Genomic DNA, 57671 nt, shown 5'->3' on the forward strand with positions numbered 1-57671 from the left:
GCGCGTGCGCTTGCCTCCAAGCCGAAGCTCATTATTGCCGATGAAGCTCTGTCGGCGCTTGATGTTTCCATTCAGGCGCAGGTTATCAACCTGTTCATGGACCTCCAGAAAGAGCAGGATCTCGCTTATCTCTTCATCAGCCATGACATGGCGGTAGTCGAAAAGATGAGCCACCGCGTGGCCGTTCTCTATCTCGGCCAGATCATGGAACTCGGCTCGCGGCAGCAGGTTTTCGAAACGCCGTCGCATGACTACACGAAGCGGCTTCTCTCGGCGGTGCCGATTGCCGATCCCGCTGCGCGCACCAACCGTTCCGCACTGGAAGGTGAAATTCCAAGCACGACGCGCCGGATTGATGACAAGCCGCCGATCTATCGCCATCGCGAGGTCGCAACCGGGCATTTTGTGGCCGAAACTGCCTGACGCATAAAGTTCAACAGAAACCCAAAGGGGAAAAACAATGATAAGGAAAACACTTAAAGCCGTTCTCATGGCTTCCGCTCTCTCGGCGGCAGTGTTTGTATCTGCTCCGGCTTTCGCTGCCGGAAAGCTGACCGTTTCGTCGCCGCAGGACCCAGGCAGCTGGGACCCGATCGACACTTTCCTCGTCAACTGGGCTTCTGTCGCCACCAATATTTTCGACGGTCTGGTCTATCGCGGACCGGACCTCAAGATCGTTCCGGCCCTCGCAACCTCGTGGGACGAGCTAGACGAAGGCAAGCGCATCCGCTTCCATCTGCGCGAGAACGTCAAGTTCCATAATGGCGAGCCGTTCAACGCCGAAGCCGTCAAGTTCACCTTTGATCGCCTGCTCGGTGACGAGGGCGCGAAAGGCCCGCAGCGTTCGAACTATATCGCCATCGAGAAAGTGGAAGTTATAGACGACAAGACCGTCGATTTTCATTTGAAGGCACCGGACCCTGTTCTCATCACCAAGCTGGCCGGTTATGGTGGCATGATCGTTCCGCCAAAATACATTCAGGAAAAAGGCGACGATTATTTCAACACGCATCCGGTCGGTACCGGGCCATTCAAATTCGCGTCCTATGAACCGAAGGTGAGCATCAAGCTTGAGGCTTTCGCTGATCATTGGGGCGGTGCGCCGAAACTTTCCGAACTGGAATATCGCTTCATCACCGAGCCTTCGACCGCCGTTGCCGAACTTCAGGCCGGTCGCGTCGATCTGGTCATCCCGCCGACCATTCCGATTGGTATGATCCCGACCATTCAGGGCGATCCGAAGCTGGAGCTTGTCACTGCATCGGGTCCAACTGTCTATGCCCTGCGCTTCAACACGGCTGATGGCATCACCAAGGACGAGCGCGTTCGCAAGGCGCTGATCATGGCGGTTGACCGCGATGCGATCATCCAGTCCATTCTGGCAGGTCAGGCCGAGCCGATTGCAAGTTTCCAGGGTTCGCTGTCCTTCGGCTTCGACCCGAACATGAAGCCGCTGCCTTACGATCCGGAAGGCGCGAAGAAACTGCTCGAAGAAGCGGGCGTCAAGCCTGGCGCAACCGTGCAGATCGATGTGCGCGGTCAAGATGCAAGCTTCAATGAAGTGGCGCAGGCTATCGCAAGCTTCCTGCAAATGGTCGGCGTCAATGCCACCATCAAGCCTTATGACACCAATGTTTTGCTGAACGATATCATCCCGCAGGGCAAGACCGGCGCCATGTTCCAGCAGGCCTGGGGCGGCTGGACCTTCGACTACGATAACACCGCCTATTCCATGTACCATTCCGGCGAGAAGTGGAACCCGTACGACAAGGACGAAAAGCTCGACAAGATGCTGGAAGCGCAGCGCTCGGTTATTGATCGCGGCGAGCGCGAAAAGCTCTTGCAGGAAATCGCGGTTTACGCTGCCGACCGTGCACTCGAAATGCCGCTTTACAATCTCAAGGCAATCTTCGGCGTCAACAAGCGCGTGAAGAACTTCGTGCCGGTTCCCGACAGCCGTTTGCGTCTCACGGACGTCACTGTCGAGTAAGCAAGAATGACAATACGGCAAGCCGGTCATATCCGGCTTGCCGCAGCATCTCGGAGGCGCACTGGTGGCCGGATTTCTGATCAAACGAATTTTGCAGGCGTTGTTCGTGCTTGTCGCGATGACGCTGCTCGTCGCTTTCGCGGTTCGCCTGACAGGCGATCCGGCATTGATGCTGACGCAAGGCGCAGGCAGCATTACCGAAGCCGATCTCGCGCGTATCCGTGAAGGGCTTGGCCTCAACCAGCCGTTCTTCGTTCAGTATTGGCAGTTCCTCAAGGGACTGTTCACGATGGATCTGGGACGCAGTTTCCTCGGTGGAACGCCGGTTTCCACGCTCGTTGCTGGCGCTCTGCCCGCCACGCTGATGCTGGCCTTCGCCTCGCTGTTCGTTTCTATCGTGATTTCCGTTCCACTCGGTATCAAGGCTGCGGTGTCGCGTGGAAAATGGGCCGATCAGCTGATCCGCATCTGCTCGCTGGTGGGCCTGTCCTTTCCGAATTTCTGGCTGGCGACCATGCTGGTGCTGCTGTTCGGCATCTCGCTGCAATGGCTACCGCCAAGCGGCATGAGCGGCATTGCAAGCTTCATCATGCCCGCGCTCACCATGGGCGTCATCCTGACTGCAACCAATGTTCGTCTTGTGCGCACGGCGATGCTGGAGACGCTGCAATCGCAATATATTATGGTGGCGCGCGCCAAGGGGTTGAGCGAGAACAAGGTTCTCTACAAGCATGCGCTGCGCAATTGCGCCATTCCGTTGATCACCTATCTCGGGCTTCAGTTCGGCGGTCTTCTCGGTGGTATCGTCGTGGTGGAACGCGTGTTCAACTGGCCGGGCATGGGCACACTTGCCTTCGACGCGGTGGCCGGGCGCGATTATCCTGTCCTGCAGGCCACCATCGCGATCCTTTCCATGCTGATCATCGGCGTCAATCTTCTCGTGGACATCGCTTATGGCCTTGTCGATCCGCGTATCCGCACGGAGTAGGACCCATGGCAACCAAGACCTCATCCGTTCTGTTTTCGCGTTTTGCGAGCCTCGAATTCATCGTCGGCGTTGTGCTGACCGGCTGCATTTGTCTGGCGGTGATTTTCTCCGGCTATCTGTTTCCGGGCGGCGCCAACAAGATCGATCTCCTGGCGCGCCTGACACCGCCATTTGTCAATCAGGCCCATATTTTCGGCACCGATCCGCTGGGCCGCGATGTGCTGGCGCGTGTCATCACCGGCGGCAAGATTTCGCTGTTTGTCGGTTTTGTCTCGGTGATCGGCTCCGTTCTTATCGGCACCATCATGGGTCTCGTCGCCGGCTATTATCGCGGCTTCTGGGATATGGCGCTGATGCGCTTTGTCGATGTGCAGCTGGCCATGCCCTTCATATTGCTTGCCATCACTGTGATGGCCATTCTGGGTGGCGGGCTTTTCAACACCATCATTTTGCTGATCGTCTCGCAATGCGTGCAATATGCGCGACTGGTGCGCGGCTCGGTGTTGTCGTTACGCGAGCGCGAGTTCATCCTGTCAGCCCGGGCCATCGGCGTGAAGGACTGGCGCATCATCTTCCAGCACCTGCTGCCGAACCTGCTTGGTCCGGTCATCGTGCTGATGACGCTCAATGTCGCCAATAATATCCTGCTGGAATCGAGCCTGACCTTCCTCGGCCTCGGTGTCGATCCGACCATTCCAAGCTGGGGCGGCATGCTGGCCGATGGTCGCACTTATCTCCAGACTGCATGGTGGGTGAGCATTTTCCCGGGCCTCGCCATTCTGTTCACGGTGCTTGGTCTCAATCTTCTTGGCGACTGGCTGCGCGACAGCCTCGATCCAACCGGCAGGACTTCCCGATGAGCGTGCTTTTTGAGAAAACCTATCCGCGCACCATTCATGCGCTTGTCGAACGCTTCCTGAAACCGGAAATGCGCGGCGCGAAGGTGGACGCATGGCTGTTCGATGACCAGCCGAGCCGCTTTGCCGCGGAAACGACGCTGCGCGAGGCAGGCGTCGAGGTACGGCTGCGCTCGGCTTATAAGCCGCTCCTGCATTTCTTTCTGGAAGAAGTTGATGGCTCGGCGCTGAAGTCGGCAGCGATCCGTTATCCGCGTCATGACGCCTGTGTACAGAACCGGTTTCTGCTTGAGACCTATCCTTTATCAGCACTTCTTCCGGAAGCGGAGATAGATTTCTCGGCTTCGGGCAAAGACGATTTTCATTATGAAGTCGATCTGGTCTTTGCCGATGGCCATAGCGAGAGCCGCCGGGTTTTCGCGCCGAACCGCGTGCATGTGGATTTCATCGGCGAAACGCTGGTGTCGCCGACCGGCTGGCTGGCCGTCACGCAGCACGGCAAGATTGAAAGCGCGCGCTATGAGACATCCTATGAAAAGCTGTTTCATGACACCGTCGCGGCCATCGCCGCCCATGACTGGAAGCGTGGCGAACCTTATTTCGATGAGCTGAACATCGCGGTCAGTCTGCCGATCACCGACCGCCGCCTGCCTTACGATGAGGAAACGCTGAGCCTCACCGAAGCCATGCACGAGGATATTTACTTCTCGCTGCTCGAAGTTTTTCAGAAGAAGTCAGGTCGCCCGGTGGGCGATCGTGGCTTGCAACCGGGCCAGATCGTGCCGGAAGTCCGCTTTCGCGATGCCGAGCCGTCGGTCAAAGTGGAGACACGCTCGCTTTCAACCGATGACGCGCTGACGGCAGAACAGGTTCTGGAGACGGCGCAAGCGCCGCTTTCCGCCGATCAGATCCGCCGTGAAATTGCCAGACTGGGCGGCAAGCCGTTCGAGGCAAAGACCCGCTCTGGCCGAACGGTGCGCGCGACTTATCGCAACGGCAGCGATGCCGCGATGATGATCAGCGCCGGTCAGCATGCCAATGAAACGACAGGTGTTGTTGGCGCGTTGCGCGCAGCCAACCTGCTTGCGGTGCGTGAAGGCGCGCATTTTACGATCTCCCCGCAGGAAAATCCGGACGGATACGAGATACACAAGCGCCTTTGTGCGCTTCAGCCGCACCACATGCATCACGCCGCGCGCTATACGGCGCTGGGTGACGATCTTGAATATCGCAGCGGCGAGGGGCTTTACGAAAAGGCCATTCGTGTCGAGGCTGAAAAGCTGACGGATGCGAAACTGCACGTCAACCTGCATGGTTATCCATCGCATGAATGGACGCGTCCGCTGTCCGGTTATGTGCCGCGTTCCTTTGCCATGTGGACGTTGCCGAAGGGCTTTTTCCTGATCATCCGCCACCATGCCTCCTGGGAGAAGGCAGCAGAAGAACTAATCGACCGCGTGACGAAACATCTGGCCGCGATTGATGGCTTGGTTGCCTATAACAATGCCCAGATCAGGCTGTTCGAGCAGTATGCAGGCGAAACGGGTTTCCGCATCATCAATGGGTTTCCGTGCCTCGTCGGCGTGGATGACCGCCATACGGTGCCATTGACGCTGATCACCGAATATCCGGATGAGACGGTTTATGGAGATGCTTTCGTCAAGGGACATACCGCGCAAATGGAAACCGTGCTGGCATCCTATGATGCCTTGCAAATGATGTTTCCCTCGGATGCGGTTGCCTAAAGATAATAAACGCCAATGCGTTTGCCGCCGATAATTTCGACGGCAATCTCCATCTCGTAAATGTCAGCGAGGATTTCTGGATGAATAAGTTCATCCGGGCTTCCTTGATGCACAACCTTGCCGTGGCGCATGGCGACTATGTGGTCGGAATAGCACGATGCGAAATTGATATCGTGCAGAACCAGAACAACGGTTTTTCCAAGTTCGTCTGCAGCTCGCCGCAACAACTTCATCATTGAAGCTGAATGCTTCATATCGAGGTTGTTGAGCGGTTCGTCCAGCAGCACATAATCTGTATCCTGGCATAGCACCATTGCTACGAATGCACGCTGGCGCTGTCCGCCCGAAAGTTCATCCAGAAAGCGTCCGCTTAGATATTCAAGACCGAGATAGCCGATGGCCTGCTCGACATGATTGCGGTCTTCACTATTCGGGCGGCCTTTAGAATAGGGATAACGACCGAAGGTTACGAGGTCGCGCACGGTCAGGCGGGAATTAATCGCATTTTCCTGTCGTAGGATCGAAAGGCGTTTTGCCAACACATCACCGGATGTCGTTGAAACATCGAGTCCGTCTACGGTCACACGACCCTTGTCCATTGGCAGGAGACGGCTCACCATCGAGAGCAGCGTCGATTTTCCTGCCCCATTCGGCCCGATGATCGAGGTTATGCCGCAAGCAGGTAATTTCAGGGTCACGTCATCGACGACAAGTGTGCTGTTATAGGATTTGCTGACTTGGCTGATTTCTATCAACGCGCGTGCCCCCTGACGAGAAGGATAATGAAGACAAGGCCGCCCAGAAACTCGATGATGACACTGAGTGCGGTATTGAACGAGAAGACCCGTTCCAGGATGGTCTGTCCGCCAACGATGCAGAGGATTGCAAGCAAGATGGCTATAGGCAGGATAAACCGGTGTTTTGCCGAACCGGCAAGCATGTAAGCCAGATTGGCGACCAGAAGACCGAAAAAGGTTATAGGTCCAACCAGTGCGGTGGAAACGGAAACCAACACTGTGACCATGAACAGGATTTTGCGCACGATGCGTCGATGATCGACGCCCAGATTGATTGCCGGATCTCTGCCGAGTGACAGGACGTCAAAGACATAGACGAAGCGCAGACCGTAGAGCGAAACAGCCGCGACAATGACGGCTGACATAATCAGAATGTCGCTATTGATGGTGTTGAAGCTGGCAAAGAAACGGTCTTGCAGGACAGCGAAAAGATTTGGATCAAGCATCCGCTGCATCAGGTTGGAAATGCTGCGGAAAAAGACACCGCAGACAATGCCGACAAGCATAATGAGGTGCAGGCTGCGCGTTGCTCCGGAGAAGAGCCAGTAATAGAGTGTACCAGCGAAAACCACCATGATAGCGGTTTCTGCCAGAAAGCGAATATTCGGTCCGATCCAATCGATTTGAACGGCGCCGAAGAAGAAGACTACCAATGTCTGAATCAGAATATAAAGCGCGTCGAACCCCATGATCGAGGGGGTTAGGATGCGGTTGTTCGTGACTGTCTGGAACAACACCGTTGAAACCGCAATCGAGTATGCGACCAGTACCATGGCTGCAAGCTTGGTGCCGCGGAAGGACAGGATGAAAGACCAGCTTCCCTTTGCGCCGACTGTCATGAATGCTGCCACTGCAAGCAGAGTGAGTACAGAGAGGAGCGAGAGGATCAAGGTAGGGCGCTTAAGCAAGGCGTGAACCCCGCCGCAACAGAAGATAGAGGAATATGACGCTTCCCACGACTCCCATCATCGTGCCGATTGGAATTTCGTAAGGAAAGCGGACTACTCGCCCGACAATATCGCAGGCAAGAACAAGTCCAGCGCCGAGTACTGCAACCCACGGTACAGCCCGCCGCATATTGTCGCCGATGAACATGCTGACGACGTTCGGGACGATAAGACCAAGGAAAGGTATCATGCCAACGGTCACGACGACTGATGCGCTGACCATCGAAACGATGACAAGGCCAAGTGTGACTACACGGCGATAATTTAGGCCAAGGTTGGTGGTGAAATCCTCGCCCAGTCCCGCGACCGTGAAGCGGTCAGCGGCAATGTAGGCGATGATTGTAAGGAAGAACGCAAGCCACAAGAGTTCATAGCGTCCGCGAAGGACGCCGGAAAAATCGCCGGTTGTCCAGGAATTGAGCGATTGCAGAAGATCAAAGCGGTAAGCAATGAAAGTAGTGATTGCACTGACAACGCCACCAAGCATGATGCCGACCAAGGGCACGACAAGAACGGATCGCAACGGAATGGCGCGAAGAATGCGAAGGAACAATGCAGTTCCGGCAAGCGCCGTAACAGAAGCGACCAGCATTTTTCCGATTACAGGCGTTTCCGGTGCGAACAATATGACCAGAAGGATGCCAAGACTGGCTGATTCCACTGTGCCCGCCGTCGATGGTTCAACGAAACGGTTGCGTGTCAGCATCTGCATGATCATGCCTGAGACGGCCATGGACATGCCCGCCAGAATGATTGCAAGGGTACGTGGAATACGGCTGACAAGCATGACTTCGGCGGCACGGTCAGTGGCTTCGGTGCCGAATAGCGTGCTCAGCGACACATCGCTGACGCCGATAAACAGGCTGATGACAGCCAGTACGACGACAACGGCAATGGCTGCTGCAAGTCCCTTCACGCTCGTTTCCTGTTCTGTTGCCTGATCACGGTTTCGGGCCACCTGCTACTAACTGTGTGGCCCGACCGGATTGGGTTTGGAAAGCTGTTACTTTGCTTTGTCGAAAGCCTGGGAAAGCTGATCGATCGTGCCGTGAAGCGCGCCGAGACCGCCACCAATCAGATACCAGTTCTGAGCGTTCAGATAGACAAGCTGCTCCCTTTTCCAAGCATTGGTCTGGCGCACGAGCTCATTGTCCAGAACCTGCTTTGCCGAATTGCCTTCACGACCGATGGCAGCATCACGATCGATGACAAACAGCCAGTCGGGATTGGTTTCGAGGATAAATTCCGAGCTCACGGGCTGGCCATGATTGCCGATGGAAAGGTCAGGCGCTGCAGGCTTGACCCCGAAACTGTCATGCAAGACGCCGAAACGCGAACCGGGGCCATAAGCGCTGATTTTGCCGCCGGAAGTGAGGATCAGAAGGCCGGTGCCTTTGTTGGCGGCCTTTTCCTTCAATGCAGCAAGTGCGGCATCAAGCTTCTCGGCTTCCGCCTTTGCTTCTGCTTCCTTCCCGAAAATCTGGCCAAGTTTCTCGACATTGGCTTCAGTGTCGGCGATGAAATTCTTCGCATTGGTCGTCAGATCGATGGTTGGAGCGATCTTCGAAAGCTCACCATATTTCGCAGCCGAACGACCTGCCACAATAATAAGATCTGGTTCTGCCGCATTAACGGCTTCATAGTCAGGCTCGAACAATGTGCCGATTTTCGCATACTCGTCGCCCTGATATTTCTTCAGATATTCAGGAAACGATATGCCGCTGGGAACACCAGTTACCTTGACGCCAAGGCGATCCAGATTGTCGAGGGTGCCAAGATCGAAAACCAGTACCTTAGCCGGTGAGGCCGGAACTGCTGTTTCACCCTGAGCATGCTTGATAGTCACATCAGCAGCATTTGCAGTTGAGGCAATGCTCAGCGCCATTATGGCGGCACCGCACAGGCGTGTAACCTGTTGAGCGATATTCAGCATGATGTTCGATCCTTTCATCAATCCTGTGCTTTACAGTCAAGTATCTTCTCCGTCAAAGACCGAGAGAGAAAATTCAGTTGTTTTTGCCCTTGGGGTTTTGTCCGAGCACAATGAAATTAAGGCTGTCCGCCACCGTGAGCGGTATCATTGAGCCGTGGCTCTCATCCTCGAAACGATGAAAGGCTGCGCCGACTTGCGGTAGTTCAGAAAGCTCTTTGAAGATGTCTGAACCGGAAGGTCCGCCACGCAGTTTCTTCAAACGGTCATCGTCCTGCTTCGTCTGGCCGGGGCGGCTACCACGTTTGCCGGAGGTTTCTATAAGCAAGCGGATTGGGCGAGGGGCATCCTTGAAGCGCGTGATGAACTGATTTTTATCAGTTAGAATTGAACGATCATTCCACCAGATCGATGGGTCCGCTGCGCTATAGCTCTGGAAGGAATTCGTGTGGTTGAACAAGGCATAAAGGGTGAACAATCCGCCCAGAGAGTGGCCGAACAGGGCCTGTCGGCTTTTATCGACGTTGAAACGCTTTTCGACTTCCGGCTTTACCTGATTGTCGATGAAGTCGAAGAATGCATCTCGTCCTCCAGTCTTTGGTACATTGAAGTGGACTGGGATCAGATCGTCAGGTGTCGGAGGCGTGAGGTCGAAATATCGCAGGCTGACGATTTCTTCCTGATTGTCAGTCGGATAGCCGATGCCCACAAATACAGCCTTCAGGGCAGAGTTTTCTGCCATGAGCTTTGCTGCAATCGGCAACATGCGATTGCCGTCGACCATGTATATGACAGGATAGCCACCTTCGGGTGCAGCCTCCTGCGGTGCAGCGGTGAATATACGATAGGCGATGCCGTTGGCTTCCATATCAAAGGACGAGGTGGAAGGCTCAGCAGCCTTCACGGTGGAAGCCATCAGTATCCCCGTCATCATCAGGCATGCTTTCTTCACGATATTCGTCAGTGCGCTCATAAGAGCATCCCATTCATGGAAAAGACGCCAGCCATTGCGGGCAGGCGTCTTTTTGTTGTGATACTAGAAGCGGGAAGTCATGCCGACCCAGAGGCGACGACCATCGACGACTGTATTGAAGTCATCGACATCTACTTTCTTGTCGAAGACGTTGTAGACGGCAGCGTTCAGAGTGACATTCTCGCTGAAGTCATACGAACCGCCGATATCGAAGGTTGCATAGGGCTTGTATTTGCGAGCGACTACCTTGCCGTTCCTGTAGACGGGTTCACCGGCTGTGCCGATACGCGCACCCGCATTGGTTTCTTCGCCGTGGTAGTTGCCGCTGGCCCATGCACTCAAGCCTTCAACCGGCGTTATCCAATCTGCACGCAAGCTGGCCATGTGCTTCGGCGTACGTGTCAGAGGCAAGCCCTTGTAGTCACCGGTCTGCTGTTCGGAGTCGGTGTAGGTATAGTTGCCGCGCACGGTAATTGTGTCGGTTGCTTCCCAGTTGAAGGTTAACTCCACACCTTGCATGACGGCTTCATCGATATTGAAGCTGTACCAGAGACGATAGTTCGGATCTTCGCTCCAGCGAATTGGATTACCATTGGCATCCGTCACCAGCGCATTGCTGATCTTGTCTTTGAAATCCGTGTAGAAATAGGTTGCGCCGAGGCGAAGGCCAGACTGGTTGTCCCAGAGAACACTCGCTTCATAGCTTGTGCTCTTTTCAGGCTGCAGATCTGGATCGCCGATGATTACGCCGCAGGTGCCGTTTGGACCATACGAGCATCCCGCGCCGCCCGTCGTATAAGCATATCCCGGGGCGATAGTACGGAGTTCCGGTGCACGGAAGCCGGTGGAGATACCGCCCTTGAACGTCAGTTGTTCAGTTGCGTGCCAGACGGCATAGCCGCGTGGGCTGAAATGGGAGCCATAAATCTCATGGTCGTCCATACGCAGACCGCCTGTCAGGGCGAAGTCTGGCGTGATCCACCATTCATCTTCTGCAAAGAGTGCCCACTGGCGAACGCTGAACTCTTCATCCAATCCGGTACGACGTCCTGGGTTCTGATCGGTCAGCACCGATTGCGAAAACTGTCCACCGGTTACCAGCGTGTGATTACCGTAGAATTCGAACGGAGTTGTGAACTTGCCATCGAGTACCGAATTACGGATATGCGGCGAACGCAGGTTCTCGACGTAGCTCTTGGTCTTGTTGTCCCAATTGAAATTGGTGCGTTCTGCCCATTCTTGCTGGAATGAGAATTCCGACGTTGTCGGTCCCCAGCGACCAGTATGGCTGATCGACCAATGATCGCGATCATTGTAGTTGTAGGAATCCGAGCCCGATGCCGCCGTGTTGCCGACGGTGGCGTCGCGACGAAGGCGAGTCTTGCCCAGCTCGAGCATGATATCATGATCTTCATTCGGCGTGATTGTAACGCGACCGGTGATGTCGATATCTTTCTGTTCTGGCGTCCCGCTGACGATATTGTCTTCCTGTCGCTTGAGACCGCGTCCCCAGACCTGAACACCGACGAGGTTCGGGACCAGCGGCCCGGTCATGTAGTAAGACCCCTGCAACGAATTTCCGAATTTGGAATGCTGCTGAACCGTGCCGTCTACAGAGAAAGAACCGCTCCAGGTGTCGGATACTTTCTTGGTGATCACGTTGATAACGCCGCCCATCGCGTCCGATCCGTAGAGCGAAGACATGGGGCCACGAATGACCTCGATCCGTTCGATTGCGTTCGCAGGCGGTAAGAAGCTCTGCTCGAAGCCGGAGTTGCCGTTGGTGCGGGCATCGCGCGTGCTCTGGCGCTTCCCGTCAACGAGCAGCAAAGTATAAGAACCAGGAAGACCACGAATGAATATGTCGCGCTCGGCCGCCGGACCTGTCACCGCGACGCCCTGAACGTCTTTCAGAGCATCGGTCAGATCGCGATAGGCGCCTTTTTCCAGCTCTTCGCCAGGAACGACAGTGATGCTTGCCGGAGCGTCGGTGATATTCTGTTCGAACCCTGTTGCCGTGACAACAATCTGATTAAGTTTGACAGCTCCATCAGCGGTCGTTTCGATGCCCGCTTCCGTTGCCTTTTTCTTCTTGGTGCCAGCTTCGTCTGAAGTTGCCTCTTCCGCAGCGTTGATCGCGGTTTGCGCGATGGCATTCATTTCGCTCAGAAGTAGCGTTGTGGAAAGACACGTCCCCGCAAGGATCGCCCGATAAATGAGCGATTTGCTGGCCAAACGCCTGTTCTGTGTACCATCGGCCCACAATCCCCGAAACAAGCTGGTCATTTTCGTCACCGTTTAAAGTTGAGTTTTCAAGTCTCCTTATGTATGGCTGTCGGGTGACGTCAATCGTGATGTTTTATAAGCGTTCTAAATTTCAAAAACCGCAAATGGACGGGCAAGAAAGTGATGTCGGGCAAGCAGGTGAAAACGCAGCAACAAACGGAGAAAGGTGAGAGTGAAAGCCTTCGTTTGGGACAATTGCGCTTGCTTATCGCTCTTGATGCACTTCTTGTGGAAGGCAGTGTTGGCGGTGCTGCCAAACAGATGGGTTTAAGCATTGCGGCTATGAGCCGACTGCTCGGACAGATTCGCGGAAAGTTCAACGACCCCATTCTGGTTCGCTCCGGCCGAAACATGGTGGCTACACCAAAAGCCGAAGCGCTCCGTGGGCGTCTACGGCGGTTGGCGAATGAGGCCGAAACGTTGTTGAGTTTGGACTTTACCGAATTGCCGAAGTCGAGCTGTACTGGGCATCACGGGTGGAAGCGAAGCGCCATTGTAACACCGCCGCCGCTCGGAATCCGTAAGGTCGTTGAGCTCGAAAACCATCCGACACCGGAGCAGCTTGCAGCACAGTTCGCTAACATCCAGGACGAAAACGATCCGGCCAGACGACTAGCGAAATATATCGCTGTTGTAGGGCGAAAAGCCGGGCACACCCGTCCGCTCGAGATGTCTGAGGCTGACGATGCATTCACGACGATTTTTACGGGTAATGCCGATCCAATGCAGATCAGTGCGTTGCTCCGGCTCATTCACTATCGTGGGGAAACTGCACCTGAACTTGCTGGCATAACGCGAGCAGCGAGACGAATTTATTCCATGGACGCGGGCTTGAACATGCCAGCGCTGGATTGGCCAGCTTATCTATCGCCGAATTCTGTGCAGTCACCGTGGTTCATGCTTTCAGCCTTGCTGGTCGCGCGGGCTGGTTATCCTGTTGTCTTACACGGTAATTGTGGCACAGGTGAAATCTCGGGCAAGCTTGAGATAGCGGCCGAAGCTATCAATCTCCCGATCGCGACATCACATTCGCTCGCAGAAGGTGCATTAAGAGCGCATGGCATCTGTTTTATGCCGTTGGCCGGTTTCGCTCCTCAGATTCATGCGCTGATGGCGCTTTACCCACTGTTCGAGTCGCGTTCATCTATGAATAGCCTCGTTCATTTGCTCAATCCGATGAATCTCAAGGCATCGTTTTTGGGTGTTACACAGCCCACATATCGTGAGTTACACCGCGATGCGGGCGTACTTCTTGATATGCCTTCTATTTCGGTAGTTTCGACCAGCCGGGACGTTGCCGAGTTAGTTCCGCATCGAACGCATACGATCCATAGGCTTCTTAATGGTCGTGAAACAGATTTATTGCTTCCGACCCTTTCCAAGGAAAGTGGTGACAAGCATTCGAGCTTCAGTTCATTCGAATACTGGTATGGCATCTGGTCTGGCGCGGCAACGGACAAACGCGCAGAAAATACAATCGTTGCGACGGCTGCCATGGCGATGATGACGGCTGCCGTCGCAGACAATGAAAGCCATGCGCAATTTTTCGAGAAAGCCGAAGAGCTCTGGCGAAATCGCCACAGCCGGGCGGCAGCCTGATTTGGAAGTAGTTGCGATTGTGGAACGTAAAACTGTTTCACGTCCGGCAGAATTTGAAAAAGCTTTCTCTCGCTCGTTCGAGGATGGCAAGTCCATGCTTTGTCTACTAATTTTGTAGGCTTTATCTTTCTCCCCGTGAATTCGATTGCAACAGGGGAGCTTCGATGGTCAATCAGGTACTCGGCGAGGCGGGGACGTCTATTTTTGAGGCGATGTCGCGGCTTGCTGTTGAGCGTGAAGCCATCAATCTGGGGCAGGGGTTTCCAGAAGGCTTTGAACCGCCTGAACTCCTTGATGCCGCTGTTCGCGCTCTTCGTGAAACTTCACAACAATATCCGCCCATGATGGGGCTGCCGGTTCTCCGCCAAGCTGTCGCAGAAAACGCAAAGCGATTTCTCGGTCTAGACGTAGACTGGGAAAGGGAAGTTCTAGTTACGTCCGGCGCTACGGAAGCGCTCGCCGATACTTTTCTGGCGCATCTGGATACGGGCGACGAGGTTATCCTGTTCGAGCCGGTTTACGATGCTTACGCTACGCTTATCCGCCGCGCAGGTGGGAAGGTGGTGCCGGTACGGCTGAAACCGCCTCATTGGGAACTACCGCGAGAGGAGCTGGTAAAAGCCATTTCTCCACGGACGAAACTCATTGTTGTCAATACGCCGATGAACCCAATCGGCAAGATACTGGATCCAGATGAGCTGGACCTTCTCGCCGAACTTGCGATCAAGCATGATCTCGTGATCGTTTCGGATGAGGTCTACGAACATCTCGTCTTCGACGGTCACCCGTTTCATTCTATGTTCGGTGTTGAGAAAGTCCGCGACCGTGTCGTGCGAATTGGTTCCGCCGGAAAGAGCTTTTCATTGACAGGATGGAAGGTCGGCTATGTGACAGCCGCCGAAAAACTTCTGGCTCCGATCGCTCGCGCCCACCAGTATGTCACTTTCACCACGCCGCCAGCATTGCAGTCGGCGGTTGCGGTTGGGCTTTCGTTACCTGATAGCTACTTTTTCGGCCTTCGAGCGACGCTGGCATCGCGACGGAATCTGCTGGTTGAAGGGCTGAAATCTGCGGGTTTTGATGTCGTAGCTGTCCATGCCACCTATTTCGCGGTGGCCGATATAAAGTCGCTCGATCATGGCGGTGACGATCTCGATTTTTGCCGACGGTTGACGCTTGAAGCGGGTGTAACCCCGGTTCCTATCTCATCTTTTTTTGGTGCACGCGATGTGCGCAGCCACGTCCGTTTCTGTTTCGCCAAGCGCGAAGAAACGCTGCGGGAGGCCGCTTCACGGCTGGTCCAGTGGAATAATGAGCACAATTGGCGCACCGCATCATAGGCGCGCCCGAAAATCACTACAGGGAAAACAAGATGCATTCAGTTTCATTTTTGCGCGGCGCAGTTTCCGCGGCACTTTTCTCAGCGCTCGTCGCTTCACCGGCGCTTGCGGAAAAAATCCGGTTTGGTGTGACGTCGGGGCCGCATGCTGAAATCGCCGAAGCATTCGCACCCGTTGCCAAGGCAAAGGGACTGGATATCGAGATTGTGGAGTTTTCGGACGGTGCACTGATCGACCCGGCGACAAATGATGGCGATCTCGACGCCAATGGCTTTCAGCATACACCTTACTTCGATCAACAGAACAAGGATCGAGGTCTCAATCTCGTTGCTGTTGGCGGACGTACTGTCTTGCTGCCAATGGCTGGTTACTCACGCAAGTACAAATCTCTAAGTGAGCTGCCAGAGGGCGCACAAATCTCCATTCCCAACGATCCGAGCAATGCAGGCCGTGCCTTGAAGCTTCTTGAAGCTGGCGGCGTTATCAAGCTTACGCCGGGTGTAACTTTCAACGCAACAGAACTCGATATTGTCGATAATTCGCAAAAGGTCAAAATCATACCGATGGAAACGGCCCAGCTTCCGCGGTCGCTGGAAGACGTGGATTTTTCCGTCATCACTTCACATTTTGCGCTGAGTGCAGGGCTGGTTCCGACCCGTGATGCGATCCTGATCGAAGACCAGTTATCCGATTATTTCTGCCTGCTTGCGGTCGCGGAAAAAAACAAGGATGCACCATGGGTCAGGACGCTCGTCGAGGCTTATAAATCTCCTGATGTCAAAGCCTTCATCGAGAAGAAGTTCGATGGCAATATCGTAGCGGGTTGGTGACATGAACGTGCTCGTACGCAGCGGACCTGTGTCGAACGCCGTACCGGACGATACAAACCCGGCACCGTCAATCATCGACATACGTTCGCTGACAAAGACCTTTGACAAGAAGGCCGGTCCGGTCATCGACAATGTCTCGCTTCAAATCGCCAAGGGAACCATTCACGGAATCATTGGTCGTTCAGGCGCTGGAAAAAGCACGCTCGTGCGTTGCCTGAATGGTCTGGTGCACCCAACCGGAGGACAAGTCGTTGTTTCCGGGCGAGAGATCACAACGTTGCGTCAAGGCGAATTGCGACAGGTTCGTCGTGAAGTATCAATGATATTTCAGCATTTTAGTCTTCTGTCTTCACGAACTGCTTTTGGCAACATAGCCCTGCCACTGGAGCTCACAGGCGTTGATCGCAGCACCATAAGAACCCGCGTGAACGATTTGCTTGATCTGGTGGGCCTCAAGGGAAAGGCCGATGCTTATCCATCGGAACTGTCTGGTGGTCAGAAACAGCGTGTGGGTATCGCGCGCGCATTGGCTCTGGAGCCGAGCGTTTTGCTGTCGGATGAGGCGACGTCGGCGCTTGATCCCGAAACCACGGAGCAAATTCTTTCGTTATTGAAAGATATCAATCGGCGACTGGGGCTGACGATTGTACTCATAACGCATGAAATGGACGTGGTGCGCCAGATCGCAGACCACGTGACGGTTCTTGATGGCGGCAAAGTCGTTGAAAACGGAGCGACCTTCGACGTCTTCGCCTTTCCGCAAACACCGATCGCCCGGTCATTTCTGGCTAGCATCGTCGCCCACGACCTCCCGCCGGAAGTATCGCAGCGGGTGCTTCCACAACCAGTTGTTGGGTCGGATCCGGTTCTACGCATTATCTTTTCCGGTGAAGCCGCGCATGCGCCGGTCGTTGCGACACTCGTGCAGCGCTTCGGGATAAATCCGAACATATTGCACGGGCGTATAGACTATATCGGCGGCAGACCACTGGGCGTCATGACACTCGTCGCTGAGGGTGGTTCCACCGATCTTACCGACGTCCGCAATTATCTGTCTTCACTCAATCTTCATGGAGAGGTCATCGGTCATGTTGTCCGATCTGCTTCCGCCGGCACTCGTCGGGCTCTTGCTTGAATCGCTGAAGCAGACGGCCATTATGGTGGCCGCATCTGCCACTCTGTCGACATTAATTGGCCTGCCGCTCGGTGTTGCACTGGTTGTTACCAGTCCGGGCCAGTTTCTTGAACGACCGGTCTTCAATCGTATTGCTGGTACTGTCGTCAATCTGGTTCGATCCACGCCATTCATCATTTTGATGGTGGCGATCATTCCCTTGACGCGCCTGATTGCCGGAACAACTGTTGGCACCTATGCGGCCATCGTGCCACTGACCGCGGCCATCACACCTCTTTACGCACGGCTTGCCGAAACGGCGATGCGTGAGGTGGACCACAGCCTGATCGAGGCTGCGGAAAGCATGGGCGCAACACCAATTCAGATCATCTTCAAGGTGCTCTTGCCTGAAGCGCTACCCGGGATCATTGCGGGGCAAACGGTTACGCTAGTCAGCCTTGTCGGGTACTCGGCGATGGCAGGAACAGTCGGCGGCGGTGGACTTGGCGATCTCGGAATTCGCTTCGGATATCAGCGCTTCATGCCGGAGGTCATGGTGGCCGTCGTCATCATCCTGGTTGCGATCGTGCAATCCATCCAGATCACGGGCGACTACGCTGCCCGTCTTGTCAATCACCGTGTGGCGCGCAGCCGTCGTTCACGCTGAGAGTTTTTCAGGAGGTTCCAATGACCATACACACCACTCTGATCAATCTGCCTCTGCTTGACTTGTCCCGTTTCAACGGCAGTGCTGAGGAGCGCGACAGTTTCATTGAGGAGCTGCGCCGCACTCTTCACGAACATGGCTTTTTCTATCTCACGGGACATGGCGTCGATCCGAAACTCGTGGAGGACGTGGTTGCAACGGCGAAGACGTTCTTCGCACTTCCAGCGGAAGAAAAACTCAAGATAGAAATGGTGAAGTCATCGCATTTCCGCGGTTACAATCGTGCCGGCCTTGAACGGACGCGTGGCGAGCAGGATTGGCGCGAACAGCTCGATATCAACACGGAAGCAGAACCTGCCGAGATCGGTCCGAATAGCCCGGCATGGAAGCGTTTGATCGGCCCGAACCAGTGGCCGGAAGCACTGCCCGAACTTAAGCCATTGTTGCTTGCTTATCAGGCTGAGGTGACGCGCGTTGGCATTGATATTCTGAAGGCTATCGCCGCGGCTTTGGGGCAGTCGGAAGACTTTTTCGCCCAGATTTATGAGCCGCATCCGTCTCAGCTCCTAAAGATTATCCGTTATCCGGGGCGCGATGTGGCGGAAAGTGAGCAGGGAGTGGGCGCACATAAGGACGGCGGTTTCGTTACTGTGTTGCTGCAAGATATCATCCCCGGCCTGCGCGTTCAGCGGGAAGATGGCGAATGGATTGATGCACCTCCGGTTCCCGGCACTTTTGTTATCAATACGGGAGAATTGCTTGAGCTTGCCACCAATGGATTCGTGCGGGCAGATGTGCATGGCGTTGTCGCGCCGCCAGCCGGTGTGGAACGCTTTTCCGTCGCCTTCTTTCTCGGTGCTCGATACGACGCGACGATTCCGGTTATAGATTTGCCAGATGAGTTGAAGACCAAGGAGCGCGGTGTGACTGTCGACACGCTGAACCCGATCTTCCGTGAAGTTGGTGCGAACAATCTAAAAAGTCGCCTCCGGTCCCATCCTGATGTTGCGCGTGCTCATCATGCAGATTTGCTGACACCCGAACAATTGGCGGATCGCTCGCCCGGATCGACATATTGACAGGTTGATCTTCATTTTCCAGGGCGTCGTGGTCGTGCTGACGAGAACGCCCTGTTCACCCCATCCCTTGACGGCTAATTGTGCTGGTCTCAACAGCCGTCAAGGAACGAGTCCGGGGGTACGTGGTTGATCCAGATCGTTCCGGAACATGCGACACCCTCACGAGTGACCGCCGCTCATGTTTCGCTTTTTCGCAAACATTTATAAGCTGCGATTGCTGACAGGTGAGCGCGGCAGCTATCATTATGGTGGAAACCTTTTATCATTTTGCCAAGCGGATGCCGGTCTTTTTTCAAAAGTTTCGGCAGATTGACCGTGTAGTTGTCATTTTGAACAATTTGTTCCCACGAAATTTAACAAATCCACGGCTTGATCGTTCAAAGCATCAATGGAAATCTCCCTGCACTTATAAAAGCGTGAAGTAGGGAGGGGATCGCTGAAATGCCTGTAATGCCCAAATTGTGTGCCGATACCATAGTATATAACGGTGCGATCTGGTGTGGATATGAAGAGGGCACAGTCGAAGCCCTGGCCATCTGGCAAGGCAAGGTGCTCGCTACGGGCACCAAGGATCAAATCTGGTCTTTGAAGGGCGATAATACGCGTTTGATCGATCTGAAAGGACGCTTTGCCACACCCGGGCTGAATGACGCTCACCTGCATCTCATTTCGATTGGGTTGACACTCAAGTGGATTGATGCGACGCCGCAAGCGGCGCCGACATTGCAAAGCCTGCTTGACGCCATTCGGGAACAGGCTGCTTCCGCACCTCCCGGCGCATGGATCAGAGCACGCGGCTATGACCAGACGAAGCTCGATGTCGGTCGGCACCCGCATAAATCGGAGCTTGATGCTGTTGCTCCACACAATCCCGTCATGGTGGTACGCGCATGTGGCCACGTCTCGATCTTCAATTCGAAGGCATTTGAACTGGCGGGTATTGACGAAAATTCCCCGGTGCCAGATGGCGGCTTGATCGAGCAGAAGAATGGTACTTTGACGGGGATGGTTGCAGAAAATGCGCAAGGCGCCGTCCGCAAAGCGATCCCCAAGGCAACGACGGAAGAGATGATCGAGGCCATTGAGGCTGCAGGCAATCTTCTCCTTTCCTATGGCATCACCAGCGTTATGGACGCCGCTGTCGGTCAGGTCGCAGGCTTCGATGAAATCCGTGCCTACGACCTCGCCAAACTCGACAAGCGCTTGCCGGTGCGCACCTGGCTCGTGCTGCTCGGCGATCCGGGACCTTCCATTGTCGAAGAATGCTACAAAGCAGGACTTGTTTCCGGTGTCGGCGATGACATGCTGACAGTCGGTGCCGTCAAGATTTTCCTTGATGGATCGGCGGGCGGACGCACTGCATGGATGAGCAAGCCGTATCTCGGCGACGACGATAATATCGGTGTCCAGATATTGCCGGATGCAGAACTGGAAGCGCTGGTGCTCGATGCCCATAAAAAGGGTTATCAGTTGGCTTGCCACGCTATCGGCGATGCAGCGATTGGACAGCTTATTACAGCCTATGAAAAGGCACTCGCAGTGCATCCCGATCCAGATCGCCGTCACCGTATCGAACATTGCGGCTTTTCGACACCGGAACAGCATGAGCGGATGAAGAAAGCCGGGATTTATCCTTGCCCGCAACAGGTCTTCATATACGATTTCGGTGACGCCTATATTTCTGTTCTTGGCGAGGAACGCGCTCTTTCAAGCTATCCGCTGAAAACTTGGAAGGATCTGGGCTTTAAGCCTGCGACTGGCAGTGATTCACCGGTCTGCCATCCGAATCCCTATCCAAACATCTATTCGATGCTTACGCGCGAAACGGGTAAGGGAACGGTGATGGATACCCGCGAATGCGTGACCATCGAAGAGGCCCTGCAAGTTTATACGGAGTTCGGTGCTTTCTCTCAGAAGCTGGAGAATGTGAAGGGCAAGCTTGTACCTGGGCAGGTTGCTGATATTGCGGTCTTTTCACGCAATATGCTTACCGCGAAGCCGGAAGAGATTCTCAATGACACGCATTGTGTTCTTACCATGCGTGACGGTGAGGTCGTATTCGAACGGTCGTGAGTTAAATGCTCCCGGTTTCCGGGGGCAATAAAAAGAATTGAAGCGTAAACGCTTCGGGGCGATTTCGGGCAGCGAGGTTTCGACAGAGCTGTCCGAAGAACGGTTCATCTGAATCGCAAGAATGACATTTATGAAGGGGAACAACATGAGAAAATTTGCTTTGCTGGCAGCGCTGTCCGCAGTCCTGCTGGCCGGAACGGCGGCTTACGCGGCGGACGAGCCACGTTCGGGAGGCGTCATCAATTTTGTCGCGCCCTACGGCGACAGCTTCTCGACGCTCGATATTCAAGCATCGCCTGCCACACAAGACGAGTTCTACGCCAAGGCGATTCACCGTACGCTCTATGATTGGGATGCTGATCTCAACAAACCGGTACTCGGTCTTGCAACCGATGTGACTGTGTCCGACGACAGGCTCGTCTATACCTACAAGCTTCGTCAGGATGCATTTTTCCACAATGGCAAGCCTTTGACGGCAGACGACATTATCTGGAGCTATACCCGGATCATGGATCCGAAAAAGGCATTCCCACCGGCACGTTACATCGCCGAAATCAAAGGGGCGGAGGAATATACGCAGGGCAAGGCCAAGGAAATTTCCGGCCTGAAGAAGATCGATGACCATACGCTCGAAATCACGCTGAAACAGCCAATTGATCCGGGCTTCCAGTTCATGCGTAACAACACTGCCATTTACCCGGCAGGTGAGGGGGATAGCGAAGAGTTTCAGCGCCACCCGATTGGTCTCGGACCTTATAAGTTTGCGGAATATGTTCCTGGCTCTCGCCTGACAGTGGAGAAGTGGGACAAGTACTACGAAAAGGGCAAGCCCTACGCCGACAAGATCAATATCATGATCATGGGTGATGCGGCCGCGCGCGACGTTGCGTTCCGCAACAAGGAGATCGACGTAGCCGTGCTCGGGCCGGCACAATATACCGCCTATCTTGCCGATCCTGAACTGGCAAAGAATATGGTCGAGGTAGCTGAGGTATATACGCGCGCCGTCGGCTTTAATCCGGATTTCAAGCCGTTCCAGGACAAGCGCGTTCGTCAGGCAATCAACTACGCCATCGATAGCGATCTCATCATCAAGCGTCTCGTCAAGGACAAGGCCTATCGTGCTGTTGGTTGGCTGCCAAACTCATCGCCAGCCTTCGACAAGGATGCGAAGCCTTATCCGTATGACCCTGAAAAAGCAAAAGCTTTGCTTGCTGAAGCTGGGTATCCCGACGGCTTCGAATTCGAATTGACAGCAACGCAAAACGAGAGTTGGGGCCTGACCATCGTTCAAGCGATCATTCCGATGCTCGCCAAGGTCGGTATCAAGGTGAAGGCAAAGCCGGTCGAAGCGTCAGTGCTTGCGGATGTAGTTCCGGCTGGCAATTTCCAGGCCTATATGTGGTCGCTCGAAAGCGGTCCGGATGCACTGACGGCGATGCAGTGCTTCTATTCCACGACCCCACAATCTGCGTGTAACTACCAGAAGTTCTCGAACGCAGAATTCGACAAGATTGTCGATGAGGCAAAGGTGGCGAAAACTGAAGAAGAGAAGAACGAGCTTCTGAAGAAGGCCAACAACCTGTTGCAGGAAGAAGCGCCGGTCTGGTTCTTCAACTACAATAAGGCTGTCATGGCACATCAGCCATGGTTGCATGGCCTGCAGCCAAACTCGGCGGAGCTCGCCGTTCAGTCCTATGAAAAGCTGTGGGTTGATGACACGGTTCCGTCCGGTCGCTAATTCTGGCTGATCTGGATCGGCCCGCTCGTTATCGGGCGGGCCTCTGATCCCCTTTGCTCCAGCGTAGTTTACGCTGATCCGAAAGGAGGACCATGTGCTCTATTTTATTTTTCGGCGCATCTTGCAGATGATACCGACGGTTGTCGCTGTATCGCTGCTGATCTTCGTCATTTTCAGTGTTGTTCCGGGCAGCATCGCTTCTGGCCTAATTGCCAATGGCAAGGGCATGAACGACCCGAAGATGGTCGAAAAGATCACTCAGGAATTTGGCCTCGACAAGCCTGTCCATGTGCGTTTCGGCAATTATCTGGTTCAACTGGCACAGTTTGATCTCGGTACGTCCTATCGATCAAGACAGCCCGTTGTCTCGCTTATTCAGGAGCGCATGTGGCCAACATTGAAGCTCGCTTTTGCAGCTATGGGGTTTGCGATCCTGATAGGCGTACCGCTTGGCTTTCTCGCGGCACTTAAACCCGGAAGCCTTCTCGACAGTGTGACGATGATAGGCGCAGTCTCGGGCCTCTCGCTACCACAGTTCTGGCTGGGCCTGCTAGCCATGTATCTCTTCGCACTGACACTTGGATGGTTGCCGAGTTTCGGCTATGGCGATGGAGGCATCAGAAACGTCATTCTGCCTGCGCTGACGTTGGGTGTTGCGCCATTGGCGTTGCTGGCAAGAACAACGCGTGCAGCCGTGCTTGAAGTGATGGGCGCTGATTTCATTCGTACCGCCCGCTCTAAAGGCATGAGCAGCTTTCGCCTGGTGAAATGGCATGTCATGCGCAATGCGCTGGTGTTGATTATCACGACAATCGGCTTGCAATTCGGATCGATGATGGGGCAGGCCGTGGTGGTGGAGAAGTTATTCTCGTGGCCGGGCCTTGGCTCCTTGCTGATCGATAGCGTTTCGCTGCGCGACATTCCCGTGGTGCAGGGGGCAATTCTCGTAATCGTGTTGTGGTTTTTGGTCATCAATACGATCGTTGACATTCTCTACGCGGTTATCGACCCGCGCATAAGCCACGAGTAAGCCTATGAAGCTCCGTTTCAATCTCGTATTTGGCGGGTTCGTGTGCATCGTAATCGTAGGCGCTGCCGTATTTGCACCATTGCTGGCGCACTATAATCCGGTTCTCGATGCCGATCTGATGAATGCAGAACTGCCCCCCGATGCACAATTCTGGTTCGGCACCGACGCACAGGGCCGCGATGTTTATTCGCGCATCCTCTATGGTGCGCAAGTATCTTTGACCGTTGGTGTCGTCTCGCAGTGCATCAACACTGTTATTGGACTGTGTTTTGGCATTTCTGCCGGTTATTTCGGCGGTTGGTGGGATGATTTCGTCAATGGTCTGACTAATCTCATGCTGGCAATTCCGTCGCTGATCTTCGCGCTGGCAATCATGGCTGTCCTCGGCCCCGGTTTGCCAAGCCTTCTGCTCGCGCTTGGTCTGACGAATTGGTCCTGGACTTGCCGCATTGCGCGCAGTTCCACCCTTTCGCTAAAGAAGCAGGGCTATATTCAGGCTGCCAAGATGCTTGGCTATAGCGATGCCCGCATCATGATCACGCAGATCGTGCCAAACATGATCGGGCCTATTCTTGTGATCGGTACGCTCGGAATGGGCGACGCAATTCTCGCAGAAGCAGCACTTTCCTATCTTGGTCTTGGGATCAGTCCACCAGATCCAAGCTGGGGTAACATGCTCACCGATGCGCGTGAGTTGATCGTGAACGCGCCTTGGGCTGCCGTGTTTCCCGGTTTGGCCATCTTCTTCACGGTGCTTGGACTCAATCTGTTCGGGGACGGTCTTCGCGACTGGCTCGACCCGCATATGAGGACACGCAAGGTATGAGCGAACAAGCACTTCTTGAGGTAGAGAACCTCCGGATCGATATTGTTTCTGGTTCGAGCAAACATAACGTGGTCGAAGACGTATCGTTCACTATCGGAGCCGGCGAGACATTCGGACTGGTTGGAGAGTCTGGCTGCGGAAAGAGCATCACTGCACTATCGATGATCGGATTGCTGCGCAAACCACTGTCGATAACAGATGGCGTGATACGCTTCAAAGGGCAGGATTTGCGGTCGATGTCGTCGCGTGAAATGCGCAAGCTGCGCGGCAATCGCATAGCGATGATCTTTCAGGAGCCGATGACTGCTCTCAATCCGTTGTCGCCAGTAGGGCGTCAGATTGCGGAAATGTTCGTGCTGCATCAGGGTGCGACCTGGCACGAGGCGGAGCGCAAAGCGATCGAAGCGCTCGCCAGTGTTCAAGTTCCTGCGCCAGAGCAACGTGTGAAGAACTATCCACATCAGATGTCTGGCGGTATGCGCCAGCGTGTAATGATCGCTATCGCACTCGCGTGTGATCCAGATTTGCTGATCGCTGACGAACCCACGACCGCGCTTGATGTGACTGTTCAGGCGGAAATTCTTCGTCTGATGCAAGAGCTTTGCACTGCACGAGGAACTTCTGTCCTGATGATTAGTCATGATCTTGGTGTCATCGCGAAAATGTGTCGTCGCGTGGGGGTCATGTATGCTGGGCATTTGGTCGAGCAGCGCATAACAGCAGGCCTGTTTCACCACCCGGCTCATCCTTATGCGCATGGTCTTCTGGCCTCTCTACCGCAGCTCGGATCACGACAAAAAGCAGGTCAGTTGCGGCTGCAGGAAATCGAAGGCGTGGTACCCTCCATTTCCGCTTTTCCAAAGGGCTGCAGGTTCGAGCCGCGTTGTACGCGCGCGACTGATATTTGCCGTGCGCAAAAACCGGGCTGGACGCCACTTGAAGATGCCGGTGTGGTGAGGTGTTTCCATCATGAATGACATGCATTCCGCCAAACTGGCAGAACCATTGGTCCGCATCGACGATGTCTGCGTTTACTTCCCGGTGAGCGGCGGCATTTTCAGTCGCTCAAAGCAATTGCTGCGTGCCGTCAACAATCTCAGCCTGACCCTCAACAAAGGCGAGTGTCTTTCGATTGTTGGAGAGTCCGGTTGCGGTAAATCTACGCTTGCACTCTCCCTCGTCGGCTTGCAAAAGCCGACGAGCGGGCAAATCTATTTTGAAGGACGACCGATCACCGGAAAGGACGAACCGTCACGGCTGGAACGAGCAAAGATGGCGCAGATGGTCTTTCAAGATCCGTTCGCTTCACTCAATCCGCGCCAGACAGTCTATACGTCCCTGGCGGCGCCCTTGCGACTTCACGGTGTGACCTCGCGCAGCGAAGTCGATGGGCGCGTCGAGGAAATTTTGCGTCTTGTCGGTTTGAAGCCCGAGCAGGCAAAGCGTTTTCCGCACGAGTTTTCGGGTGGGCAACGCCAGCGCATCGGCATAGCACGCGCGCTGCTGCTCAATCCGAAAGTTATCGTGCTTGATGAGCCTGTTTCGGCGCTCGATGTTTCGATCCGGGCTCAGATCATCAATCTGCTGCTGGAACTGAAAGAACGGCTCGGTCTCTCTTATATCATGATCAGCCATGATCTGAGTGTCGTAGAGCATATGAGCGACCGTGTGGCGGTTATGTATTTCGGGCAGATTGTTGAGAGCGGACCGTGGGATCGGATATTCTCGAACCCGACGCATCCCTATACACGGAGACTGATTTCGGCCATTCCCGATCCGATGACGGAATTGACGGGCGGTCGGCTGCTCGACGATACAAGCCCACCGCAAGCACCGGAAGGTTATGCATTCTACCCCGAAAGCTTTGGCACGCACGATGTTCATGAAGTGCCGCCACGGACACAATTCATCGATATAGGCGGGGACCATCGCATTCGCGTTATCGAGAAAGCTTGAGTATCAAGTAAAAAACTAAAAAGCGCCGCTAACCGGCGCTTTTTATTGTCGTAGTATAAAGATCAGCCGCTGATCAGCTTTACTTCCATGAAGTCTTCCAGCCCCCATTTGCCGCCCTCGCGGCCATTGCCTGATTGCTTGTAGCCGCCAAACGGACTTCCCGGTGCACGCGATGTGCCGTTGATCTGCACCATGCCAGCGCGCAATTTGCGAGCCACGCGTTTTGCGCGTTCCGGACTACCGGTCTGGATATAGGCTGCAAGCCCGTATGGAGTGTCGTTGGCAATGGCGACGGCTTCTTCTTCGGTATCGAACGGGATCATTGCAAGCACCGGTCCGAAGATTTCTTCGCGAGCAATCGTCATGTCATTGTATACGTCGGCAAAGACGGTTGGCTTGACGAAATCACCTTCGGTGAACCCGTCGGGACGTCCCGTACCACCCGCAACAAGCCGTGCACCTTCGTCAATGCCCTTCTGGATCAGGTGTTGAACTTTCTCGAACTGGATTGAGGAGGAAAGCGGGCCGATGTGATCGCCTTCCTTTGCCGGGTCGCCGACCTTCGTGCCTTCTGTTATCTTTTTCGCGAGGTCTACTGCCTTGTCGTAAACTGAGCGCTCCACGAGCATGCGCGTCGGCGCATTACAGGACTGTCCGGTATTCTCGAAGCAATGCGCAAGGCTGCGTGCCATAGTCTTTTCAAGATCGGCGTCGGCGAAAACGATGTTCGGCGATTTGCCACCAAGCTCCAGCGAAACGCGCTTTACCGTTGCTGCTGCTGCTCGCGAAACTGCCGTTCCGGCGCGGGTCGAGCCGGTGAAGGACATCATGTCGACATCTGGGTGTTGCGACAAGGCTTCGCCAACAACGGTGCCTTCACCATTGACGAGATTGAAAACGCCTTTCGGGAAACCTGCCTGATCCACAAATTCGGCAAAGAGCATGGCCGACATCGGCGCAATCTCGGACGGCTTCAGGACGACGGTGCAGCCAACCGCAAGTGCTGGAATAACTTTCAGCGCGATCTGGTTCATCGGCCAGTTCCACGGCGTAATGAGGCCGCAAACACCGATTGGTTCGCGCACGACCGTCTGGTTCGGGTGTTTCGGAGAAAGGATCTCTTCGAACTCGAAGTTTTCGAAGGCCGCAATGAAAGCCTTGGTATGCGAGAGGCCTGCCGCTGCCTGCGATTCCCGCGCAAGTGTAATCGGTGCACCCATTTCGAGTGAAATTGCCTTGGCCATTTCGTCCAGACGGGTTTCGTAAATCTCCACTAACCGTCGGATGTAACCGATGCGTTCTTCCGCCGGGGTTTCGCTCCAGGACGGAAAAGCCTTGCGTGCGGCTGCGACCGCCAGGTCGATGTCTTTTGCGGAACCGGCAGAGATGACGGCATAAGGCTTTTCGTTGGCGGGGTTGATGACCTCAATGGTCTTGGCTTCTATCGGAGCGCGCCACGCTCCATCAATATAGAAGTCTGTTTTCTGGTCGAGGTTTTTCTGAAGCATTGTGCCGTCCTCCGTCGCGCTGAATGTTCGAGTTCAGCATAAGCCAACCCGATTTGCTTTCGACACTAATGCCGGGACATGGCAGCGTCAAAACAGAAGGGTGCATGGAAACATCAATTTTTCTTATTCATTATCGTAGGCTTCAACATCAAAACCCAGGGCAACCAGTCCTTCTTCCAGATAATCTCCGAGAAGCGGTGTGCCTATGAGATATTTGGCTTCACGGCCATTGTCACGATCAGCGGCGGTTGAGAGGGCTTCGTCCCATTCTTCCGCACTGAAATCTCCGCGTCCAACCCACATCAAAGCGAGCAGTTCCTGCCGCTCATCTATGTTCAGGGACCGGATAGCCGCAAAGAGTTCCTTGCGGGTGGGATTTGCCAGTGAGGCGTCGAGAATATCAACTTCATTGTCATCGCTGGCATTTGACCCGGATTCTTCATCGGTTGCGGGAACCTGAACGTCATACTCCCGGGCCTTGGCGATTATAAACTCCAGATTGTCGATATTGTTGACCAGCTCGACCACGCTTGCCTCCGTTACCTAGAGCATTTCCAGCAAAAGTGCGAAGTGGTTTTGCGTAGGATAATGCGTAAAAACAAAGAGATAGAGAATTTCCAGCAGTTCAATTTAAACTGGAAATTCTCTGGGTTGTTTGGCAAACAACGCTTTCGCAAAGCCTTGGTTCCGGCTGTCTCAGGGAGCAGGATCAGCTTCGCGCAGCCTGTAGCCGACGCCTGTTTCGGTTAGAATATAATGCGGCTGATCCGGGGATTTTTCAATCTTCTGTCTCAGCTGGCGGACATAGATGCGAAGATATTGCACATCAGCCGCCGGCCCCCAGACCTGGCTGAGAATAAAATGGTGCGTCAGCACTTTTCCGGCATGCTGCACGAGAAGACGGAGGATATCGTATTCCTTCGGCGACAGTTTAATTTCTTCACCATTGAGTTTCACAATACGGCGCACAAGATCGACGGTTAGGCCGTCACTCTGGAAAAGTGGCTTTTCTCCCTGCTGTTGCAACCTGTGCCGCAACGCGACCCGCAAACGCGCGGCCAGTTCCTTCATACCGAAAGGTTTCGGGACATAGTCATCGGCTCCTTCTTCAAGTGCACGAACAATCCCCGCTTCGTCGGTTCGGCTTGAGAGGACGAGAATAGGCAAGGTCACGCCGGTTTCTCTCCAGCGTTGAAGCAGCGCATGTCCATCAGTGTCAGGAAGACCCAGATCAAGCACCACGATATCGGGCTTTTCCGTCGTAATACGCTCGTCGGCTTCGCCACCATTCACGGCCTCGACGACGGTGTAGCCTTCCGTCGTCAGTCCGACCCGCAACAGTTTGCGGATGGCTGGTTCATCGTCGACAACAAGAATTTTCAGTTTCGGATCGTTCATGAGTTTTTGTCAACTTCATCAGCTGGGACGGGCAAAGCGATTGTAAAGACGGCACCGGTGCCTTCATGCCGATTTCCGGCCCGAATAGAGCCCCCCATTGCTTCGATGAAACCGCGAGCGATTGAAAGCCCCAGTCCGGTACCGGCCTGCACGTGATCACCTTTACGCACACGATAGAACGTATCGAACACGCGCTCCAGATCGCCGGGTGGAATACCTGGACCCCGATCACTGATTTCCAGTGTTATACGAGACGGAGCAGCATGAGCCTTAATTGTAATCGGTGTGTTTTCGGGGGCATATTTCGCCGCATTGTCGAACAGATTGAACAAGACCTGCTCGAACAGAACGGCATCAAGCTGAACCATAGGCAAATCAGCTGGAACGGCAATGTTGACCTGATGATGAACCAGAATCTTGGCTGCACGATTGAGCGCCGCCCCAATGAGATCGCCAACATAATGAAGCGACAGATTAGGCTTCATTGCACCCGCTTCAATCCGCGTCATATCGAGGAGGTTTGCGATGAAACGGTTCAAGCGCTCCGATTGGTCCACCACGGTTGCAACGAGATCGGAACGGTCTGCATCTGGCAATGAGCTGGAATAGTCGCGCAAGGTCGTGGCTGCGCCCAGAATTGCCGCCAGCGGGGTCTTCAGATCGTGTGAGATTGAGGTGAGCAGGGCCGAGCGCAATTTGTCAGCTTCGGCGGCGAGTTTTGCTCGCTCCACATCACCGACAAGCTGAACGCGTTCGATGGCAATTGCGGCCTGATCGGCCAAAGCCTCGAAGAGACGCTGTTGTTCAGGCGTGAGGATAGGCCCCATGCGATCATTGTCGAGGCCGATGACGCCAACTGATGTTCTGGCGGTTTTGAGAGGCAGATAGAGCCGCTTGGCACCCGGCAAAGTATTGGCACCACGCCCAGCGGGAAGGTCGTGTTCCCAGGTCCAGTGTGCTGCAGCGATATCGGCGTCATCCAGAGTGTCATCAGGCGGATAACCACCTCTGACCGTTATACTGTTTCCTTCAGGGAGAAGGATCACGACCCGCACCTTGAGCATTGATGCGATCTGGAATGCGGTGGCCCATAACACATCATCGAGCGAGCCAGTCCCTGCCAGCTTTTTGCTGAAAAGATATAGATCTTCCGTCATGCGTGCACGTTGCCGTGCCGCTGCAGCCTGCCGCTGGACCCGGCTCGCCAGATTGCTGGCAATGAAACTCACGAACAGGAAGAAAACCAGCGCCACAACACTTTCAGGATCGGCGATGGAAAGCGTGTAGAGGGGAGAAAGAAAGAAGAAATTATAGGCGAAAGCGCTAAGTACGGATGCGAAAAGCGCTGGCCAAAGACCAAGGGTGACCGCAACACCAAGAACGCCGACAACGAACACCAGTGCTATGCTGCGCACATCCAGAAACTGGTCGAGCAGCAAGCCGGTGACAAGCGCTATTCCTGTCATCACCATACCGATCAGATAGGGCGTGATGTCGGGCGTTGCCTTCTGACTGGCGGTCTTTACCTTACGAGGGGCCTCCCCGTTTTCATAGTCGACACCTGCCGTTATGTGAATATCGATGGCGCCGGAGAGCCGCACCAGTTCTCGTGCGATGGAGCCGTCAATCATCTCACGCCAGCGCGATTTTATCGATTTTCCGGCAACGATCTGGGTAAAGTTGTGTGTTGAAGCATAGCGAACAATGTCTTCGGCGACGGATTGACCGGGAATGATGATTGTTTCCCCGCCGAGCTGTTCGGCAAGCCTCAATGCCGTTGCAAGCCTGTCCTTTGCTTCTTCAGTAAGCCCCGCAGACCGTGCCGTTTCTATATGGATGGCCGCCCAAGGTGCGCGAAGACGATCCGCAAGCCGACGCGCATAGCGAACCAGCGATATACTACGGGGGCGTTCATCGACCGCAACCAATATGCGGTCGCCTGCAGCCCATGGACCTTCAATGGCATGGGCGCGCATGTGACTGAGCAGTTGCTCATCGACACGCTGGGCGGTGCGGCGCAGCGCCAATTCACGCAACGCGGTCAGATTCCCGGGAGAAAAGTAATTGCGGATCGCTCGTTTCGCGGTCTTTGGTAGGTAAATCTTGCCTTCATTAAGACGTTTGATGAGATCATTCGGCGTGAGATCGATAAGCTCAATGTCGTCGGCACGGTCGATGATGCTGTCGGGTACTGTTTCACGCACACGGATACGCGTGATCTGTGCCACAACATCATTTAGGCTTTCGACATGCTGGATGTTGAGCGTCGTATAGACATCAATCCCGCGCGCCAGAATTTCCTCGACATCCTGATAACGTTTGGGGTGTCTGCTGCCCAGTGCATTCGTGTGCGCCAGTTCATCCACAAGAACCAGTTGCGGTTTGCGAGCCAGCACCGCATCGATATCCATTTCATCCAAGAGATGCCCGCGATAGGCCACTTGCGCACGCGGAATAATCTCAAGCCCTTCCGTCAGCGCTTCGGTTTCCACTCGACCATGTGTCTCGACAACGCCGATGACGACATCTATGCCATCAGCTTTGCGCGCGCGACCGGACATCAGCATTTCATAGGTTTTACCAACACCCGGCGCGGCACCGAGAAATATCTTCAGGCGGCCACGCGTTTCGCGTTCCGCCTGTTCAAGCAGAGCATCGGGGGACGGTCTGTTCTCGCCGAAGCGAAGCGGGTCCGATGTCAAATAAAGCTCCTGAAAGGAAGGGCGGCAAATCATGCCGCCGCCAGTTATTCTACTTGGTGCTGGTCCTGTCCAGAACAAGGTTCAGCTTCAGAACATTGACCACCGGTTCCCCAAGAAATCCGAGCTCACGAGCTTCAACTTGTTGCTCAACAATCTCTCGCAGTGCGGCTTCATCGATCCCGCGCGCCTTTGCGACACGCGGCACCTGATAGAAAGCTGCTTCCGGTGAAATATGCGGATCGAGACCGCTTGCGGATGTTGTCACAAGGTCAATCGGTGGTGGTGCTGAACCTTCATCTTGTGACAGGGCGGTGACGTCAGCTTTAATTCGCTCAATGAGTTTTGGATTGGTTGGGCCAAGATTGGACCCGCCAGAACTCGCGGCATCATAACCGTTTTGTCCTGCCGCAGATGGGCGACCGTGAAAATAGCGGTCGCCGGTAAAACCCTGTCCGATCAACTCGGAACCAATGATTGTACCGTCCTTTTCGATCAGGCTGCCATTGGCATTAGCGGGAAAGATCGCCTGGGCGATACCTGTCATGCCGAGCGGGTAGAGCAACCCGGTTATGACAGTGAGCGACACGATCATCACAAGTGCCGGACGAAGTTGTTTGAGCATTTTTGCTAATCCTTATGCGAGGCCAAGGGCGGTAATGGCCATATCGATGGCCTTGATGCCGATGAATGGCACGATGACGCCGCCAAGGCCGTAGATCAGAAGATTGCGCGAGAGGAGCGCACCTGCGCCCACCGGCTTGTAGGTCACACCTTTCAGCGAAAGCGGGATCAGAGCCACAATAATCAGGGCATTGAAGATGATGGCCGACAGGATGGCGCTCTGCGGCGTGGAGAGCCCCATGATATTGAGCGCGCCAAGCTGAGGATAGAAAGCCAGAAACATAGCCGGAATGATCGCAAAATATTTTGCAATGTCATTGGCGATGGAGAAGGTCGTCAACGCTCCCCGTGTCATCAGCAATTGCTTGCCGATTTCAACGATTTCAATGAGCTTGGTGGGATCGCTATCAAGATCGACCATATTGCCTGCTTCTCGCGCGGCAACCGTGCCGGTATTCATGGCCACGCCGACATCCGCCTGAGCAAGGGCAGGGGCGTCGTTTGTACCGTCTCCGCACATTGCAACAAGTTTCCCCTTCGCCTGTTCCTCTCGGATAAGCGACAGCTTGTTTTCTGGCGTTGCCTGCGCAAGAAAGTCATCCACACCTGCTTCGGCAGCGATGGCTGCTGCGGTCATAGGGTTGTCGCCGGTAATCATGACAGTGCGAATACCCATCCGGCGCAATTCGACAAAGCGCTCGCGGATGCCACCTTTGACGATGTCCTTCAGGTGAACGACACCGAGAAGGTGGCCATCTTTGGCGACGGCAAGCGGTGTGCCGCCAGCCTTGGCGATTGTGTCAGCGATAGACTGTAGTTCCGACAGTGTTCTTTCATCGGCGTGGCTATTCTCGCCCACATAGGCAAGCACAGCATCCACAGCGCCTTTGCGAATGACGGAACCCTCAATATCGACGCCGCTCATGCGGCTTTGCGCGGTGAATGGTACAAAATGCGCGTGAAGACCTTGCATGTCACGCCCACGTAAACCGTATTTCTCCTTGGCCAGCACGACGATGGAACGACCTTCGGGCGTTTCGTCGGCAAGCGAGGCCAGTTGCGCTGCATCGGCAAGCTCTTGCTCGGTTACGCCATTGACCGGAACAAAAGCGGTCGCCTGACGATTGCCAAGAGTGATCGTGCCGGTCTTGTCAAGCAGAAGCGTGTCCACATCACCCGCTGCCTCGACCGCACGACCGGACATGGCAAGCACGTTGAAGCGTACGAGGCGGTCCATGCCTGCGATGCCAATGGCAGAAAGCAAGGCGCCGATTGTCGTCGGGATCAGGGTGACGAAGAGCGCAACCAGCACCGTGACGGGGATATAACCGCCTGCATAAGTCGCAAAGCTAGGGATCGTAACAACGGCGAGCACGAATATCAGCGTCATGCCTGCAAGCAGAATGTTGAGTGCGATCTCGTTGGGTGTCTTCTGGCGTTCGGCACCTTCCACCAGACTGATCATCTTGTCGATAAAGGTGGAACCCTGCGCGGCGGTGATGCGTACCTTGATCCAGTCGGACAAAACTTGTGTCCCGCCTGTAACGGCAGAGCGATCGCCGCCGGATTCACGGATGACAGGCGCAGATTCGCCGGTAATGGCGGCTTCATTGACGGATGCGACACCTTCAATGACTTCACCGTCGGAAGGGATGATGTCATTGGCTTCCACTAGAACGATATCGCCAACTTTCAAGCTCGTTCCCGGCACACTTTTCCAGTTTGGTCCCTCGGGACTATCCAGAAGTTTAGCTTGTGTTTCCGTTCGTGTCCGGCGCAGCGAGTCCGCTTGTGCCTTGCCTCGGCCTTCTGCGACGGCCTCGGCAAAATTCGCAAACAGAACTGTGAACCACAGCCACAAGACGATCTGGAATGAAAAGCCGACATTGGGATTGCCGGTAGCGACGTCCTTCAGCAGCAGCAAAGTTGTAAGCGCTGAAACGACGGCAACCACGAACATCACCGGATTGCGCGCAAGGCTCCTGGGGTTGAGCTTACGAAAGGCATCGCCGATGGCGGGTAAAAGGATGCGGGCATCAAGAATGCTCGCGGATTTGGACTGGCTCATAACAGAGGCTCCAGTAAAATTACGTTTCCGTTCGGAAAGCTCAGATCAATCCGGCAAGCTGAACCGCGAGAAGGAGTGCGGTCGTTGCCAGAAGGATCGAGAGAATGCAGCTTGAGGGTTTGAGCATCAAAACATCTGCCCCTTGATCATTGTGAGGTGTTCGGCAATGGGGCCGAGCGCCAGCGCCGGGAAGAATATCAGGCCTCCAACCACAAGAATGACACCGATCAGCAAGCCGACGAAAAGCGGCCCTGTTGTCGGGAAGGTGCCTGCAGATTGCGGCGCAGCTTTCTTGGCGACAAGTGAACCGGCGATCGCCATGGCAGGCAGGATCACGAGAAACCGGCCCATCAGCATGGCAAGCCCGATGGTGATGTTATACCAGGGCGTATTGCCGGAGAGGCCGCCGAAGGCCGAACCATTATTCGCTGTGCCTGAGGTATAGGCATAGAGAATTTCCGAGAAACCATGTGGTCCGGGATTGGCGATCGATGCCAGCCCTGTTGGAATAACGGACGCTATGGCGGTAAAGCCCAGAATTGATAACGGAAGGCAGAGAACGGCGAGCATCGCCATTTTCACTTCCTTGGCTTCGATCTTCTTGCCCAGATATTCAGGCGTGCGTCCAACCATCAGCCCGGCCACGAAAACGGCAACGACAACAAACAGGACGATACCGTAGAAGCCTGCACCTACGCCGCCGATGATGATCTCGCCCAGCATCATGTTGATCATGGGGATCATTCCGCCCAGTGCCATCATGCTGTCATGCATGGCGATCACTGCACCGCATGATGCAGCGGTGGTAACGACGGCGAAGAGCGCGGACATTGCGATGCCGAAACGTGTCTCCTTGCCTTCCATGTTGCCACCATCAACACCGAGTGCATGGATGAGGGGATTACCGGCAGCTTCTGCCCAGTAGCAGATTGCAACGCCTGCGACGAACAATATGCCCATCGCAGCAAAGATTGCCCAACCCTGACGTTCGTTGCCGACCATTCGCCCGAAGACGTTGGTAAGCGAAGCGCCGATTGCGAAGATCGCAACCATCTGGATCATGTTGGAGATGGCATCCGGGTTTTCAAAAGGATGCGCGGAATTGGCATTGAAGAAACCGCCGCCATTGGTGCCGAGCATCTTGATGGCGAGCTGCGAGGCAACCGGCCCAAGCGCGATCACCTGTCTCGCGCCTTCCAGCGTCGTTGCTTCGGCATAAGCACCAATTGTTTGCGGCACACCGAGGCTGACGAAAGCCAAGGTAAGAATAATGCACAAGGGCAAAAGGACGTAGAGTGTGCATCGTGTAAGATCGACCCAGAAATTTCCGAGCGTCTTCATGGATTTGCGCGAGAATGCACGAATGAGTGCAATGGCGATGGCAACGCCAGTAGCAGCCGAGACGAAGTTCTGAACCGTCAGTCCTGCCATTTGCGTCAGGTAGGACATGGTGCTTTCGCCACCATAGTTCTGCCAGTTGGTGTTGGTAACAAAACTGGCAGTGGTGTTGAAGGCCAGGTCCGCCGGAACGTCGCTCATACCCATCGGGTTGAAGGGCAGAGAGCCCTGAAACCGTTGCAGCATGTAAAGCAGCAAAAAGCCGGCCAGATTGAACAACAGCAGGGAAGCAGCATAGGTTGTCCAGTGCTGTTCTTCTCGTTCGGTTGTGCCTGCGAGGCGGTAAAGCCCCCGCTCGACCGGAACGAGTACAGGTGAAAGGAGCGTCCGTTCACCGCCGAAAACGCGCGTCATGTAGCCGCCGAGCGGTTTGACGAGCAAAATGATGATCCCGCAAAAAACGAGGATCTGAATCCATCCATTGATTGTCATGGTCTTTTCCGAGGCCTGAAAGGCTGCCGGTTACGCGGGCTTGGCCGGAGATCGGCCTAGAACCGCTCCGGTCGTATGAGCGCGTAAAGGAGATAAGCGGCTATAAAGGCTGCAACCAAGGCGCCAGCGACGTATTCGATCATCATGGCGACGCCTCAAAGCCTTTCGCAGATGCGCAGATAGCCGAACAGCAGCGCGAAGAAGCCGATGCCGATTGCAAGGACGGCGAAATCCATAGTCATGCCTGAATTGCCCTAAGGGGCTCCCTGTTTCTTACAGGGACATTATGTTGCCGCATTGCATAGGGTTTCGAGAGCGAGCGCTGCTTCAAAAAATAAAAAACTCATATATGGAATGCGGTCGATAAAGGCCGATGTTGCCGTCTTGTCTTTCACTAGAGCGATGTTGCCGCGGCAGCTGCACGACCGGCCGTTCGTCCGGAAAAGATGCAGCCGCCGAGGAATGTGCCTTCAAGTGCATTGTACCCATGATAACCGCCACCGCCGAAGCCTGCAGCTTCGCCTGCAGCGTATAGACCGGGCACCTTTTCTCCTGCCGCATTGAGAACTTGGGCGTCCATATCGGTATGTAAACCGCCAAGTGTCTTGCGTGTCAGAATATGAAGTTTGACGGCAATAAGCGGACCGTTGGAGGGTTCCAGCAGAGAATGCAGCGGCACGGCGCGCGTGAGACGGTCACCGATATAGGCTCGGGCATTATGGACCGCCATCACCTGAGCATCCTTGGAGTAGCGGTTGACGATCTCGCGATCTCGCGCTTCGATTTGATCACGGATGTGGTCAGGCTTCAGAAGCTTCTCTCCCGTCAAACCGTTCATTTTTGCAATGAGCTCATCCAGTGTTCCAGCTGTGATGAAATCTGCTCCGTTATCGAGAAAGGCTTGGACCGGCGGCGGTGGCGCTTTACCGAGGCGACTTTTAAGCAAAAGCTTCCAGTTTTTGCCCGTGAGGTCCGGATTTTGTTCCGATCCGGACAGAGAGAACTCTTTGCGGATGATTTTTTCGGTCAGGATGAACCACGAATAGTCGTAGCCGGTCGAAAGAATATGTTTGAGCGTGCCAAGAGTGTCGAAGCCAGGAAGATAGGGAGCGGGAAGACGATTGCCCTTAGCGTCGAACCAAATGGAAGAAGGCCCCGGCAGAATGCGAATGCCATGGTTCGGCCAGATCGGGTTCCAGTTTCGCACGCCTTCCGTATAGTGCCACATGCGATCAGCATTGATGACATGGCCGCCCGCAGCCACGGCAATATCTATGCCGCGTCCATCTACATGAGCTGGTACTCCCAATACCATTTCTTTCGGGGGAATGCCGAGCCTGTCGCGCGGCCATGCCCTTCGAACCTTGTCGGGGTCACCGCCTATGCCGCCAGATGTGACGATTACACAGTCAGCAAAATAGGCAAATTCGCCAATGGTGTCGCGTGACGAAGATTGCCCGCGCTCGACAGTCGATGGCACCAGCACCTCTCCATAGACACCACTGACGCGCCCGCCGGTAGTGGCGATGCTATTGACTCTATGACGGCATTTTAGGGTTATGAGCCCTTTGCTGATTGCTGCACGGAGCGATCGTTCAAATGGTGCTACGACAGCAGGTCCTGTTCCCCAGGTTACATGAAAACGTGGCACTGAGTTGCCGTGACCATCGGCTTTTGCTCCGCCACGCTCCGCCCAGCCAACAACAGGAAACCAGCGCATACCGAGACCATGCAGCCATGGGCGCATTTCTCCTGCAGCAAATTCCAGATAGGATTCGGCCCAGCGTTTCGGCCAACGATCTTCCGCCCGATCAAATTGTGCCGATCCAAACCAGTCCTGCCGCGCGAGGTCGATATTGTCCTTGATGCCAAGGCGACGCTGTTCCGGGCTGTCGACCATAAATAATCCGCCGAGTGACCAGAACGCTTGTCCACCAATGGAATTGTCACCTTCCTGTTCGAGAAGAATGACCTTGCGACCCGCTAGAGCCAACTCATGAGCGGCAACAAGCCCAGCTAATCCGGCACCGATGATGATTGCATCCGCATTCTCCATCCCCGCTTCCTCTCTCCCAAAAGGCGCTCGATGAGCGCATCGTGACTGAAGGGATGACGTGTTGCAAGCGGTCGTCGGGTGTATTCAACCGAAGAAATAAGGCACGATCCAGTCGGCAATCAGCTTGATGGAAAGTCCAAACAAGGTCAGCTGCACGAGCAGGAAAAATGGACCGTCGGGCATGATCCGGGTCAGCTTTGCGCCGACAAAGGTGCCAATAACAGCGGCAGGGACAAGCCAAAGGCCAAGTGATGTATCGAGATTGGAAAACTGCTGCAACTGCCAGTAGGGCACAAGCTTTACGGCGTTGACGATGGCAAAAAGAATAGTCGATGTGCCAGCGAAAACCAGTTTTGGAAGATGCTGTGGCAGCACGTACATCTGGAACGGTGGCGCCCCGGAATGCGAGACGAAACTGGTCAGGCCCGTGAGAACGCCCCAGAAAACGCCGCCTGGAACATCCGCCTTTCGCGCACTTTTGCGGTAAAGTGCCCCGAACCAAGCATTGAAGCAGAAAAGGATGCCGACCAAGCCGACCAGCATTCCGATGAAGGTAGGAGAAAGATGGGCGCTAAACATCCAACCAACGCCAACGCCGAGAATTGCTGCTGGGGTCAGGATTGCAAGATTGCGTGCCGAGAAGTGATGGCGATAAAGATATAGGCCAAACATGTCGCTGATGACATAGATCGGAAGCAAAAGAGCGGCGGCGGTGACCGGCGATATGACCAGCGCCATCAAAGGAACCGCGAGCGTACCGACGGACGGCAAACCACCTTTCGAAAGCCCAACAAGAAATGCCGCAATGACTGCGATTGCGAGAAAAAGAGGCGTGTGTTCGAGCATGTGATAGGGCAGCTTTGCGGTGGGGGAGAAAACATCTCCGGCGTTGGGCCGGAGATGTTGTGATTGGATGTCAGGCGTGGGCCCATTCCCAGTAAAGCGCCCGCGCCCGCTTCGTCAGTGGCCCATATTCAAGTTTGCGATCATCAAAACCGACAATTGGCACAACTTTGCTCATATTGCCTGTCGAGAAGATTTCATCCGCTTCGCGGAAATCTTCGATCTTCAAAGTGGTTTCATGGACGGTGACGCCTGCTGTGCGCAAAAGCCCGATTACGCGCTGGCGAGTAATGCCGTTGAGGAATGTACCATTGGGCGCTGGTGTGAAAACCTCGCCACCACGTACCATGAAGACGTTTGAGGTTGCTGTCTCCGCAACGTTGCCAAGCACGTCGGTCACCAGCGCATTGTGAAAGCCTTTTGCCTTTGCCTCGCGCAGCATGCGCGCGTTGTTCGGATAAAGGCAGGCGGCCTTGGCATTGACCGGCATGACTTCCAGATATGGCCGACGGAACGATGTCGTGGTGACCGTGAAACCCTTCGGCTCGACCATGGGGATCGCTTCAAGGCAGAGTGCAAAATCCGTTGACGATGCGAGCGGAGCGACTGCGCTGGCGTCACCTTCTTCTGCCCAGTACATGGGGCGGATATAAACGTCTGTTCCAGGCGTGAACTTTTTCAGGCCCTCACGCGCAAGCGTCTCGATGTCATTGGCGGAAAGTGTTGGTTCTAATCCCAAAACACGAGCTGAATCATTAGCGCGAGCAGAATGGCGGTCAAGGTCTGGTGTTACGCCTTCAAAGAGGCGTGCGCCATCAAATACCAGCGAACCAAGCCAGGTCGCTTGTGAGGCTGCACCGAGAATGCGAACATCGCCTTCACGCCATTCGCCCTTGTAATAGGTCCACATCGCGCGTTTATCGGTCATTTCCCTAGTCCTTTGACAATATATTTCTCGTGCTTCTGCCCGCGTCAGAGCGCTGTCAAACACAAATCGTTATCGGAAAAATGCTCAAAGCGTCTTGATATGGTTGAATCAGGTTAACGTCCTAAGCACTTCTGTTTGAAGCGTTATTTCATCAACCGTGGACAGGCTGCCTACATCGTAGGAGCAGGCAACGCCTGAGACAAGCGCGAACTTGTCACTGTTCGCTTTCAAGATTGTTCGGCCTTGTCTTCAACAAGCGCGGGAGTTGGTTCCGATGTGACGACAGCCGGAGGCCCCTCAACACCGCGTTGCCTTTCGCGGATAAAGGTGAAGAGACCGGAAATAGTAATGAGAACGATGCCGATCAGCATGGGCATATCTATGTGATCGTGGAAAACAAAATATCCGAAAAGGATCGCCCATATCATCTGGCTATACTGTGGGGACGCAATTGCACTTGCTGGCGCGCGTTGGGCTGCAAGCATCAGCAGGATATTGGCTAGCGCGGCAAGAAGACCGTATCCCGCAAGATAAACCCATTGCTCGGTATTTGGCGCTTCATAGGACGGGGTCATCAAGGCCCCGCAGATGATGATAGGGCCGATTAGTCCGCTTGTATAAAGCGATATGCGCTTTTCATGCTTACCCATAACGCGGAAGATGATGATGCTCATCGCACCGCCCATGCCAGCCGCCAGTGCGCCTAGGTGGCCGATCGAGAGCTCCCTGAACCCGGGGCGGAGCACAATCAGAACGCCGATAAAGCCGATCAGAACCGCTGACCATCGCCGCCAGCCAACCTGTTCCTTCAAGAATACTACTGAAAGTATAGTCACGTAGGCTGGAAGAAGGAAAATGAGCGCGAAGGCTTCCGCCATAGAGAGATGTGTGAATGCCGTAACGCTTCCTATTGTTCCCATAGCCGCCGTTACGGTTCGCAATAGCCACATTTTGATATTGCTGGTGCGAAACATATCGAGCCAGACATCGTCAGCTTTCTTTGTAAATGGAATAGCCAGCAGACCAAGTACAGCGCCGAAGAATGCCACTTCGTAAGGTGACAGCGTGCCATCAAGAAACTTGACGCAGGCGTCGCTTACAGCGAATGCCGCATAGGACGCAAACGCGAGAAAAATACCGTAAAGCATGTCAATGTCCGAAAGAAACGGGGGGAGGAGTTCGTTCCTGCCGCTCCCTTAATCGATTAGAAGCTTATTGGCAAAAGGCTTTTCTGAAAATTCGCATTTAAGACTATAATTGGGCCATTGCTTGGAAAAGAAGTAAATTCGACCTTTTCAAGGTTTTGAGCTCAAGCAAAAACGCATGCCTCATTTGCAATCATATCCGTGGTGGAAATTTGGGCAAACGCCTATTTGATAATCATCCAAACGAGGAGAAAGCAAATGAACATTCGTCAGAAAGTACAGCAGTTCGTGTCCCGCCGCCGCGCTATCCGTGAGCTCGGTGCAATGGACGACCATCTTCTTGCCGATATCGGTGTTTCGCGTTCGCAGATTCACAGCGCCGTTTTCGGTAAGTAATAGCTTATGGCGTTTCTCTCGAAAGATCGCCCCATAAGTGAAAATCGAATAAAGTAACAAAGCGTCGGTCTCCAGTCCCGGCGCTTTTGTTTTATGCGTTGCCCCTTAAATAGTTTCTTGACCTGAAGGTCTGTGGTTCTGACTGCGCGATGCCGCTTTCCCAGTCGTTACAGCTTTAGTTTCTTGCCCGCTCATTACTCAGCTGTTTATTGCTAATGAGACATAATCCGTACCATTTTGGGACAGATTGCTGTTGTCGCCAACGCAATTTTCCGTCAGCTTGTATTTGCGGGGGCAGGCGATGAAGATACGGCGTTTCCGTTTTTAACTGCGGTTTGTTTGCCAAACTTCATCGCCTCATATTTCATAGCAATGTCTATTGCCGGTTGGTGTTGCGTTTATTGTTCTAAATTATTGCTAGTCAGTATTGCGTGGAATGCAGGAGTGCACGCAATCTAGCTCTTGCGCATCGGGCGGTGTCAGGCTTATCTGGCCGCCCGATGACGCAAAGGCAGATACAGCATGGATATTATCTGGCGCGGGATTCTGATTGGAATTGGCGCAACCGTCGTAATGGACTTGTGGGCGTTGATACTGGCCGCAATACCGGGGCAGAGGCGCCCAAATTGGGGGCTGGTCGGTCGCTGGTTCTGGCATCTCCGCCACGGGCAAATTTTCCACGATAATATTTCTGATGCCAAGCCCTATAAGCATGAAGTAGCACTTGGCTGGATTGGGCATTATGCGGTCGGTATTCTTTACGGTGTCATCTTTGCCATTTATGGTGGCGCGGAATGGTTTTCCGACCCGGTCTTTTTGCCGGTTTGGATTTTCGGTATACTGACAGTATCGGCAGGGTGGTTTTTGTTGCAGCCCGGTTTGGGAATCGGTTGGGCGGCTTCAAAATTGCCGAATGCGCGTAATGTACGTTTGCTCAATCTTATTGCACATACGTTTTTTGCTCTTGGCATGTATGGCACGGCTTTGCTCTTACAAAGCCCATTTCAATCAGTTAGTTAGAAATAATCGCGCCCCTCTCGCAAATTGTCTTTTTTGAATCTGTTTCAAATATTTCCCGGCAAATGAGTGACTGGCGCGTGATGAAATCTCAGTCCACACTAAATCATGTCAACAAACTGGCATTCACGCGGCAGAACTGTGCTTTTGTCCGTGATGGGTGTATGGGGAACTTGTCCGACTGCAAATCTGCAGCGGCAACTAACATTATGGCAATCGCATAGGTTGCCTCAGCTCGGCTCTTTACGAAGCGCAACAGGTTGCGCGTCGTGATTTTACGCGAACTGGGGCGCTAATTGACGGGCGCTTGCCTTGGAGGGACGATGCTCGAAAAGCTGTTCAAATTACAGGAACACGGCACTACGGCGAGAACGGAAATCATTGCCGGCGTGACGACCTTCCTGACGATGTCTTACATCATCTTCGTAAACCCGGACATTCTGTCCACTACGGGTATGGATCGAAACGCTGTTTTCGTTGCCACCTGCCTTGCGGCAGCTCTCGGCTCGATCATCATGGCGCTCGTTGCGAACTGGCCTATCGGCATGGCGCCCGGCATGGGGCTTAACGCCTTCTTCGCCTTCACTGTAGTCGGGGCGATGGGCTTTTCCTGGCAGCAGGCGCTTGGTGCAGTTTTCATTTCTGGCATTATCTTCCTGATCTTGACGGTGACGGGTGTACGCCGCTGGTTGGTCGAAGGCATTCCGCATTCGCTGCGTAGCGCGATTGCTGCGGGTATCGGTATGTTCCTGGCCCTGATCGGTCTCAAAAGCGCTGGTGTTGTTGTTGGCAACCAGGCAACTTTGGTCGGTCTGGGGGATCTGACGAAAGCTGGCCCGCTGCTGGCGATTGCCGGTTTCTTCATCATTGCAGTGTTGGATGCCCTGAAAGTTCGCGGTGCGATCCTCATCGGTATTCTTGTCGTCACCGTCGCATCGATTGCTCTCGGTATCAGCCAGTTCGGCGGCGTTTTCTCGGCTCCTCCGAGCTTGGCGCCAACGTTCCTTCAGCTTGATGTGATGGGCGCTCTGCATACCGGCATTCTGCACGTCATTCTGGTTTTCGTACTGGTTGAAGTTTTTGACGCCACTGGCACGCTGATTGGCGTGGCAAAGCGTGGTGGTCTGATCGAACCGGGTAAACCAAACCGTCTCGGACGCGCCCTTTTTGCTGATAGCACGGCAATCCTTGGTGGCTCGCTTCTCGGTACGTCTTCTACGACAGCTTATGTTGAAAGCGCGTCTGGCGTTCAGGCTGGTGGCCGCACGGGTCTAACGGCTCTGGTTGTTGCACTCCTGTTCCTTGCAGCCTTGTTCATTTCGCCGCTCGCCGGTTCGGTTCCGGCCTATGCTACGGCACCGGCTCTGATTTACGTCGCCTGCTTGATGATGCGTGAACTGACCGAGATCGAATGGCACGATGTAACGGAAGCTGCACCTGCTGCGCTGACGGCTTTGGCTATCCCGTTCACCTATTCGATCGCAAACGGTCTCGCCTTTGGCTTCATCAGCTATGTCGTGCTCAAGGCCTTCACCGGCAAGGCACGTGATGTGCATCTTGCGACCTGGTTGGTTGCTGCACTCTTCGTCATCCGCTTCGCATTCTTTGCGGAGTAACAATAGATGCGTCGGACCGAAACGGTCCGGCGCTTTTCTGCAACATCGGGAGGAATAGAACTGTGCAAACAGATGAACTGAAACTGCTTGAAAAACTGATCGACGTTATCGAGCAGGATGTCATTCCTCTGACCGAACGAGGCGTTGCGGAAGGCAACAAGGTTTTCGGCGCAGCTTTGTTGCGCAAATCAGATTTATCCCTTGTTCTTGCGGAAACCAACAACGAGACTGAAAACCCGCTCTGGCACGGTGAAGTGCACACTTTGAAGCGTTTCTACGAAATGCCGGAGAATGGACGTCCGGATACGAAAGACATGGTCTTTCTTTCCACTCATGAACCTTGCTCCATGTGCCTTTCGGCCATTACCTGGAGCGGTTTCGACAATTTTTACTACCTGTTCAGCCATGAGGATTCACGAGATGCTTTCTCGATCCCTCACGATTTGAAGATCCTCAAGGAAGTCTTCACGCTGGAGCCGGGTGGATATAACCGCGATAATGCCTTCTGGCACAGTCGTTCGATTCCGAAGATGGTTGCGTCGCTACCAGACGCTGACCGCCAGCGTCTCGGCAGAAGGCTCGATGCTATTTTCGCCAAATATGACGAATTGTCCGGTACTTATCAGGCGAGCAAAGATGGAAACGCTATTCCTCTCAATTGAGGAGAAATCGTTTCATGCGGTCATACGCCTGAAATAGGCACATGCCAAAGGGGATGCGCGATGTCGGATATTCGGCTCGCGCATTTTTCATGTCTGACAGGACGAGCATCATGACCTCTGACCATACAATATCAGCGATTGGCTTCTGCACCCCTACGGGTGACGGTAATTTCAGCACGCTTGAGGGCGCAATCCGCAACATTGTCGAACTCGGTTCGGAAGCTGTCGAACTGTCGCTATATGGCGAGGAAATAATCTCAGGCGGTCGTCTCATTCCGCATCGCGTGGATCGTCTCGTTGATATCACCAGACAGTTCGACATGCGCTACAGCGTTCACGGACAGATTGTTTCCAACTTCATGGATCGAGAGCATCTGGATTATCAAAAGGCGGTTGTTCGGGCGATGCTGGAACTCTGTGACCATGTCGGAGCGGAAGTTCTGGTTCATCACTCCGGCCATGCTCCGATGCCTGCACTTTCTCGTATTCCCGACCTCGACAAGATGGAACGGGACGCGCTCGCCGAAATGGCGGAGCTTGCGAAAACTTATGGCGTCCGGATCGCGCTGGAGAATATTTTCGCGATGAGCGATGCTGAATATCGCCAGACACCGGCTCAGGTTGCCGAAACAGTAGTTGCGCTCAATCATTCTTCCGTTTGCGGTCTGATCGATTTCAGCCATGCCTATATTGAATGCACGCGTTTAGGGATTGACTGGCGTCCGCAAATTCGCGCTATGGCTCCGGTGACGGGACATCTGCACGTTCACGACAGTTTTGGCCGTCCTTATACGAAGACCAAGTTTTATCATCCTGCCGAGGCCACGGCACTCGGTATCGGCGATCTGCACCTGCCGATTGGCTGGGGTGATATTCCGTGGGAAGAAATTTTCGACGAACTGACTTTTTTGCCCGATACATTCCTGATCATGGAAATCGGAGAAGATCGTTTCAGTACCGAACAAGCCGACAGTCTTGCACGTGCTCGCAAGTTGGCTGAACGCGTCAACAACCGTCTGAAAGCAGCCTGAATGAAATGAAACAGGCCGCGCAAAGAGCGCGGCCTGTTCTTTTGGTTCAGGCTTTTACTATTTGCGGATTTCACCAAGCTGCTTTTGCACTGCGTCGATAATGTCATCGCCGATCTGGGACTTATATTTGGCATAGATCGGCTGGGACTTCTCAAGCATGCGAGCATGCTCTTCCGGTGACAGTGTGTTTACTTCTAGGCCCGCTTCCTTGATCTTCTCGAGCGACTTCTGGTTCAGTTCGCGAATGACTTTGCGTTCAACGTCGCGACCGACTACGGCACACTCACGCAAGGCGGCCTGTTCTTCCGGTGAGTACGTGTCGAAGATCGGCTTGGAGTAAAGGAACAGAAACGGTGTATAGGCATGTTTCGTTTCCGTTACGTATTTCTGCACTTCATAGAACTTGGACGTATCGATTGTGACGTAAGGGTTTTCCTGTGCGTCGATAGCCTTTGTTTCCAGCGCCGAGAAAATTTCACCGAAAGCCATCGGAGTAGCGTTGGCACCAAAGTTCTGGAATGTGTCGAGGAAGATGTTGTTCTGCATCACGCGGACTTTCATGCCGCTGAAATCTTCCCACTTGTTGACCGGATGTTTTGAGTTTGAAAGATTTCGGAAGCCATTTTCCCAATAGGCCAGATTGACGAGGCCGACGGCAGCAAGCTTTTCGTCCATCATCTTGCCGAAGGGTCCATCGACGACGGCGTCTGCTTCTTTATCATTTGCGAAGAGAAATGGCAGATCGAAGACACCAAGTGCAGGAACGATGCCAACGAGCGGCGATGACGACGTGACGACGCCTTCCTGCACACCGGAACGCAGTGCCTGTGTGGCCTGCAAATCACCTCCGAGTGCACCGCCCCAGAACGCGGTTATCTTCATCTTGCCGCCGGACTTTTCAGCAAGACATTCATTCATTGCCTTGATGCCATTGCCGACGGGATGATCCTCGTTAATGCCGTTCGAAACGCGAATATTGCGATCCTGAAACTCTGCAAATGCAGGAACGGTTAGCGCTCCCGCCATAAGGGCGGTCGTTGCCAGCATAATCAGTTTTCTCATTGAACTCTCCTCCCAGAGTTGATGTTAAACCTAATGAAGCCAGTTCATGGGTACCAATACGAGGCTTGGAAACAGAACCAGCAGCAACAATACGATCACCTGCGAAATCAGGAACGGATTTACGCCTGCGACCACTTTTCCTAGCGGAACCTTTGAGACGCCGCTCACGACATTCAGCACGACGCCCACTGGGGGCGTGATAAGTCCGATACCATTGTTCATGATGAACAGGACACCGAAATAAGCCGGATCAATACCTGCTTGTTTGACAATCGGCATCAGGACGGGTGTCAGGATGAGAATTGTCGGCGTGAGATCCAATGCCGTTCCAACAATCAGCACCAGGATCATGATCGCAAACATCAACAGTTTTGGGCTGTCGATTAACGGTGCAATATAACCGCTGATTTCTGCCGGAATGTTTGCGGCCGTTATCAGCCATGACGAAACCAGCGCCGAAGCGACGAGAAACATGATGATGGATGTTGTCTTGGCTGCTCGCAGGAAGACGCCGTAAAGATCGACAAATCTCAGCTCGCGGTAGACGAACATACCGACAAAGAGGGCATAGGCTGCGGCTACCACGGCTGCTTCAGTCGGTGTCATGACGCCCATACGTATGCCACCTAGGATGATGATTGGCATGCCCAGCGCCCACAGTGCGCGTCCGGTTGCTTGCAGCCGATCTTTGCCGGATTGCTTGGGAAGCACTTTGAGATTGTCTTTTCTGACGACGATCTGCCACGTGAAGAGCAGGGCGATACCCATCATCAGACCCGGCACAATGCCAGCCATGAAAAGCTGCGTTATGGATACATTGGCGGCAACGCCGAATACGATCATAGCCATAGATGGCGGGATAACAGGTGCGATAATGCCGCCGGCAGCCATCAGTCCGGCAGAGCGCGGGATGTTATAGCCCGCTTTCGCCATCATGGGGACGAGGATCGTTGCAAGCGCTGCAGTATCTGCAGCAGCTGAACCCGATACGCTGGCCATGATGATGGCCGCAAGAATGGCAACGACACCGAGACCGCCTCGAATATGGCCAACGCAAGCTATGGCGAAATCAATGATGCGACGGGACAAGCCGCCCGAATTCATTAGTTCCCCAGCCAGAATGAAAAAAGGGATTGCCAGAAGGGTGAAGGAGTCAACACCAGCAATCATATTCTGTGCAATGATTTGTGTGTTGAACATCCCCATGTACAACATGAGAATGACACCGCAGAACATAAGCGAGAAGGCGATCGGAACACCAATGGCCATAGCGCTGAGGAGTGAGCCGACAAATACTACAAGCGTCATGTCGTTTACTCCATCAGATGATCGAGCGAATGTTCGCCCGCAAAGGTGGCAATTTCCTCATCGGTCAGACGACCGGTGACAGCGCGCAGGAAACGCTCGGCCGCGATGATGAACATTGCGCCGCCGGTGAATAGTCCGACGCCGTAAACCCAGATCATCGAGAGCCCGGTGACGGGTGCAACCATGCTGGCGTTGATGTCGAATTGTTTCCATGTGCCCCAGAAGAAAATTCCCGAACACAGTGCGACGATCAGATAGCTGATCGCCATGCAGGTAATGCGACCCTGCCGCCCGAAACGGGCAACGAGCGTCTCGATGCCCAAATGGCTGTTCTCGCGAAAAGTAAGAACGGCTCCGAGAAACGATACCCAGACGAAGAAATAACGCGCAAGTTCTTCCGATACGGTCAGTCCGGAATTTGCGGCGTAGCGCAAAATCACGTTGACAAAGACCATAATGGCCATGCCGGCGAGGAGGAAGACGAGAATTGCGCCAAGCATCTTGTAGAAGAAATCTATGGCTTTCGTCATATATCCGTCCTCAAATTTTATCGAGCAGATTGCGCGCTTGCAGGTTTCGGATCAGCGCCCTTATGCCGAATGTCCATTCGGGACATTTGTCGGTCCTGTCGACCCAATTGACGAGGCAACCGAGCTTGGGAGTTGATATCTCCACACGGTCGCCGACTTCATGTGTGAAACCTTGTCCGGCACCGCGACGGTCCTTGACAGGTGCGAACATCGTGCCGAGGAACAACACGGCGCCGTCTGGGTATTGATGATTGCGGTTCATCATCTGCGATGCAAGATTTTCAGGATCGCGACTAATCGCTTCCATCGGGCTTTCGCCGGTCATCTCGAAACCGTCAGCTCCGTGAACAGTCAGCGACAGCTTGAGCTTGCGCAACACATCCATAGTGAATTCGCCATCGAACAGGCGAATAAAGGGACCGATAGCGCAGGAAGCATTGTTATCCTTGGCTTTGCCGAGCAAAAGAGCCGAACGCCCTTCGACGTCCCTGAGATTGACGTCGTTGCCCAGAGTTGCTCCAACAATGCGTCCATCAGAAGCGACGACCAGAACCACTTCCGGTTCAGGATTGTTCCATTGTGAAATCGGTAGAATACCGACAGTTGCGCCGCATCCAACGGCGGACATCGGCTGGGACTTGGTGAAAATCTCTGCATCAGGGCCAATACCCACTTCCAGATATTGTGACCAGAGCCCCATTTCTTGAAGGAGCGCTTTAACCTCCGCCGCCTTTTCGGAACCAGCAGCGACGCCTCTCAAATTGTCGCCAATGACAGGGGCCAGACGTTCGCGAATTTCACGGGCGCGGGAGGGGTCGCCTTTTGCCTGTTCTTCAATCACGCGTTCAAGCATGCTGTCAGCAAAGGTGACACCGGCTGCTTTGATCGATTGCAGATCTATGGGAGCAAGCAGCTCTCCGCGATCACCGGAAAGAAAATCGTCCAGAGAGCCGAGATTGGTGAAGTTTTCTGTGCCATCTAACTCGCGTAACAGTGAGTTGTGCTCCAGAAGACCCGAAACTGTAGCGGACAAACTGGATATATCGTGCACATGACCGTCTTTCACCAGTACTGGACAAGGGCCGTTTTCGGCCTTCGACCATACGCGACCGATCAAGATCGCAGAATGGCTGTCCTCGGGCAAAATCGCCGTTGCTTTCACTTCACGCTTGTCTTGCACAGATATCCTCCCATTTCATGACCTTTCCCATAGGTCATATGTTGTCAGGATGTCTGACAACAAGAGCGTTATTGTTATTAGCAGTCTGGGGCTGTGTCCAGACTTTAGGCCGAGCTAACATCAAAAATTAGATCGATCTGTTTTTCTTCGGCTGACGGTATAGGCCTTGTCCATTTCTGGATGAAGTTCCATGCCAAGTCCTGCGCCGGGTGGAACCGTGATCATCCCGTTCTTCACTTCGGGCAGGGCCGTGACCAGATCGCGATACCAGGTCTTGTAGAATGCGCGGACGCTTTCCTGAATGAGGGCATTCGGTGCATTCAGTGACAGGTGCGTTGAGGCACACAGGACGACTGGTCCGGTACAATCATGAGGGGCGACCGGCAGATGCCAGGCCTCCGCCATGGCGGCAATTTTGCGGGCTTCCGAGAGACCACCACACCAGCTCAAATCGAGCATGACGACGCCAGCTACACCCGTTTCGAGAAGATCACGGAACGCCCAACGACTCCCCAGTGTTTCAGAGGCACAGATCGGCGCTATGCTTGCTTCCGCATAGCGCTTGAGACTGCCAAGACTATCCATCTTGATCGGGTCTTCGTGCCAGAAGGTCTTGAAAGGCGCGAGTTCATGGGCGATCTGCATGGCGGGTAAGAGCTGCCACATTGAATGAAATTCAACCATGATATCCATGCGGTCTCCGACGGCTGCACGGATTTTCTCGAAAGGCTGTAATGCCGCCTTTAGATCAGGCTGAGAGATATACTGCCCGCGTGTCTTTTCTGCCGCCATGTCGAATGGCCAGATTTTCATCGCCGTTATGCCCTCGTCCAGCAACGAGAGCGCAAGCTCGTCTGCGCGGTGCAGGAAGCCATTAAGATCGTCATAATTAGCGCCAGCACCCGCCAGACCATAATTGGCGGATTGCTGGCCGGTAGCCTTCTTGATGTATTCAGTTCCGGCGCAGGTATTATAGGTTCGGATGGACTGACGGCTGAAGCCGCCGAGAAGTTGAGCAATCGGGAGGTTGGTAGCTTTGCCGTATAGATCCCACAGGGCAATATCGAAAGCGGAGTTGCCGCGCACTTCCGCGCCGGTTGAACGGAAACCGAGATAGCCCACAAGGTCAGATGCCAGCAGATCGATCTGCAAAGGATCGCGACCGACAACGCGCGGCGCAACATATTCGTGGAGATAGGCCTCGACCGTCTCGGACATGAAAAAGGTCTCACCGAGTCCGGTAATTCCTTCGTCCGTATGAACTTCCACCCACAACAGGTTTGGCCGTTCGGCTATACGGATGGTTTCGATTGCGGTGATCTTCATTGCACCTCCCAATGCAGCCCGATTGCCTACAAACTAGCTTTTCTGACCTTCATTGAGCTTTTCAAGATGAAGGAGCAGGGCGCTGTGATCTTTCTCACCACCGCCTTCGTCCACGAAAGCTGCAAAGGCTTCGCGTACGGTCTCCGTCAATGGCAAGCTCAACGATAGGTCGCCCGCAGTCTTGAGGATCGAATTGAGATCTTTGAGCTGGATGCGCGATGTGCCGCCCGGCTCAAAATTTCGGTCAATCATCCGTTTGCCGTGCAGTTCGAGAATGCGGCTTTCACAGAAACCACCGCGGATGGCGTCGCGAAATGCTGCCCGCGACCCACCGCCTTTTTCAACCAGAACCATTGCTTCAGCGATTGCTCCGATAGTTACGGCGACAATCTGCTGATTGGCAAGTTTTGCGAGCTGACCGGCACCTGACGGGCCGACGCGGGTGAGGCGTCCCATTGGTTTGAACACATCGGCAAGGCCTGCGATGATCGCTTCATCTCCTCCGGCCATGATGGCAAGCGTGCCTTCCTGGGCACCCACTACGCCACCGGAGACCGGGGCATCGATGTGATTGATGTCAATTGCCTTTAGATGCTTGGTATGTTCGCGTGCGAAGTCTGGTGAAATTGAACTCATGTCAATGACTGCACTGCCTTTTTTCAAGGCTGCTGCGGCTCCTTGATCGAAAAGGACGTCGCGTACTGCCGGGCCATCGGTCAACATCGTGATGACTAAATCCGCTGTCTCTGCTGCCTCGGCGGCAGACTGAGCAAGTTTGGCACCTTTTTCAGCAAGAGGGGCAGCCTTGGCGCTGTTCCGGTTCCAGACGGTTACATCAAAGCCTGCATCCAGAAGCCGACTGGCCATTGGTGCGCCCATCAGGCCGGTTCCAAGAAAAGCGATCTTGCGTGTCAACGTTGGCCTCCCATTTCATCTTCGATGTGAACGCGAATGATCTCATCAAAGGATGTTTCTGCGGTGAAGCCAAGAGCCTGGGCGCGTTTTGCTTCAAAACCGGGAGCCCAGCCTGCAACCATACGCATGATCATTTCATCTGGCTCGTGGCGGATCAGACCTACCGCCTTTTCCCCCGCAACGCGACGTAATGCTTCAATCTGCTCGCCTACAGTCGCACTGAGACCCGGCATGGAAAGATTGCGACGTGCTCCAACTGCTTCCGTATCGATGGTGGCTCCATGGATTAGAAAGCCGACGGCTGAGCGCGGCGAAGCATGCCAATGCCGGACATCTTCAGGAACAGGCAAGATTGCTTCTTGCCCGGAGAGTGGCTCACGCAGGATATTGGAGAAAAAGCCGGATGCAGCCTTGTTCGGTTTGCCGGGGCGTATGCAGATAGTTGGCAGGCGAATGCCGATGCCGTCGAAGAAACCGCGCCGGGTGTAGTCTGACAACAGAAGTTCACTGATAGCCTTCTGCGTGCCGTAGCTCGTCAACGGGGTCGTGTGAAATTCATCAGGGATCGGGTAGGGGAGCGGAGCACCAAAAACGGCAATAGACGATGTGAAAACCACGCGAGGCTTATAGCCGTCAGCAATGTGTGCAAGCCTGATCGCATCGAACAGATGGCGGGTGCCATCCAGATTGATTCGATACCCCTTGTCGAAATCCAGTTCTGCTTCACCGGACACGATTGCCGCGAGGTGGAAGATGATGTCAGGGCGTCCTGACACGATCTTCAGAGCGGTTTCCATGGTAGATATATCTGCTGCCAGAGTATCGACCGATCCTGCAAAGCCTTTCGGAGGTTCCGCTGCAACGATATCGATAAGTGTCAGTTTTTCAACTGGAGTTTCCCCGAGATGGCCGTCGTTTGAAAGGCGCTGCGTTAGTTTGCGCCCGACCATGCCGGCAGCGCCGATGATTGCAATATGCATCTGGAAGGCTCCTCCTTGCCTCGCAGCCGACCCTACTCGAAAACGTGGCGTCGGCTACCATTACGACACTTCTCCAGTCTCCCACTAGATTTGTGTTGTAGGGTTGTCTGATAACCTTATATGTAGGCGTTGAAAACAGTTTTCTCCGTCTTGCCACAGGAATGAAACGGAAAAGCCTGCCGCATCTTAAAAACTGTCGTACATCCGCGACAGCGCATTGCATATCGGTAAAGCCAAGAGGATATCATGTACGGTTCGGGGGACATGACTGGAAACAAGCAGGCTGATCTCGTTGCTCTTTTGGGCGACGATCTGGTTATGACCGGGAAAAACGACATGCTTGGCTATTGTCGCGACTGGCCGGGAGATGTGGAGAATACGGCAGTTGCTGTGATCCGACCACGCTCGACAGCGGACGTTTCTGCTGCGGTTAAAGCCTGCGCCTCACTGGGATTGTCTATCATTCCGCAAGGCGGAAATACCGGTCTGGTGCAGGGAGGCGTGCCGGATGGGCGCGACAATCTCGTCATTCTAAGTCTTGAGCGAATGAATCACATTCGGAAGATTGATCCGGATGATTTTTCGGCGGTTGTGGATGCCGGTTGCATTCTCTCCGAACTGAAAGACAAACTGGCAGCCAAGGGGATGTTTTTTCCATTAGCACTTGGTGCACAGGGAAGCTGTCGCATCGGGGGAAATGTCAGCACCAATGCCGGAGGCATCAACGTGTTGCGTTATGGCATGACCCGTGAGCTGGTTCTGGGGCTGGAGGTTGTGCTGCCAGACGGTACGATATTCAATGGTCTTTCGACGCTGAGGAAAGACAATCGTGGGATTGATCTGAAACAGCTATTTATCGGGGCAGAAGGCATTTTGGGAGTGGTGACCGGTGTGGCAATCAAACTTATGCCCTTGCCGGACAAGGTGGAAACTGCCCTGCTGGGGCTCAATTCGCTGGATGACGCGATTGCCCTTTATCGGCGCGCGCGTGTGCAGTGCTGTGATTTGATGTCCGCTTTTGAATTCATGCCGCCAGTGGCTTTTACCTTGGCGCTAGAGGCGATGCCAGAACTTGCCATGCCACTTGGACAATACCCGGCCTATGTCTTGATGGAGGTCTCGGGTTCAGGCCTGGTCGACATACTATCCTTGATGGAACAGTTTCTCGCGGGCGCGATGGAAGATGGCCTCGTTCTTGACGGGACAATCGCGTCCTCTCGTGCGCAAGGTCAAAATCTCTGGACATTTCGTGAAGCTATGAACGAAGGACAGGCGCTGCGTGGCAAGCACCTGCGTACCGATATCTCGGTCCCTCTTTCAAAGCTGGCATCATTCGTCGGAGAAGCAGAAAGGGAACTGGCTAAGGTCCTTCCAGATTGTCTCGCCGTTTCTTATGGGCATGTCGGCGACGGCAATGTGCATCTCAATGTCATTCCAGAAAGCAATCTCGATGTTGCGGCGAAAGACAAGAAGATCAAACTTGCCAAGGAAACGATCAATGCTGTTCTGGATCGTTACGCAGGCAGCATCAGTGCAGAGCACGGCATTGGTCGCCTCAAAAGGGAAGATTTCGAGAAGTGCATTGACCCTGCACGACGAAAACTGCTTGAAGGTATCAAGCAAGTCATCGATCCGGACAATATCATGAATCCGGGCTGCCAGCTTTCTCTTGACTCTTCAAAAGGCTGACGACACACCACTTGCACGGGCAATCAGGGAGACTTCATCAATTTGTTTGGCGAAATCAGGCGTAATGAGCAGCTTCCGGGGCGTATTGCTTCGGAAATTACGCGGCAGATCAGTGAAGGTAGTCTTCTGCCGGGACAAAAGTTGCCGACAGAACATAATCTTGCACAAAGCTTCGGTGTCAGCCGGTCGGTTGTACGTGAAGCGATTGCCCAGTTGCGTAACGAGGGCCTGGTTGAAACCCGACAGGGTGTAGGTGCGTTTGTAACGGAACCCGACAGGCGACATGCTCTCCGCATAGAACCTGAAACACTTGCCAATCGTGACAGTTTCCGCAGCCTGTTCCAGTTGCGAATGGCGTTGGAGATAGAAGCGGCGGGGCTAGCTGCGGTGCATCATGATGAACATGATATGATGCAACTGAATGAAGCGCTCGCAGAGATGAGCGGTTCGAAAAAATGGACGGATACCGGTATTGCCGCTGATCTGACATTTCACCGTGCGCTCGCTTCCGCAACACATAACGAATATTTTCCGCTGGTTCTGGGTTTCATTGCCGAACGCATCAATCAGGCGATCAATGCGGCGCGTGCGCGGGCGGTACTAGAGCAGATTGTCGAGATTACAATCAATGAACACACCGCAATCAGGGATGCGATTCGTTCACGTGATCCGTTGCGAGCGCGCGAAGTGATGCGCCAACACATTGTGCAGGCGGCAAGCCGCGTCGGTCTCAAACTGGAAACTTTCTGATGGCTCCTTCTTTCGAACTATTCAGTCTGGAAGGGCGCATAGCCCTGATTACCGGCTCAAGCCAGGGCATCGGCTTTGCATTGGCTCAGGGGCTTGCAGAACATGGAGCAACGGTAATCATCAATGGCCGTGATCAAAACAAGTTGGATAAGGCCGTTACGCTACTGGAAAACGAGGGCTATACGGTCTTTGCGTCCGTTTTTGATGTGACGGTTGCTGAAGAAGTTCGTGCAGCTATTGATACGATTGAAGAGGAAATCGGTGCGCTCGATATTCTGGTCAATAATGCCGGGATGCAATATCGCGCGCCGCTTGAAGATTTTCCGATCGAGAAGTGGCAGCAGCTTCTGGAAACCAACATTTCCAGCGCATTTTATGCTGGGCAGGCAGCTGCGCGCCATATGATCCCACGAGGACACGGCAAGATAATCAACATTGCTTCGGTTCAAAGTGAACTGGCACGACCTTCAATTGCACCTTATACGGCAACAAAGGGAGCGATCCGTAACCTGACGCGCGGTATGGCCACCGATTGGGCCCGACATGGCTTGCAGATCAATGCAATTGCTCCCGGCTATTTCAAGACGTCGCTGAATCAGGCATTGGTTGATAACCCCGAATTTACGGCATGGCTGGAGAAAAGGACGCCGGCGGGCCGTTGGGGTGACGTGGAAGAGTTGGTCGGCGCTGCAGTATTCCTGAGCAGCGATGCCTCCTCTTTCGTCAATGGACAGGTTTTGCACGTCGATGGCGGCATGACCGCGAGTGTATGAGGAATTGATGCTGCGTATTATCGTTATGGGTGTTTCGGGTTCCGGAAAATCAACCGTAGGCGAGAAGATTGCCGATGAACTGGCGCTCCCGTTTCTTGAGGGCGACGCTCTTCATCCGAAGTCCAATGTCGATAAGATGTCAGCGGGCATCCCCTTGCAGGATGAGGATCGTTGGCCCTGGCTCGACAAAATCGGTGAACGTCTCGCTGCTTCGACCGACGGAATCGTTGTTTCCTGTTCCGCACTGAGGAAGAGCTATCGTGATCGTCTCCGCGCTGCTGCTGGTACACCGGTGCTGTTTGTCTTTCTGGATGGCAGTTTTGAAGTGTTGCACGAACACATGGGGCATCGCACAGGCCATTTTATGCCGGTAACGATGCTGGAAAGCCAGATCGCTACGCTAGAAAGCCCTGTTGGAGAACCGCTGGTCTTCCGTGCAGATATCGCCGAGACCGTGGAAAAAATTGTTTCCGACAGTCTCGAATGGATACGCTCAGTTCAGTTCTAGGACTATTTCAGGGGCCAGAAGAACATCAGTGTTGGGACTGTTACAATCGCTATAATGATTG

At 54.1% G+C, this 57671-nt stretch carries 52 protein-coding genes (2 of these 52 only partly in view); 26 read left to right on the top strand and 26 right to left on the bottom strand.

Going from position 1 to position 57671, the window contains the following annotated elements; translation table 11 throughout:
* The 5 genes from CES86_RS24760 to CES86_RS24780 all read left to right on the top strand — a co-directional run.
* Positions 1–423, top strand: the final stretch of a protein-coding gene (locus CES86_RS24760) for an ABC transporter ATP-binding protein (protein WP_012093170.1). The gene continues 1413 nt to the left of window position 1, outside the view; 423 of the gene's 1836 nt are visible here — the last part of the coding sequence; its start codon lies off the left edge, out of view; its stop codon occupies positions 421–423.
* Positions 424–460: 37 nt separating this feature from the next.
* Entirely contained in the window at positions 461–1990 is a 1530-nt protein-coding gene (locus tag CES86_RS24765; RefSeq protein WP_012093169.1) for an ABC transporter substrate-binding protein, read from the top strand.
* Between the two features lie 64 nt (positions 1991–2054).
* Positions 2055–2978: an ABC transporter permease gene (locus CES86_RS24770; protein WP_036587650.1), complete on the top strand. Its 924-nt coding sequence runs from the start codon at positions 2055–2057 to the stop codon at positions 2976–2978.
* A gap of 5 nt (positions 2979–2983) precedes the next feature.
* A complete protein-coding gene (locus tag CES86_RS24775) occupies positions 2984–3838 on the top strand; it encodes an ABC transporter permease (RefSeq protein ID WP_029927154.1) in 855 nt (284 codons plus the stop codon).
* A complete protein-coding gene (locus CES86_RS24780; protein ID WP_094515668.1) occupies positions 3835–5580 on the top strand; it encodes a M14 family metallopeptidase in 1746 nt (581 codons plus the stop codon). Before CES86_RS24775 ends, CES86_RS24780 begins: the two co-directional genes overlap by 4 nt.
* On the opposite strand, the gene CES86_RS24785 is transcribed toward CES86_RS24780, so the two are convergent.
* The 6 genes from CES86_RS24785 to CES86_RS24810 all read right to left on the bottom strand — a co-directional run bounded on the left by CES86_RS24785 (position 5577) and on the right by CES86_RS24810 (position 12513).
* A complete protein-coding gene (locus CES86_RS24785; RefSeq protein ID WP_094515669.1) occupies positions 5577–6335 on the bottom strand; it encodes an iron ABC transporter ATP-binding protein in 759 nt (252 codons plus the stop codon). The two genes, CES86_RS24780 and CES86_RS24785, sit on opposite strands and share 4 nt — an antisense overlap.
* Positions 6332–7285, bottom strand: a complete 954-nt coding sequence (locus CES86_RS24790; protein ID WP_012093164.1) for an iron chelate uptake ABC transporter family permease subunit — start codon at positions 7283–7285, stop codon at positions 6332–6334. Before CES86_RS24790 ends, CES86_RS24785 begins: the two co-directional genes overlap by 4 nt.
* Complete coding sequence (locus CES86_RS24795) at positions 7278–8240, bottom strand: ABC transporter permease (RefSeq protein WP_094515670.1); 963 nt, start codon at positions 8238–8240, stop codon at positions 7278–7280. The genes CES86_RS24790 and CES86_RS24795 overlap by 8 nt, the downstream gene beginning before the upstream one ends.
* Positions 8241–8327: 87 nt before the next feature.
* Complete coding sequence (locus CES86_RS24800; protein ID WP_010658983.1) at positions 8328–9275, bottom strand: siderophore ABC transporter substrate-binding protein; 948 nt, start codon at positions 9273–9275, stop codon at positions 8328–8330.
* A 55-nt stretch (positions 9276–9330) separates the two neighbouring features.
* Positions 9331–10227, bottom strand: a complete 897-nt coding sequence (locus tag CES86_RS24805) for an alpha/beta hydrolase (protein ID WP_094515671.1) — start codon at positions 10225–10227, stop codon at positions 9331–9333.
* Positions 10228–10290: 63 nt separating this feature from the next.
* Positions 10291–12513: a TonB-dependent receptor domain-containing protein gene (locus CES86_RS24810; RefSeq protein WP_094515672.1), complete on the bottom strand. Its 2223-nt coding sequence runs from the start codon at positions 12511–12513 to the stop codon at positions 10291–10293.
* A gap of 123 nt (positions 12514–12636) precedes the next feature.
* Between CES86_RS24810 and CES86_RS24815 the strand changes: the two genes are divergently transcribed.
* The 12 genes from CES86_RS24815 to CES86_RS24870 all read left to right on the top strand — a co-directional run bounded on the left by CES86_RS24815 (position 12637) and on the right by CES86_RS24870 (position 26768).
* Positions 12637–14112, top strand: a complete 1476-nt coding sequence (locus CES86_RS24815; protein ID WP_094515673.1) for a glycosyl transferase family protein — start codon at positions 12637–12639, stop codon at positions 14110–14112.
* Between the two features lie 164 nt (positions 14113–14276).
* Positions 14277–15452, top strand: coding sequence for an aminotransferase (locus CES86_RS24820; protein ID WP_012093158.1), 1176 nt, complete (start codon positions 14277–14279; stop codon positions 15450–15452).
* 32 nt (positions 15453–15484) lie between these two features.
* Positions 15485–16282 (top strand): MetQ/NlpA family ABC transporter substrate-binding protein, encoded by a 798-nt coding sequence (locus CES86_RS24825; protein ID WP_094515674.1) that lies wholly within the window; start codon positions 15485–15487, stop codon positions 16280–16282.
* A gap of 1 nt (position 16283) precedes the next feature.
* On the top strand, positions 16284–17417 hold the full coding sequence (locus CES86_RS24830) for a methionine ABC transporter ATP-binding protein (RefSeq protein ID WP_094515675.1): 1134 nt from the start codon (positions 16284–16286) through the stop codon (positions 17415–17417).
* Positions 17371–18063, top strand: coding sequence for a methionine ABC transporter permease (locus CES86_RS24835; protein WP_012093155.1), 693 nt, complete (start codon positions 17371–17373; stop codon positions 18061–18063). The genes CES86_RS24830 and CES86_RS24835 overlap by 47 nt, the downstream gene beginning before the upstream one ends.
* 20 nt (positions 18064–18083) lie before the next feature.
* Positions 18084–19142, top strand: a complete 1059-nt coding sequence (locus CES86_RS24840) for an isopenicillin N synthase family dioxygenase (protein ID WP_094515676.1) — start codon at positions 18084–18086, stop codon at positions 19140–19142.
* 450 nt (positions 19143–19592) lie between these two features.
* A complete protein-coding gene (locus CES86_RS24845) occupies positions 19593–21215 on the top strand; it encodes an amidohydrolase (RefSeq protein WP_374828113.1) in 1623 nt (540 codons plus the stop codon).
* Between the two features lie 145 nt (positions 21216–21360).
* Positions 21361–22956, top strand: a complete 1596-nt coding sequence (locus CES86_RS24850) for an ABC transporter substrate-binding protein (RefSeq protein WP_036587364.1) — start codon at positions 21361–21363, stop codon at positions 22954–22956.
* 94 nt (positions 22957–23050) lie between these two features.
* Entirely contained in the window at positions 23051–23986 is a 936-nt protein-coding gene (locus tag CES86_RS24855) for an ABC transporter permease (RefSeq protein ID WP_012093151.1), read from the top strand.
* 4 nt (positions 23987–23990) lie between these two features.
* Positions 23991–24812, top strand: a complete 822-nt coding sequence (locus tag CES86_RS24860) for an ABC transporter permease (protein ID WP_012093150.1) — start codon at positions 23991–23993, stop codon at positions 24810–24812.
* Positions 24809–25789 (top strand): ABC transporter ATP-binding protein, encoded by a 981-nt coding sequence (locus CES86_RS24865; protein WP_010658970.1) that lies wholly within the window; start codon positions 24809–24811, stop codon positions 25787–25789. Before CES86_RS24860 ends, CES86_RS24865 begins: the two co-directional genes overlap by 4 nt.
* Positions 25782–26768 carry an ABC transporter ATP-binding protein gene (locus CES86_RS24870; protein WP_010658969.1) on the top strand — a complete coding sequence of 329 codons (987 nt, stop codon included), beginning with the start codon at positions 25782–25784 and terminating at the stop codon, positions 26766–26768. Before CES86_RS24865 ends, CES86_RS24870 begins: the two co-directional genes overlap by 8 nt.
* A 62-nt stretch (positions 26769–26830) precedes the next feature.
* On the opposite strand, the gene CES86_RS24875 is transcribed toward CES86_RS24870, so the two are convergent.
* The 12 genes from CES86_RS24875 to CES86_RS24930 all read right to left on the bottom strand — a co-directional run bounded on the left by CES86_RS24875 (position 26831) and on the right by CES86_RS24930 (position 41870).
* Complete coding sequence (locus CES86_RS24875; protein ID WP_012093149.1) at positions 26831–28276, bottom strand: aldehyde dehydrogenase family protein; 1446 nt, start codon at positions 28274–28276, stop codon at positions 26831–26833.
* A gap of 123 nt (positions 28277–28399) precedes the next feature.
* The gene (locus CES86_RS24880; protein ID WP_012093148.1) at positions 28400–28804 is read right to left on the bottom strand and encodes a DUF3775 domain-containing protein; all 405 of its coding nucleotides are present in this window, start codon (positions 28802–28804) and stop codon (positions 28400–28402) included.
* A gap of 168 nt (positions 28805–28972) precedes the next feature.
* Positions 28973–29674, bottom strand: a complete 702-nt coding sequence (locus CES86_RS24885; protein ID WP_010658966.1) for a response regulator transcription factor — start codon at positions 29672–29674, stop codon at positions 28973–28975.
* The gene (locus tag CES86_RS24890; RefSeq protein WP_094515829.1) at positions 29671–32376 is read right to left on the bottom strand and encodes a sensor histidine kinase; all 2706 of its coding nucleotides are present in this window, start codon (positions 32374–32376) and stop codon (positions 29671–29673) included. Before CES86_RS24890 ends, CES86_RS24885 begins: the two co-directional genes overlap by 4 nt.
* Before the next feature lie 49 nt (positions 32377–32425).
* Positions 32426–32998 (bottom strand): potassium-transporting ATPase subunit KdpC, encoded by a 573-nt coding sequence (kdpC, locus tag CES86_RS24895; RefSeq protein ID WP_094515678.1) that lies wholly within the window; start codon positions 32996–32998, stop codon positions 32426–32428.
* A 12-nt stretch (positions 32999–33010) separates the two neighbouring features.
* Positions 33011–35065, bottom strand: coding sequence for a potassium-transporting ATPase subunit KdpB (gene kdpB / locus CES86_RS24900; protein WP_094515679.1), 2055 nt, complete (start codon positions 35063–35065; stop codon positions 33011–33013).
* 126 nt (positions 35066–35191) lie between these two features.
* Complete coding sequence (gene kdpA / locus CES86_RS24905) at positions 35192–36895, bottom strand: potassium-transporting ATPase subunit KdpA (protein WP_094515680.1); 1704 nt, start codon at positions 36893–36895, stop codon at positions 35192–35194.
* Between the two features lie 56 nt (positions 36896–36951).
* Positions 36952–37041, bottom strand: a complete 90-nt coding sequence (kdpF, locus tag CES86_RS28330; protein ID WP_036578495.1) for a K(+)-transporting ATPase subunit F — start codon at positions 37039–37041, stop codon at positions 36952–36954.
* Between the two features lie 248 nt (positions 37042–37289).
* Positions 37290–38951, bottom strand: a complete 1662-nt coding sequence (locus CES86_RS24915) for an FAD-binding dehydrogenase (protein ID WP_094515681.1) — start codon at positions 38949–38951, stop codon at positions 37290–37292.
* Between the two features lie 84 nt (positions 38952–39035).
* Complete coding sequence (locus tag CES86_RS24920) at positions 39036–39797, bottom strand: sulfite exporter TauE/SafE family protein (protein WP_040128285.1); 762 nt, start codon at positions 39795–39797, stop codon at positions 39036–39038.
* A 70-nt stretch (positions 39798–39867) separates the two neighbouring features.
* On the bottom strand, positions 39868–40722 hold the full coding sequence (locus CES86_RS24925) for a branched-chain amino acid aminotransferase (RefSeq protein ID WP_029375981.1): 855 nt from the start codon (positions 40720–40722) through the stop codon (positions 39868–39870).
* Between the two features lie 227 nt (positions 40723–40949).
* Positions 40950–41870 carry a DMT family transporter gene (locus tag CES86_RS24930; protein WP_094515682.1) on the bottom strand — a complete coding sequence of 307 codons (921 nt, stop codon included), beginning with the start codon at positions 41868–41870 and terminating at the stop codon, positions 40950–40952.
* A gap of 255 nt (positions 41871–42125) precedes the next feature.
* On the opposite strand from CES86_RS24930, the gene CES86_RS24935 reads away from it, so the two are divergent.
* The 5 genes from CES86_RS24935 (at position 42126) to CES86_RS24955 (ending at position 46589) form a co-directional block, all read left to right on the top strand.
* A complete protein-coding gene (locus tag CES86_RS24935; protein WP_010658957.1) occupies positions 42126–42263 on the top strand; it encodes a DUF1127 domain-containing protein in 138 nt (45 codons plus the stop codon).
* A 522-nt stretch (positions 42264–42785) separates the two neighbouring features.
* The gene (locus tag CES86_RS24940) at positions 42786–43283 is read left to right on the top strand and encodes a DUF2938 domain-containing protein (RefSeq protein WP_012093138.1); all 498 of its coding nucleotides are present in this window, start codon (positions 42786–42788) and stop codon (positions 43281–43283) included.
* A gap of 320 nt (positions 43284–43603) precedes the next feature.
* On the top strand, positions 43604–44896 hold the full coding sequence (locus CES86_RS24945) for an NCS2 family permease (RefSeq protein ID WP_010658955.1): 1293 nt from the start codon (positions 43604–43606) through the stop codon (positions 44894–44896).
* Positions 44897–44958: 62 nt separating this feature from the next.
* On the top strand, positions 44959–45558 hold the full coding sequence (locus tag CES86_RS24950) for a nucleoside deaminase (protein WP_012093137.1): 600 nt from the start codon (positions 44959–44961) through the stop codon (positions 45556–45558).
* A 110-nt stretch (positions 45559–45668) separates the two neighbouring features.
* Positions 45669–46589 carry a sugar phosphate isomerase/epimerase family protein gene (locus CES86_RS24955; RefSeq protein WP_094515830.1) on the top strand — a complete coding sequence of 307 codons (921 nt, stop codon included), beginning with the start codon at positions 45669–45671 and terminating at the stop codon, positions 46587–46589.
* 57 nt (positions 46590–46646) lie between these two features.
* Here CES86_RS24955 and CES86_RS24960 read toward each other — a convergent pair whose 3' ends face one another.
* From CES86_RS24960 to denD, 7 genes are all read right to left on the bottom strand, one after another.
* The gene (locus tag CES86_RS24960) at positions 46647–47651 is read right to left on the bottom strand and encodes a TRAP transporter substrate-binding protein (RefSeq protein ID WP_012093135.1); all 1005 of its coding nucleotides are present in this window, start codon (positions 47649–47651) and stop codon (positions 46647–46649) included.
* A 30-nt stretch (positions 47652–47681) separates the two neighbouring features.
* Positions 47682–48959: a TRAP transporter large permease gene (locus tag CES86_RS24965; protein WP_094515683.1), complete on the bottom strand. Its 1278-nt coding sequence runs from the start codon at positions 48957–48959 to the stop codon at positions 47682–47684.
* A 5-nt stretch (positions 48960–48964) separates the two neighbouring features.
* Positions 48965–49489, bottom strand: coding sequence for a TRAP transporter small permease (locus CES86_RS24970; protein WP_010658950.1), 525 nt, complete (start codon positions 49487–49489; stop codon positions 48965–48967).
* 10 nt (positions 49490–49499) lie between these two features.
* Positions 49500–50669 carry a fumarylacetoacetate hydrolase family protein gene (locus CES86_RS24975; RefSeq protein WP_094515684.1) on the bottom strand — a complete coding sequence of 390 codons (1170 nt, stop codon included), beginning with the start codon at positions 50667–50669 and terminating at the stop codon, positions 49500–49502.
* 120 nt (positions 50670–50789) lie between these two features.
* Entirely contained in the window at positions 50790–51995 is a 1206-nt protein-coding gene (locus CES86_RS24980) for a mandelate racemase/muconate lactonizing enzyme family protein (RefSeq protein ID WP_012093132.1), read from the bottom strand.
* Between the two features lie 33 nt (positions 51996–52028).
* Positions 52029–52910 carry an NAD(P)-dependent oxidoreductase gene (locus CES86_RS24985; RefSeq protein ID WP_012093131.1) on the bottom strand — a complete coding sequence of 294 codons (882 nt, stop codon included), beginning with the start codon at positions 52908–52910 and terminating at the stop codon, positions 52029–52031.
* A complete protein-coding gene (denD, locus tag CES86_RS24990) occupies positions 52907–53890 on the bottom strand; it encodes a D-erythronate dehydrogenase (protein ID WP_012093130.1) in 984 nt (327 codons plus the stop codon). The genes CES86_RS24985 and denD overlap by 4 nt, the downstream gene beginning before the upstream one ends.
* 246 nt (positions 53891–54136) lie before the next feature.
* Between denD and CES86_RS24995 the strand changes: the two genes are divergently transcribed.
* The 4 genes from CES86_RS24995 to CES86_RS25010 are packed head-to-tail and all read left to right on the top strand — an operon-like array spanning position 54137 to position 57610.
* Positions 54137–55579: an FAD-binding oxidoreductase gene (locus tag CES86_RS24995; RefSeq protein ID WP_094515685.1), complete on the top strand. Its 1443-nt coding sequence runs from the start codon at positions 54137–54139 to the stop codon at positions 55577–55579.
* Positions 55580–55621: 42 nt separating this feature from the next.
* The gene (locus CES86_RS25000) at positions 55622–56329 is read left to right on the top strand and encodes a FadR/GntR family transcriptional regulator (protein WP_012093128.1); all 708 of its coding nucleotides are present in this window, start codon (positions 55622–55624) and stop codon (positions 56327–56329) included.
* Positions 56329–57102, top strand: a complete 774-nt coding sequence (locus CES86_RS25005) for an SDR family oxidoreductase (protein ID WP_094515686.1) — start codon at positions 56329–56331, stop codon at positions 57100–57102. The genes CES86_RS25000 and CES86_RS25005 overlap by 1 nt, the downstream gene beginning before the upstream one ends.
* 7 nt (positions 57103–57109) lie before the next feature.
* Positions 57110–57610 carry a gluconokinase gene (locus CES86_RS25010; protein ID WP_094515687.1) on the top strand — a complete coding sequence of 167 codons (501 nt, stop codon included), beginning with the start codon at positions 57110–57112 and terminating at the stop codon, positions 57608–57610.
* Positions 57611–57612: 2 nt separating this feature from the next.
* On the opposite strand, the gene CES86_RS25015 is transcribed toward CES86_RS25010, so the two are convergent.
* Positions 57613–57671: the 3' portion of an SLC13 family permease gene (locus tag CES86_RS25015; protein WP_012093125.1), read on the bottom strand. Its footprint extends 1714 nt past the window's final position; the window shows 59 of its 1773 coding nt (coding positions 1715–1773); its start codon lies beyond the right edge, outside the window; it ends in the stop codon at positions 57613–57615.

The organism is Brucella lupini (genome assembly GCF_002252535.1).
GTDB classification, from domain to species: Bacteria; Pseudomonadota; Alphaproteobacteria; order Rhizobiales; family Rhizobiaceae; genus Brucella; species Brucella anthropi.

Coding starts and splice junctions, on each gene's coding strand:
- denD (WP_012093130.1), bottom strand. CDS start 53,890: ATGCATATTGCAATCATCGGCGCTGCCGGCATGGTCGGGCGCAAACTA.
- CES86_RS24870 (WP_010658969.1), top strand. CDS start 25,782: ATGAATGACATGCATTCCGCCAAACTGGCAGAACCATTGGTCCGCATC.
- CES86_RS24840 (WP_094515676.1), top strand. CDS start 18,084: ATGACCATACACACCACTCTGATCAATCTGCCTCTGCTTGACTTGTCC.
- CES86_RS24805 (WP_094515671.1), bottom strand. CDS start 10,227: ATGAGCGCACTGACGAATATCGTGAAGAAAGCATGCCTGATGATGACG.
- CES86_RS24955 (WP_094515830.1), top strand. CDS start 45,669: ATGACCTCTGACCATACAATATCAGCGATTGGCTTCTGCACCCCTACG.
- kdpB (WP_094515679.1), bottom strand. CDS start 35,065: ATGAGCCAGTCCAAATCCGCGAGCATTCTTGATGCCCGCATCCTTTTA.
- CES86_RS24995 (WP_094515685.1), top strand. CDS start 54,137: ATGTACGGTTCGGGGGACATGACTGGAAACAAGCAGGCTGATCTCGTT.
- CES86_RS24825 (WP_094515674.1), top strand. CDS start 15,485: ATGCATTCAGTTTCATTTTTGCGCGGCGCAGTTTCCGCGGCACTTTTC.
- kdpA (WP_094515680.1), bottom strand. CDS start 36,895: ATGACAATCAATGGATGGATTCAGATCCTCGTTTTTTGCGGGATCATC.
- CES86_RS24960 (WP_012093135.1), bottom strand. CDS start 47,651: ATGAGAAAACTGATTATGCTGGCAACGACCGCCCTTATGGCGGGAGCG.
- CES86_RS24930 (WP_094515682.1), bottom strand. CDS start 41,870: ATGCTTTACGGTATTTTTCTCGCGTTTGCGTCCTATGCGGCATTCGCT.
- CES86_RS24940 (WP_012093138.1), top strand. CDS start 42,786: ATGGATATTATCTGGCGCGGGATTCTGATTGGAATTGGCGCAACCGTC.
- CES86_RS24970 (WP_010658950.1), bottom strand. CDS start 49,489: ATGACGAAAGCCATAGATTTCTTCTACAAGATGCTTGGCGCAATTCTC.
- CES86_RS24965 (WP_094515683.1), bottom strand. CDS start 48,959: ATGACGCTTGTAGTATTTGTCGGCTCACTCCTCAGCGCTATGGCCATT.
- CES86_RS24830 (WP_094515675.1), top strand. CDS start 16,284: ATGAACGTGCTCGTACGCAGCGGACCTGTGTCGAACGCCGTACCGGAC.
- CES86_RS24775 (WP_029927154.1), top strand. CDS start 2,984: ATGGCAACCAAGACCTCATCCGTTCTGTTTTCGCGTTTTGCGAGCCTC.
- CES86_RS24815 (WP_094515673.1), top strand. CDS start 12,637: ATGTCGGGCAAGCAGGTGAAAACGCAGCAACAAACGGAGAAAGGTGAG.
- CES86_RS24885 (WP_010658966.1), bottom strand. CDS start 29,674: ATGAACGATCCGAAACTGAAAATTCTTGTTGTCGACGATGAACCAGCC.
- CES86_RS24820 (WP_012093158.1), top strand. CDS start 14,277: ATGGTCAATCAGGTACTCGGCGAGGCGGGGACGTCTATTTTTGAGGCG.
- CES86_RS24875 (WP_012093149.1), bottom strand. CDS start 28,276: ATGCTTCAGAAAAACCTCGACCAGAAAACAGACTTCTATATTGATGGA.
- CES86_RS24925 (WP_029375981.1), bottom strand. CDS start 40,722: ATGACCGATAAACGCGCGATGTGGACCTATTACAAGGGCGAATGGCGT.
- CES86_RS24980 (WP_012093132.1), bottom strand. CDS start 51,995: ATGAAGATCACCGCAATCGAAACCATCCGTATAGCCGAACGGCCAAAC.
- CES86_RS24800 (WP_010658983.1), bottom strand. CDS start 9,275: ATGAAAGGATCGAACATCATGCTGAATATCGCTCAACAGGTTACACGC.
- CES86_RS24860 (WP_012093150.1), top strand. CDS start 23,991: ATGAAGCTCCGTTTCAATCTCGTATTTGGCGGGTTCGTGTGCATCGTA.
- CES86_RS25005 (WP_094515686.1), top strand. CDS start 56,329: ATGGCTCCTTCTTTCGAACTATTCAGTCTGGAAGGGCGCATAGCCCTG.
- kdpC (WP_094515678.1), bottom strand. CDS start 32,998: ATGCTCAAACAACTTCGTCCGGCACTTGTGATGATCGTGTCGCTCACT.
- CES86_RS24920 (WP_040128285.1), bottom strand. CDS start 39,797: ATGCTCGAACACACGCCTCTTTTTCTCGCAATCGCAGTCATTGCGGCA.
- CES86_RS24935 (WP_010658957.1), top strand. CDS start 42,126: ATGAACATTCGTCAGAAAGTACAGCAGTTCGTGTCCCGCCGCCGCGCT.
- CES86_RS24845 (WP_374828113.1), top strand. CDS start 19,593: ATGCCCAAATTGTGTGCCGATACCATAGTATATAACGGTGCGATCTGG.
- CES86_RS24810 (WP_094515672.1), bottom strand. CDS start 12,513: ATGACCAGCTTGTTTCGGGGATTGTGGGCCGATGGTACACAGAACAGG.
- kdpF (WP_036578495.1), bottom strand. CDS start 37,041: ATGATGATCGAATACGTCGCTGGCGCCTTGGTTGCAGCCTTTATAGCC.
- CES86_RS24765 (WP_012093169.1), top strand. CDS start 461: ATGATAAGGAAAACACTTAAAGCCGTTCTCATGGCTTCCGCTCTCTCG.
- CES86_RS25010 (WP_094515687.1), top strand. CDS start 57,110: ATGCTGCGTATTATCGTTATGGGTGTTTCGGGTTCCGGAAAATCAACC.
- CES86_RS24945 (WP_010658955.1), top strand. CDS start 43,604: ATGCTCGAAAAGCTGTTCAAATTACAGGAACACGGCACTACGGCGAGA.
- CES86_RS24915 (WP_094515681.1), bottom strand. CDS start 38,951: ATGGAGAATGCGGATGCAATCATCATCGGTGCCGGATTAGCTGGGCTT.
- CES86_RS24835 (WP_012093155.1), top strand. CDS start 17,371: ATGTTGTCCGATCTGCTTCCGCCGGCACTCGTCGGGCTCTTGCTTGAA.
- CES86_RS24850 (WP_036587364.1), top strand. CDS start 21,361: ATGAGAAAATTTGCTTTGCTGGCAGCGCTGTCCGCAGTCCTGCTGGCC.
- CES86_RS24865 (WP_010658970.1), top strand. CDS start 24,809: ATGAGCGAACAAGCACTTCTTGAGGTAGAGAACCTCCGGATCGATATT.
- CES86_RS24780 (WP_094515668.1), top strand. CDS start 3,835: ATGAGCGTGCTTTTTGAGAAAACCTATCCGCGCACCATTCATGCGCTT.